The sequence below is a fragment of the Actinocorallia aurantiaca genome, from assembly GCF_039533685.1.
GTDB lineage: Bacteria > Actinomycetota > Actinomycetes > Streptosporangiales > Streptosporangiaceae > Actinocorallia > Actinocorallia aurantiaca.
The window spans coordinates 39,743-95,458 of the sequence record NZ_BAAATZ010000008.1 but is presented as its reverse complement, the minus strand read 5'-3'; the positions used below and the strand labels follow the sequence as shown (position 1 = coordinate 95,458).

Genomic DNA, 55,716 nt, shown 5'->3' with positions numbered 1-55,716 from the left:
CCATCAAGAGGTGCGCCGACGACGGTTGCGGCGGGAACGGTCCATGGTGCCGGGTCGGCCGGGGCGTCGCCGTCGGCTGAGCGGCTCCGGGGTCAGCAGGTCTCCAGGAAATCGCCGAGGGCGGCGTGGTCGGCCTTGATCACCGGCAGGTCGTACTTCTTGGCGACCGTGATGAACATGCCGGCGTAGGTGCACTGGTAGTCGGCGGGGGGCTTCCACTCGCCCGGCCCGGAGTCGCCCTTCTGCTGGTTGGGCCGTCCCGAGACGGCCAGCAGGTTGACGGGGTCGTTGGCGAACTCCGCGCGCCGGTCGGAGGACCACGCGTCCGCGCCCAGCCGCCAGGCCAGGGCGAGCGGGTAGATGTGGTCGATCTGGACCGCCGAGGGCCTGGAGCGGGTGAAGGAGACCTTCTCATCGCTGTAGGGGTCGTCCTCCAGGGTGCCGCTGAGGACGATGCAGCCGTCGTCCTTCTTCGTCACCGAGACGAGGTCGCGCGCGAGGACGTCGTTGCGGGTGTCGCAGCGGTTGCCGTCGACGTCCTTCCAGGGGGTGCCGAACGCCTTGCGGTCGTAGCTCGACCCGTTCCGCTCCTCCTCGATCTTCAGCGTGCCGAGGTCCTCGAGCGCGCCCTTGGAGTCGGTGCCGGAGGTGCCGGGGGAGCGGGAGGCGGAGGGGTCGGGGGAGTCGGTGCCGAGTTCGACACTGCAACCGCCGAGCACCAGGACGGCGCTGGCCGCCAGGGCGAGGGGCCGAAACATCACCGCTCCTAATGCTTTCCTTAAGAATGACCAGATTGGGGGATTTTAGATTATCGGGGGAGAGGCCGCCGCGGCACCCTCCGATCCGCCACCATGGCGGAATGATCCATCTACGGTCGATCGTGCCGGACGGCCGGACCGGCGAGGTCGTCGCCGGCCTCACCGAGAACCCCGGCGTCACCAACCTCGTCGTACTGCCCGGCGCGGCCAGGGACCCCGTCGGCGACCTCGTGCTGTGCGACGTGGCACGGGAGGCCGCGGACGGCGTCATCGAGGACCTCAAGCGGTTCGGCCTGGACGCCCACGGCTCCATCTCCATGGACCACGTGGAGCTGACGATCTCCGAGAGGGCCGAGGAGGCCCAGCGGCGCGCGCCCGGACACGGCGACGACGCGGTGATCTGGGAACGCCTCGGCCGCGACCTGCTGGAGAGCACCCGGCTGACCTGGACGTTCCTGGCCTTCCTCATCCTGGCCACCCAGCTCGTCGGGATCGCCGCACTGCTGGACTCGGCGATCCTCATCGTCGGCGCGATGGTGCTCGGGCCGGAGTTCGCGCCGATCGCCGCGATCTCCTACGGCCTGCTCTTCCGCCGCTGGGCCATGATCGGCCGGGCGGCGCGCACCCTGCTGATCGGCTTCACCGTCGCCATCGCGGTGACCTTCGTCTGCACCTGGGCCGGTGAGCTGGTGGGCATCGTGGACGTCACGGAACTGCCGGACGAGCGGCCGCAGACCGGCTTCGTCTACACGCCCGACCGCTGGTCGTTCATCGTGGCGGTGCTGGCGGGCGCGGCGGGGGTGCTGTCGCTGGCGTCGGACAAGTCCTCGGCGCTGGTGGGCGTGTTCATCTCGGTGACCACCGTCCCCGCCGCGGGCAACCTGGCGGTGGCTCTGGCGCTGGGCCACTTCTCGGAGGTGCGGGGTTCGATCCTGCAGCTGCTGATCAACGTCCTGGGCATGATCGTCGCCGGGGTGGCGACCCTGCTCGTCCAATGGTGCGGCACCCGACTCCTCCTGAAGAGGACCAGAAGAGGGCCGGACGTGGCTCTCACGGGGGATGACTCCGGCTTGAGGGACTTCTAACCTGTCCGTCATGCCGATCCTCGCCATCCGGGACCTCACCATGAGGTTCCCCGGGGTGACCGCGCTGGAGGCGTTGAGCTTCACCGTCGAACCCGGGGTCACCGGGCTCGTCGGCGCCAACGGCGCGGGCAAATCCACCCTCATCAAGATCCTGCTCGGGCTGCTGCCGCCGACGTCGGGCCGGGCCGAGGTGCTCGGGCACGACATCGCCACCGAAGGCGCGCAGATCCGGGAACGCGTCGGGTTCATGCCGGAGTACGACTGCCTTCCCCCCGACGTCTCCGCCACCGAGTTCGTCGTGCACCTGGCGAGGGTCTCGGGGCTGCCCGCCACGGCGGCCCGGGAGCGCGCCGCGGACGTGCTGCGCCACGTGGGCCTCCACGAGGAGCGGTACCGGCCGATGGGCGGCTACTCCACCGGCATGAAGCAGAAGGTCAAACTCGCGCAGGCGCTCGTCCACGACCCGCGGCTGGTCTTCCTGGACGAGCCCACCAACGGGCTCGACCCGCAGGGGCGCGACGAGATGCTCGCGCTGATCCGGCGGGTCGGCACGGAGTTCGGGATCAGCGTGCTGGTCACCTCCCACCTGCTGGGCGAACTGGAGCGGGTCTGCGACAACGTCGTGATCATCGACGGCGGGAAGCTGCTGAGCGCCAAGGCCGTCTCCGCCTACACCGAGGCCAGCGGAGGGCTGCTCGTAGAGGTCGAGGAGGGCCAGGAGGAGCTCGGACGGCGCCTGGCCGAGCAGGGCGTCTCCGTCCGGCCGGACGGGCGCTTCCTCGTCGTCGACCTGGCCGGCGAGGAGACCTACGACCGGATCCGCGACGGGGTCGCCGACCTCGGCCTCGCGCTCGTCCGCCTGGAACAGGCCCGCCACCACATCGAGGAGGTGTTCCGGTGAGCACCGCCATCCACGACATCGGCTACCGGCACTACGAGGGGACGAGACTGGGCCGCGCCCACGTGGCGCGCTCCCTGTACCAGTACAACCTCCGGTCCGTCTTCGGGCTCGGCCGGGGAGGCTGGGCCAAGGTCGTGCCCTTCGCGCTGCTGGCGATCATGATCCTGCCCGCGGCGGGGGACATCGCGGTCCTGTCGTTCGTCAGGACGCCCGAGACACTGATCGACTACTCGATGTACGCGACCTACCTGCAGCCGGTCATCGCGATCTTCCTCGCGGCGCAGGCGCCGGTGCTCGCCTCCCGGGACCAGCGCTTCCGCACCGTCCCCCTGTACTTCTCCCGGCCGGTCGGGGTGGTGGACTTCGTCCTGGCCAAGTTCGCGGCGTTCGTCACCGCGCTGCTGCTGCTCATGGCCGTCCCGGTGACGCTGCTGCACCTGGGCTTCCTGGCGATGCGCCAGGCGATGATCGACCACGGCGCCTCGAACGTGCCGTCGGTGGCCGGCCAGACCGGCGACTACCTCACCGCGCTCGCGGGCTGCCTGCTGTACGCGCTGGTGCTCTCGTCGTTCGCCCTGCTCATCGCGGCCTTCATGCCCCGGCGGGGCTTCGGGATCGCGGCGGTGATGGCCGTCTACCTGATCTCCAACGTGGTGGTGCTGATCGCCCAGGGGGCGGCCATCTCGACCGGCGGTTACGACCTGGCCGGGTGGTTCAACCTGTTCACCCCGTTCAGACTCGTCGACGGGGTGCAGGCCCGGCTGTTCGGCGAGGAGATCGCTTTCCGCGACACGGTCCCCCCGGCCGGCTCGGGCCCGGTGTTCCTGCTGGCGTGCGTCCTCGTCGTCGCGTCCTCGCTGGCCCTGCTGGTCAAACGGTTCCGGAAGGCGGGTGCGTGATGAGCGTCATCCAGATCGAGGACGTCTCCCGCTGGTACGGCAACGTGGTCGCCGTCAACGGCATCACGATGACGGTCGGCCCGGGCGTCACGGGGCTGCTCGGCCCGAACGGCGCGGGCAAGTCCACGCTGATCCACATGATGGGCGGGTTCCTGGAGCCGTCGTCGGGCGGGCTGACACTGGACGGGAAGCCGATCTGGCGCAACCCGTCGGTGTACCGGCACGTCGGGCTGGTCCCGGAGCGGGAGAGCGCCTACGACTTCCTGACCGGCGAGCAGTTCATCGTCTCCATGGCCAAGCTGCACGGGCTGGCCGATCCCGGTGCGGCGGCCCGCAGGGCCATCGGCCGCGTCGAGATGGAATACGCGGCCGGGCGGCCGGTCGGCACCTACTCCAAGGGCATGAAGCAGCGGATCAAGATGGCCTCCGCGCTGGTCCACGACCCGGCCGTGCTGCTGCTGGACGAGCCGTTCAACGGCATGGACCCGCGCCAGCGGCTCCAGCTGATGGACCTGATCCGGCAGATGGCCGCGGAGGGGCGCACCATCCTGTTCAGCTCCCACATCCTGGAGGAGGTCGAGCGGCTGGCCACCCACATCGAGGTGATCGTCTCCGGCCGGCACGCCGCCTCGGGCGACTTCCGGGAGATCCGGCGGCTGATGACCGACCGGCCGCACCTCTTCGCCCTCCGCTCCTCCGACGACCGCGCGCTGGCCGCGGCGATCATCGCCGACGGGTCGGCCCGCGCGGTCCGCCTGACCGACCAGGGACTGGAGGTCGAGACCACCGATTTCGCGCGCTTCACCAGGCTGATCCCGCAGCTGGCGAAGAAGGCGGAGATCCGGCTGTGGGAGCTCTCCCCGTCCGACGAGTCCCTGGAAAGCGTCTTCAGCTACCTGGTGGGAAAGTGAACACGACGATCGCTTACATCACGTTCCGCGGCATGCTGGGACGCAGGCGCGCACTGCTGCTGTTCTTCCTGCCGGCCATCCTCCTGCTGCTCTCGCTGGCCCTGCGCCTCAGCGGGAACGACGGCCTGGACACGGGCACGTCCGTCCTGTGGACGTTCGGCCTGGCCGTCCTGCTGCCCCTGGTGGCCCTCATCGCCGGGACCGGGGTCATCGGCCCCGAGATCGACGACGGCCAGATCATGTACATCCTGACCAAGCCGATCTCCCGCACCTCGGTGATCCTCACCAAGTACCTCTGCGCGGTGGTCCTGGTCGCGGCCTTCGCGGCCCTGCCCGTCTGGCTGGGCGGCGTGATCATGCTGGGCCCGGACTCCGACCTGCCCGTCGCGTTCGCCGTCGGCGTCCTCCTGGGCGGCGTGGCCTACAGCGCGGTCTTCACGGCCCTGGCGGTCGCCAGCCGCCAGGCCGTCACCATCGGCCTGATCTACGCCATGGTGTGGGAGAGCCTCATCGGCAACTTCGCCCCCGGCACCCAGGTCCTGTCCGTCCAGCAGTGGTCCCTGACCGTCCTCGACCGCCTGACCTCCAGCAGCACCGTCAACGCCACGGTGAGCCTCCCGGTCTCGGTCGCCCTGCTGGTCCTGGTCACCGCCGGATCCCTGCTCCTGGCCACCACCCGGCTCCGTAGCCTCACCCTCGCCTCGGCCGACTGACCGGCCCGCGGGCCTCCGCCGCGTCCGGCCGGCCCGCCGGCCGGTCAGATGCGGCGGAGGCGGATGCGCTGGATGGAGTGGTCCGGAGCCTTGTGGAGGACGAGGGTGGCCCGGGCGCGGGTGGGGAGGATGTTCTCGCGGAGGTTGCGCTCGTTGACCTCGTACCAGATGCCGCGGGCGAAGGCGGTGGCCTCCTCGTCCGTCTGGGAGCGGGCCTGTTCGTGGAAGTAGGAGCGGGGGTCGGAGAACCGGGTCTGGCGCAGGGCCATGAAGCGCTCCAGGTACCAGTGGCGGATGTGCTCGACCTTGGCGTCGACGTAGATGGAGAAGTCGAAGTAGTCGGACACCGACAACGACCCCGTGGGAGGGACCTGGAGGACGTTGATCCCCTCCAGGATGAGGATGTCGGGGGTGTGGACGGTCTGCCGCTCGCCCTTCAGGATGTCGTATTCCAGGTGGGAGTAGACGGGGATCGTCTGCTCCTTGGCGCCGGCCTTGATCCGGGAGATGAAGCGCAGCAGGGCGCGCCGGTCGTAGGACTCGGGGAAGCCCTTGCGGTTCATCAGGCCGCGGCGGACGAGTTCGGCGTTGGGGTAGAGGAAGTTGTCGGTGGTGACCAGCTCCACCCGGGGGTGCTCGGGCCAGCGGGCCAGGACGGCCTGCAGCAGGCGGGCCACCGTCGACTTGCCGACGGCGACGCTGCCCGCCACCCCGATGATGAACGGGGTGGGGCGCACCGACTCGTTCAGGAAGGTGCTGAGGGTGTCGCGCAGGCCGCTGTCACCGGCGAAGAACAGGTTCAGCAGCCTGGTGAGCGGCAGGTAGACGTCCTCCACCTCGTCGATGCTGAGCGGGTCGCCCAGCCCGCGGAGGTCGTCGAGATCCTTCTCGGTGAGGGTCAGGGGGGTGTGCTCCCTCAGCTGCTTCCAGCTGTTCCGGGTGAATTCGACATATGGGCTGGGAGTGGACTCCCAGGGCGTGCTCATGGAAGACGAGGGTAACCAGAGGGTGAGGAGTCCTAGCTCGGCGGCACCCCTCTACCAGATAGTCTGGCCGCCATGTGCGGAATCGTGGGTTACGTCGGCGGCAAGCAAGCGCAGCAGGTCGTGGTGGACGGCCTGGCCCGGCTGGAGTACCGGGGGTACGACTCGGCCGGTCTGGCCCTGGTGGTGGACGGGAAACTCGCCACCGCCAAGAAGGCCGGAAAGCTGATCAATCTGCGCAAGGTGCTGGAGGAGGAACCGCCTCCGGCCTCCACGATCGGGCTGGGGCACACCCGGTGGGCGACCCATGGCGCGCCCAACGACTCCAACGCGCACCCGCACGTGGACTGCGGCGGCCGGGTCGCGGTGATCCACAACGGGATCATCGAGAACTTCGCCGAGCTGAAGGCCGACCTGGTGGAGCGCGGGCACGGCTTCGGCTCCGAGACCGACACCGAGGTCGTCGCGCACCTGCTGGAAGAAGAGGTCGGCGCCGGGCGGGACCTTCCCGAGGCGATGCGCCGGGTCTGCCGCCGGCTGGAGGGCGCCTACACCCTGGTGGCGATCGACGCCCAGGACCCGGACGTCGTCGTCGGCGCCCGCCGCAACTCGCCCCTGGTCGTCGGGAAGGGCGACGGGGAGAACTTCCTCGCCTCGGACGTCGCCGCGTTCATCGAGCACACCCGCGACGCCATCGAGCTGGGCCAGGACCAGGTGGTGGAGCTGCGCCGCGACGGCGTGAAGGTCACCGACTACGAGGGCCGCCCCGCCGAGGTGCACGAGTACCACGTCGACTGGGACGTCTCGGCCGCCGAGAAGGGCGGCTACGACTACTTCATGCTCAAGGAGATCGCCGAGCAGCCGAAGGCCGTCGCCGACACGCTGCTGGGCCGCATCGGCGCCGACGGGCGGCTGCACTTGGACGAGATGCGCATCACCGACCAGCAGCTCCGCGAGATCGACAAGATCATCATCATCGCCTGCGGCACGTCCTACCACGCGGGCCTGATCGCCAAGTACGCCATCGAGCACTGGGCCGGGCTGCCCTGCGAGGTGGAGGTGGCCAGCGAGTTCCGCTACCGCGACCCCATCCTCACCCGCTCCACCCTGGTGATCGCGATCTCCCAGTCCGGCGAGTCCATGGACACGCTGATGGCCGTCCGGCACGCCCGCGAGCAGAAGGCGCGCGTGCTGTGCATCTGCAACGTCAACGGCTCGACGATGCCGCGCGAGTGCGACGGCGTCCTGTACACGCACGCCGGCCCCGAGGTGGGCGTGGCGGCGACCAAGACGTTCCTCACCCAGCTGGTGGCCGTCTACCTGATCGCCCTCTACATCGCCCAGGTGCGCGGCACCAAGTGGGGCGACGAGGTCTTCGCCATGGTCCAGCTGCTGGCGACCATGCCGGAGAAGGTGGAGAAGGTCCTGGAGACCATGGGCCCGGTGCGCGAGCTGGCCCGCTCCCTGGCGAACGAGCGCTCCGTGCTGTTCCTGGGCCGCCACGTGGGCTTCCCGGTCGCCCTGGAGGGCGCGCTGAAGCTCAAGGAGCTGGCCTACATGCACGCCGAGGGCTTCGCGGCGGGCGAGCTGAAGCACGGCCCGATCGCGCTGATCGAGGACGGCCTGCCGGTCATCGTCGTGGTGCCGCCCCGGGCCCGCGAGGTCCTGCACGACAAGATCGTCTCCAACATCCAGGAGATCCGGGCCCGCGGGGCGCGGACCATCGTCATCGCCGAGGAGGGCGACGACACCGTGGTGCCGTACTCCGACACGCTGATCGAGGTCCCGGCCGTGCCGACGCTGCTGCAGCCACTGGTGGCGACGGTGCCGCTGCAGGTGTTCTCCTGCGAGCTGGCCACCGCCAAGGGCCACGACGTGGACCAGCCCCGCAACCTGGCCAAGTCCGTCACGGTCGAATAAATCCCTCCGAACCACCTCTGTGCTCCCGCCGTCTCCTCTTGGAGGAGCGGGCACGGAGGTGGAGCGGTGGAAGAAGATGAAGCGGGCATACACGCGCGTGGCGTGACACGCTCGTTCGGGCCCGTGCAGGCGCTGCGCGGGCTCGACCTGACCGTCCCCTACGGGCAGGTCACCGCACTGGTGGGCGCGAACGGGGCGGGCAAGACGACGCTTCTTCTGATCCTCGCGACCCTCCTGGCGCCCGACGCGGGGGAGATCCGGGTCGCCGGGTACGACCTGCGGACGCACCCCCGGGAGGCCCGCGCGGAGCTCGGGTGGATGCCCGACACGTTCGGGGTGTACGACCAGCTGACCGTCGCCGAGTACCTGCAGTTCTTCGCGGACGCCTATGGGCTGAACCCCCGGGAAGGGGGCGACCGGGTCCTGGAACTGCTGACCCGGGTGCACCTCGTGGAGATGTGGCACCAGCCCGTCCACGTGCTCTCCCGAGGGCAGAAGCAGCGACTGGGGCTCGCGCGGGCACTGGTGCACCGGCCGAAGGTGCTGCTGCTGGACGAGCCCGCCTCCGGGCTGGATCCGCGTTCCCGGGTGGAACTGCGCGATCTTGTGCGCTCCCTGGCGGCCGAAGGGGCGGCGGTGCTGATCTCCAGCCACATCCTGAGCGAGCTGGAGGAGATCGCCGACCGGTTCGTCCTGGTGGATCAGGGTGCCACGGCGGGCGAATACGAGACCTCGGTGCTCAGGGCCGAGGCGCGGGGACTGTGGCGGGCGCACGCGCTGGAGGAGGAACCCCTCGTAGAAGCCCTGAACAGCCGGGAAGCGCCCTACCGGCGGCAGCGGACGGGCGGGCTGGACATCGGGCCGCTCACCGAACCGGAAGCGGCCGCGCTGCTGGGCGAACTGGTGGCGGAGGGAGTGCGGATCTTCTCCTACGCGCCGGTCGGCGGCGCGCTCGAATCGGTGTACCTCGCGATGACGGAGGACCGGACATGACGGTTCGGGGCATGCTTCTGGTGGCGCGCCTGGAGTTCCGCACACGGCTCCGCACCGGGCGCTGGAGGACCCTTTTCGGGGTCTGGTTCCTCGTCGTGGCGTTGTTCAGCCTCCTGCTGCGCGGGTTCGTGGACACGGAGGACTCGGACGATGACGGCGTCATGATGTTCGGGACGCTGCTGTTCTTCGTGCTGCTGCTCATGCTGCTGATCACCCCGGCGCTGACGGCCCAGTCCATCAACGGGGACCGGGAGCGGGGGACCCTGGCGCCGCTCCAGCTGACCCGGCTGACCCCGCTGGAGATCGCCTCGGGCAAGCTCCTCGCGGCCTGGAGCACAGGGCTGGCGGTGCTGGCCCTGGCGCTGCCGTTCATCGCCTGGCCCATCCTGGAAGGCGACGTGAGCCCGGTGCGGGGAATCGTGTGCGTCGCGGTGACGGCGCTGCTGATCGGCGTCGTGTGCGCCGTCTCCCAGGCGCTGTCGGCTCTCGTGGTGCGCGGCGTGACGTCGGGGCTGCTTTCGTACCTGACGGTCTTCGGGCTGATGTTCGGGACGGTCATCGCGTTCTTCCTGGTGTTCTCCTTCTTCACCACCACGGAGCACTACAAGGGCGCAGACGGCTATTACAGGTCGGAAGAGCCGGACACCAGCTACACCTGGTGGATCCTCGCTCCCAACCCCTTCGTGGTCCTGGCGGACGCGGCCCCCAGCGTCCCGCGCGAACCCGTCTGCCCGTTCTACTCGGACGCCCCCGAGCCGGAGTGCTACTACGACTCGGACGACGGCCCCGACGTCCTCGGATGGGTCGGCCAGAGCGTCCGTGAGACCCGGGTGGGAGTCCGCAGGCCCGGCGAATCCTACGAGCACTACGAGCGGCGCAAGGAGACGGCGCCCGCCGTCTGGCCCTACGGGCTGGGCTTCAACCTGCTCCTGGCCGCGGGTTCCCTGACGATCACGACGAGACGGCTGCGGGTCCCGGTGGAGCGCCTGCCCAAGGGCGTGCGGGTGGCCTGAGCCCGGGGAGCGCGCGGTCGTCCACAGGTCCCGGAGGGCGACCGGGCGCGTTCCCGTACGATCGGAGAGTGATCGTTGGGGTGGGCATCGACGTGGTGGACGTGGCCCGGTTCAAGGCTTCGCTGGAGCGGACGCCGAAGCTGCGGGAGCGCCTGTTCACCGAGGAGGAGCGGAAGCTCCCCGTGCTGTCGCTGGCCGCCCGATTCGCCGCCAAGGAGGCGCTGGCCAAGGCGCTGGGCGCGCCGCGCGGGCTGCGCTGGACCGACGCGGAGATCCGCAGGGAGTCCTCCGGACGGCCCGCGCTGCACGTCAAGGGCACGATCGCCGAGTTCGCGGCACCGCTGGGGATCACCTCCTGGCACGTGTCGCTCAGCCACGACGGGGGCATCGCCACCGCCGTCGTCATCGCGGAGGCGTCATGAGACACGCGCATTCTGTGGAGAAGGTCCGCGCCGCAGAGGCGGAGCTGATGGCCCGGCTTCCCGAGGGCGCGCTGATGCAGCGGGCCGCGGCGGGCCTGGCCTCGGTCTGCGCCCGGCTGCTGGGCCGCCTCTACGGGACGAGGGTGCTGCTGCTGGTCGGCGGCGGAAACAACGGCGGCGACGCGCTCTACGCGGGCGCCCGGCTGGCCCGCAGGGGAGCACGGGTCACCGCCGCCCTGGCCTCGCCCCGCATCCACGAGGAAGGGCTGGCCGACCTGCGCGCGGCGGGCGGCCGGGTGCTCTCCTTCGCCCTGCTGGAGGAGCTGCTGTCCACGGACGGCGGAGCCGTCGGGACGTTCGCCGGCACCGACCTGGTGATCGACGGACTGACCGGGATCGGCGGGCGGGGCGCGCTGCGCGGGCTCTACGCCCCTCTCGTCCGCGACCTGCCCGAGGACGCGGCGGTGGTGGCCTGCGACGTGCCGAGCGGCGTGGACGCCGACACCGGCGAAGTCGAAGGCGAGGCCGTCCGGGCGGACGTGACGGTCACCTTCGGGACCTTCAAGCCCGGCCTGCTCATCGACCCGGGGGCCTCGTACGCGGGGGTCGTCGAACTCGTCGACATCGGCCTCGACCTTCCCGAACCCGACGTGATCGCCCACACCACCGCCGACGTGCGGCTGCCCCGCCCCCTGCCGGAGAGCGACAAGTACCGCCGCGGGGTCGTCGGCGTCCTGGCCGGGAGCAGCGAGTTCACCGGAGCCGCCGTGCTGGCGGTCGGCGGCGCCCTGCACGGCGGCGCGGGCATGGTGCGCTTCGCCTCGTCCGAGCCGGTCGTCGAGCTGGTGCGCGGGCGCTGGCCGGAGGCGGTCACGACGTCCCTGCCGTCCGACGCGCAGAGCCTGGAGCCGGTAGGCCGCGTGCAGGCCTGGGTGGTCGGTCCCGGCCTGAGCGTGGACTCCCGCGCCCACCGCCTGGTGCACGCCGCCCTGGAGTCGGACGTGCCCGTGCTGGTCGACGCCGACGGGCTGAACGTGCTGGCCGGGATGTCCGAGCCCCTCCGCAGAGGCCTGCTCGACCGCGCGGCCCCCACCGTCCTGACCCCGCACGCGGGCGAACTGGCCCGCCTCCTGGGCGCCGACCGCTCCGATATCGAGGCCCGCCGCCTCGCCCACGTCCGCCGCGCCGCCGACGAGCTGGGCGCCACCGTCCTACTCAAGGGCTCCACCACCCTGGTCGCCGCCCCCGGCGCCCACCCCGTCCTGGCCAACCTCACCGGCACCCCCTGGTTGGCCACCGCCGGCACCGGCGACGTCCTCTCCGGCCTGATCGGCGCCCTCCTGGCCGCCGGTCTCCCCGCTCCCGAGGCCGCCGCCCACGGCGCCCACCTCCACGGCCTGGCGGCCCGCCTCGCCGCCGCCCCCGACCCCGCCCTCTCCCCGGCCCCCGTCACCGCCTTCGACGTCCTCACCTCCCTCCCGGCGGCCCTCCGCCGCCTTCCCGCTCCGGCCTCCCCCTGAGCCGGGGCACCCGTCTCCCGGTCCGTGGTCGTCGGCGTGTGAACGTGCCGAGCCCGTGGTCCTGTCCGGCTCTCCCGGTTCTGCGGTCTCCTGGCACAGATGCCGCGAGCCCGGGGTCCGGTCGCCTTCCTCGACGCGGTGGCGCGCCGCGCGGGGCGGGAGCCTCGGGGAGCGGTTCTCGCGGCGAGAAGTGTGATTTCGAAGGAGAAAGGGGTGTGAGCTGGGCGGAGAAGCCGGGCAGGGGCGGCGGTGAGGCAGACTGGGGGACCATGAGGTATCCGACGCGGGCGCTGGTGGAACTGTCGGCGATCCGCGAGAACGTGCGGCTGATCCGCGAGACCGCCGGCGGGGCCGAGGTGATGGCCATGGTGAAGGCCGACGGCTACGGGCACGGGGCGGTCGCCGTGGCGGGGGCCGCGCTCGCGGGCGGGGCCGGACGGCTCGGGGTCGCCTACGTCGAGGAGGCCCTGGCGCTGCGGGAGGCGGGGATCGACGTTCCCGTCATGGCGATGGTGTGCACCCCGGGGGACGAGTACGAGCGGGCGGTCGCGCGGGGGGTGGACCTCGGGGTCGGCGGGACCAGGCTGCTGGAGGAGGTCGCCGCCGCGGCGGGCCTCGCCGGACGGGCGGCACGGGTCCACCTGGCGGTCGACACCGGCATGACCAGGGGCGGGGCCACCGCGGACGCCTGGCCGCAACTGGTGGACCAGGCGCTCAAGGCCCAGGCCTCCGGACAGGTGGAGATCATCGGCATCTGGTCGCACATGGCGTGCGCCGACGAGCCGGACCATCCCTCGGTCGCACGCCAGACCAGGGCGTTCCGCGAGGCGGTGGAGCTGGCCGAGCGGTCCGGGGTGCGGCCCGAGGTGCGGCACCTGGCGAACTCGGCGGCGGCGCTGTACCTCCCGGACACCCGCTGGGACATGGTGCGGCCCGGGATCGCGATCTACGGGCTGTCCCCGGCGCCCGGCCTCCCCGACCCCGGACTGCGGCCCGCCATGACGGTGACCTCTCGGATCGCCTTCGCCAAGCGGGTGGCGGCGGGAAGCGGAGTGTCCTACGGGCACCTGTACACCACGTCGAAGGACACGAACGTGGCCCTGGTCCCCGCCGGCTACGCCGACGGGGTGCCGCGCAACGGCAGCAACGTGCTGGAACTCCTCGCGGGCGGGGCCCGGCGCCGTGTCGCGGGCCGGGTGTGCATGGACCAGTTCGTCGTCGACCTCGGCGACGACGTGGTCGGCGAAGGAGACGAGGTGGTCCTCTTCGGCCCCGGCGACCGGGGCGAGCCCACCGCCCAGGAGTGGGCCGAGGCGACCGGGACCATCTCCTACGAGATCGTGACGAGGATCGGCGGCAGGGTGCCGCGCACCCATCTGGACTGAACCCCCCGGAGGCTGGATTTGGACGTCAGGAGCAGACGCAGGCTGGGAATCGCGGGAGCCGCCGCGGCGTTGGGCGCCGCGGGGATCGGGGCCGCGGTCGCGGCCCGCCGGGTCGCGGTCGGCAGGGTCAGGCTGCAGCCCGACCCGTACGCGGGAGAGCCGTTCGGGGTCCGGTGCGGCGAGCCGATGACCGTCCTGGCCGACGACGGCCTGCCGCTGTACGTGGAGGTCGACGAGCCGGAGGCGCGGGTCTCCGGGCGGCCGACGCTCGTCTTCTGCCACGGCTACTGCCTGACCCAGGACACCTGGCACTTCCAGCGCCGCGACCTGAAGGGGTTCCGCAAGGTCTTCTGGGACCAGCGCAGCCACGGGGCCTCGGGCCGCAGCAAGCCCGGCAACGCCACCATCGACCAGACGGGCGCGGACCTGGCCGCGGTGCTGCGCGCCACGGTCCGCCCGGACGAGCCGGTGGTCCTGATCGGCCATTCCATGGGCGGCATGTCGATCATGGCGCTGGCCGACCGGGAGCCGGGTCTGTTCGGCGACCAGGTCATCGGCGTCGGCCTGGTCAACACCTCGACCGGCGAGATCCACCAGATGACGCTCGGCTTCCCGCTGCTGCTGGCCAAGGCGGTGCGCCCGTTCGCGCCCCGCGTGGTCAGCGGGCTGGGCCGCCGCAAGCAGATCGTGGACCCGGCTCGGGAGGTCGGCGCGGACCTGGCGTTCTTCGTGATCCGCCGGATGGGCTTCGCGGACCGCGGGATCAGCCCCGGCATCGTGGACTTCGTGGAGCGGATGATCCGCGCCACGCCCATCGACGTGATCGCCGAGTTCTACCCGTCGCTCATGCGGCACGACAAGCGCGCGGCGCTGGAGGTCCTGACGAGGATCCCGGTCCTGGTCATGTCGGGGGGAGCGGACATGCTCACGCCCAGGCCCCACGGCGAACTGATCGCCGACCTGCTGGACGACGCGGAGTTCGTCGGGATCGAGGCGGCAGGCCACCTGCTCCCGCTGGAGCACCCGGACGAGGTGACCGCGGCGCTGCTCAGGTTGGTGGAGCGTTCTTCGGACGCCGCCGCGGCGGCGTCCGCGCGGGAAGGGAAGGAGAAGTAGTGCGCATCGAGACGGCCGAGGAGATGCACCGTTTCGGCAGGGAGCTGGCCGGGCGGCTGCGGTCCGGCGACCTGGTCGTCCTGTCGGGCGGCCTGGGGGCGGGCAAGACCACGCTGACGCAGGGCATCGGCGCGGGCCTGGACGTGCGGGGGCCGGTCACCTCGCCGACCTTCGTGATCGCGCGGGTGCACCCGCCGCTGTCCGGGGGGCCGCCGCTGGTGCACGTGGACGCCTACCGCCTGGGCGGTCTGGCCGAGGTCGACGATCTGGACCTGGACACCTCGCTGGAGGACGCGGTCACCATCGTCGAGTGGGGCGAGGGACTGGTCGAGGAGCTCGCCGAGGACCGGCTGGAGGTCCGGCTGGAACGGGTGGGAGAGGGCGAGGAGCGTGAGGTGACGGTCACCGGAGTGGGGGAAAGGTGGGCTGGGAGCGTTCCATGGTGAAAAAAGATGGTTCTTCTGGCTCGTAAGCTACCGCCAGGTACTCCCTAAGTTGCATTTAGATGTCGTAGCCTCTTCAGCGCAGTAAAGAGTTACTTCCTCTGATATCTCGGCAACGGGCATGGGAGTCCTCGATGGGCGGCCAAAGACGCAGATCCAGCGGTTCTGAGCGGAGCATGGCGATCCTCCTGGGTGGGGCGCTGACCGCCGTACTCGCGATCTGCGCTGTCGCGGGGCTCTTCATCCTGCGCAGCGCGGGTGATCCACCGGAGGAGCGGATCGAGCCGGCGCGCAGCCAGCAGAGCGCGGCGTCCCAGCCCCGGACGACCTTCACCCCGTTCGACGTGGTCCCCTCCTCCTGCGACCTCGTGAAGGGGGAGACCGCCTCGCGGCTGGTCCCCCAGAGCACCGCCCGGCTGCACGAGGGCACCGAGACCGACGAGTACTCCAAGTGCAGCTGGGGCGACCTGGAGGCCTCCGACCCCAGGGAGCTGGCCCTCGAGGTGCGCGGAATCTCCGGTGACGCGCCGATCAAGCAGGCGACGACCATGTTCCAGGAGGAGGCCGAGGCCGACAAGGGCGGCGAGGGCCTGCTCTCCGGCCAGAAGCTGAAGCGAGTCCAGGAGGTCAAGGGCGTCGGCGACCGGGCCTACGAGCTGTTCATCGTCGACAGGTTCCAGGGCCAGGGCATCGTCAACGTCCAGGTCGGCAACGTGCTCATCACCGTGAGCTACGGGGGGAGCGTCAAGGACGACACCCCGCTCGGTGAGGGAACCTGCCTGGAGGGCGCCCGCGAGGTGGCCAAGGTGGCCGCGGAGGCGGTGCGCGCGGCGGCCGCCTGACGGTTATAGGCTTGACGGTTGTGCTGGTTCTGGCTTTCGACACCGCGACCACGGCGGTCACCGTCGCCCTCTACGAGTGGCTGCCCGGCGACACCGTGTACGCCCGCAGCAGCGTGCACGGCGCCGGCAGGCAGCGTCACGCCGAGGTCCTGACGCCTTCGATCTCCCAGGTCCTGGCCGAGGCGGGGGTCTCCCCCGGCGAGGTGAGGGCGATCGCGGTGGGCGTCGGCCCCGGCCCCTACACCGGGCTGCGGGTGGGCCTGGCCACCGCGTACGCCCTGGGCGACGCGTTGAAGATCCCGGTGCACGGGGTCTGCACGCTGGACGCCATCGCCTGGGCCACCGGGAAGGACGAGCCTTTCGTCGTGGCCACGGACGCCCGGCGCAAGGAGGTCTACTGGGCCCGGTACGACTCCTACACCCGCCGGGTCACCGAGCCGGCCGTGGGGCCACCCTCCGACGCCGCCGGGCACGGGCTGCCCGTCCACGGGGAGGGCGCCGCGCTGTACCCGGCGGTCCTGGGCGAGGCCGGCGAGCCGTTGATGCCGTCCGCCGCGGCGATCGCGGAGATCGCGATCATCCGCCTGTCGGGCCGCGCGGGGCTGCCCCTGCTGCCGCCCGAGCCGCTCTACCTGCGACGCCCCGACGCCCAGGAGATCGGGCCGAGGAAGAAGGCGAGCCAGTGACCGGCCCGGTGATCCGGCCGATGGCCGAGGCCGACCTGCCCGCCGCGATGGAGATCGAGCACGAGCTCTTCGCCGACGAGGCCTGGACCGAGGGCATGCTCCTGGGCGAGCTGGCCGAGCAGCCCCGCACCCGCCACTACGTGGTGCTGGAGCGGGAGGGCGAGGTCGTCGGCTACGGCGGGCTGGCCGCCGCGGCCGACGAGGGCGACATCCAGACGATCGGCGTCCGCCTCGCCCACCAGGGCGGGGGCCTGGGCGCGGCGCTGCTGACCGAGCTGCTGGAGGAGGCGGGGCGGCGCGGCTGCCGCGCGGTGTTCCTGGAGGTCCGCGCCGACAACGAACCGGCGCAGCGGCTCTACGAGAAGTTCGGGTTCGTCCGGATCGGGATCCGCAAGCGCTACTACCAGCCGTCCGGCGTGGACGCGATCGTCATGAGGAGGGACAAGCAGTGAGCGAACCGCTGGTTCTGGGCATAGAGACCTCCTGCGACGAGACCGGGGTCGGCATCGTCCAGGGGCACACCCTGCTCGCCGACACCGTCGCCTCCAGCGTCGACCTGCACGCCAGGTTCGGCGGGGTGGTGCCGGAAGTGGCCTCCCGCGCGCACCTGGAGGCGATGACCCCGACGATCGACCGGGCGCTGAAGACCGCGGGCGTGACCCTGGACGACCTGGACGCGATCGCCGTCACCGCGGGCCCCGGCCTGGCCGGCACGCTGATGGTGGGGGTCGCGGCGGCGAAGGCCTACGCGCTGGCCCTCGGCAAGCCCCTGTACGGGGTGAACCACCTGGCCGCGCACGTGGCCGTCGACCAGCTGGAGCACGGTCCGCTGCCCAAGCCGTGCGTGTCGCTGCTGGTCTCCGGCGGCCACTCGTCTCTGCTGCTGGTGCCCGACGTCGCCACCGACGTGCGCTCCCTCGGCTCGACCGTGGACGACGCCGCGGGCGAGGCGTTCGACAAGGTGGCCCGGGTGCTGGACCTCGGCTTCCCCGGCGGCCCGATCATCGACCGGACCGCCAGGACGGGCGACCCCGCGTCGATCTTCTTCCCCCGGGGCAAGCTGGACGACGGCACCTACGACTTCTCCTTCTCGGGCCTGAAGTCGGCGGTCGCCCGCTGGGTGGAGGCCAGGGAGCGGGCGGGCGAGCCCGTCCCGATCGCGGACGTGGCCGCCTCGTTCCAGGAGGCCGTCGTGGACGTCCTCACCCGCAAGGCCGTCGCGGTCTGCAAGGCCCACGACGTCGACCACCTCCAGATCGGCGGCGGCGTCGCCGCGAACTCCCGGCTGCGGGAGATGGCCAAGCAGCGCTGCGACAAGGCGGGGATCCGGCTGCGGGTGCCCCGCCCCGGCCTGTGCACCGACAACGGCGCGATGGTCGCCGCCCTCGGCGCCGAGCTGGTCGCCTCCGGCGTGGAGGAGTCCCGCCTGGACATCCCGGCCGACTCGTCCCTCCCGGTGACGGTCGTGCGGGTCTAGGCATCGTCCGGGTCGACGTTCAGGCGGAACCAGACGACCTTGCCGGTGGCGGTGCGGGTCGCGCCCCACTGGCAGGCCAGCCGGGAGACCAGCTGCATGCCGCGGCCGCCCTCGTCGTCGGCGTCGGCGTGGCGCAGCACCGGCAGCCCGTGCTCGTCGTCGCTGACCTCCACCAGCAGCCCGTCGGTGTGCAGCAGGCGCAGCTCGATGGGGCGGGTGGCGTAGCGGACGGCGTTGGTGACCAGCTCGGTGGCGAGCAGCTCGGCCGTCTCGCTGCACGCCGCCAGCCCCCAGGAGGCGAGGGTGGCGCGGATCAGCCGCCGCACCCGGGCCGGGGTGACGGGCCGCGGCCGCAGCATCCAGCGGGCGATGCGGGCGGCCGGGATGCCGTTCAGGTCGGCCATGAGCAGCGCGACGTCGTCGTCCTGGCGTCCGCGCACCGGCAGGACGCGCAGCACCTCCTCGCACTGGGCGTCCAGCGGCAGCCGCCGGGCGTCGAGCACACCGCACAGCTCCGCCAGGCCGTCCATGAGGTCGTGGCCGCGCACCTCCACCAGCCCGTCGGTGCACAGCACCAGCCGGTCGCCGTCCCGCACCGGGAACTCGATCGGCTCGAAGGCCACCCCGCCCACCCCGATCGGCACGCCCGGGGGCACCGGCAGCAGCTCGGCCGACCCGTCGCGGCGGACCAGGACGGGCGGCAGGTGCCCGGCGTTGGCGAAGGTGACCCGCCGGGCCACCGGGTCGTACACCGCGTACAGGCAGGTCGCCAGGTGGTTCTCGCCCAGGTCCTGGGCGAGCCCGTCGAGCTGGCGCAGCACCTGGTCGGGCGGCAGGTCCAGCGCGGCCAGCGTGTGCACGGACGTGCGGAGCTGGCCCATGATCGCCGCCGAGCGCATGCCGTGGCCCATGACGTCGCCGACGACCAGCGCGACCCGGCTGCCGGGCAGCGCGATCGCGTCGAACCAGTCGCCGCCGACCTGGGCGTGGTCGCTGGCCGGCAGGTAGCGGTGGGTCAGCTCGATGCCGGTGAACCGGGGCAGCAGGGAGGGCAGCATGCTGCGCTGGAGGGTGTCGGCGGTGGCGGCCTCGACCCGGTAGCGGTGGGCGTTGTCGGCGGCGAGCGCGGCCTGCCCGGCGAGCTGCTCGGCCATCATGACGTCGATGTCGTCGTGCGGCCGGTACTCGCGTTCCAGCAGGACGGCGCCGAGGGTCCGGCCGCGCACCTTCATCGGGACGGCCAGCAGCGTGCCGTCCTGCAGCGGGGCGTCGAGCCGCATGACCTCCCGGGCGAGCTCCTCGGGCTGCTTGGGCCCCGTCACCAGGCGCAGCTCGTCCGAGCCGTCGAGACGCCCGCCGGTGAACAGGGCCTCCAGCAGGTAGACGGTGACGGTGTCGGCCAGCCGCGGCACCAGGGCGGAGGCCAGGGCGCGGGCGCTGGCCCCGGGATCGAGCCTGGTGCCGATCCGGGTGGCGGCCTCCCCCAGGTAGGACAGCCGGTCGCGCAGGGACTCGGCGGCGTTCATGGGCGGCGGCAGGCGAGGAAGAGCTGGACTTCGGGGACGGCCTGGGTGGAGGCGGGCGCGTAGCTGAGCACCCGCTCCTCCTCGACGGTGAACCCGGAGGCCTCCACCTGGGCGCGCAGGTCCTCCCGCAGCAGGGCGGAGACGCGCACCTCCTGGCCGAGGAAGGCGAGCGGGTGGTCGTCCAGGTCGGCCTCGACCATCGACAGGCAGAACAGGCCGCCGGGGCGCACCAGCCGGTGCATGCGGGCGAGGGCGCCGGGGATCTCGTCCAGCGGGAGCATCAGCAGGACGAAGAACGCTAGCACGGCGTCGTACTCGCCTTCGACGTCGTACAGGTCGCACTGCCGGAAGACGCCTCGCGGCACGTTCTCCCGGGCGAGGCGGACCATCTCGGCGGAGTAGTCGACACCGGTGACGCGGTGACCGGCTCCGGCCAGCTGGGCCGCGGTCGGCAGGCCGGTGCCGCAGCCGAGGTCGAGCACGGCGGACCCGGAAGGGAGGCGGTCGAGCAGCCACTCGCCGGTCAGGAGCTGCCCGTCCTTGTGGGGGAACGCCTCGTCGTACTGGGCGCCGATATGGTCGAAGGCCGCCGCCTGACGGCTCTCCCGCGCCGCTCGGCGGCTTTCCCGCGCTGCCTGCATGCTCACGTTCCTCCGGTGGTTCCCGTGCCGCAGTGCCGCAAATTTACAATCCCGGTCGTTCTGTCGTGGAATTCTTGCAAAGATCCTTTCAGGTCGTCCGAACGGATCTTTCAGGAGGTGCCACTGTGCGGGAACCCGGTCGCCGCTCCGTCCTCACCGGCCTCATGGCGGGCGCGCTCGTCCTCGGCCTCGATCCCGTGACCCGGTCCTGGGTCACCGCCGCGCACGCGGGCGGCCCCTTCGACCGGCTGCCGCCGCTGGACGGGCGGCTCCGGCTCGACGACGCCGCGCTCGACGAGGCCGCCGACGACTTCGGGCACATCGTCAGCAGAAGGCCTCGGGCGGTCCTGGAGCCCGGTTCGGTCAACGACGTGGCCGCCATGGTGAAGTACTGCCGCCGCCACGGCGTCCAGGTGGCCGGACGCGGCCAGGGCCACAGCGTCCACGGGCAGAGCCAGGTGGAGGGCGGCCTGGTCATCGACCTCCGCCCGCTCGACACCATCGAGATCCGGGGCGACCGCGCCGTCGTCGGCGCGGGGACCACCTGGCTGGACCTGGTGCGGGCCGCGCTGGCCGAGGGCAGGACCCCGCCCGTCCTCACCGACTACCTGGGCCTGTCGGTCGGCGGCACCCTGTCGCTCGGCGGGCTCGGCGGCGCGGCCGGCCACCACGGCGCGCAGGTCGACAACGTGCTGGAGCTGAAGGTCGTCACCGGGAAGGGCGAGCTGACGACCTGTTCGCCGACCCGGCGGCGCGACCTCTTCGACGCGGTGCGCGGCGGCCTAGGCCAGGTCGGGATCATCGTCGGGGCCGTCGTCCGGCTGCTCCCCGCGCCCGCGGCCGTCCGGCGCTACAACCTCACCTATCCGACGCTGGAGGCGCTCACCGCCGCGCAGCGGCGCATGGTCGACGAAGGCCGGTTCGGGTACCTGGAGGGTTCGCTCAGCCGCGTGGAGGACGGCTCCTGGACGTTCGTGATGGAGGCGGTGGCCTTCGACGCCGTGCCGGCCGACGACGACCGGCTCACCGGCGACCTCGGCCACGTCTCGGCGGTGATCGACGACCTGTCCTACTTCGACTTCCTCAACCGGATAGCCCCGGTCGTGGAGATCCTCATCGAACTCGGCGAGTGGGCGCGCCCCCATCCGTGGATCGACGCCTTCCTGCCCGGTTCGAAGACCGACGAGCTGGTCGCCGAAACGCTGCCGGAGCTGACCCCGGACCTGATCGGGCTGAGCGCGGTCATCCTGCTCTACCCGATCCCCGCCGCCAAGGTCCGGACGCCGCTGCTGCGGCTGGCGAAGGAGAAGCACACCTTCCTGTTCGGGGTGCTGCGCACCTCCTCGCCCGGATCGGCCAGCCCCGCCGCGATGATCGCCGCCAACCGCGCGCTCTACGAGCGGGTCCGGGCCGCCGGGGGAGGCCGGTACCCGACCGGGGCGGTCTCGTTCAGCCGGGACGACTGGCGCCGCCACTTCGGCCCCGCCTGGCCGGCCTTCCAGGCCGCCAAGCGCGCCTACGACCCGTCGAACATCCTCACGCCGGGGCAGGGGATTTTCTGAGCGGCGGCCTGGTGCGGAGGTTGGCGGACACGAACGCCGCGGCGATGCAAAGGATCCCGGCTCCGTACCAGGCCACGTCGTAGTTCCCGAGCTCGTCGCGCAGCAGCCCCGCGACGGCCGAGGCGAAGGCGGCGCCGACCATGTGGGAGGCGAAGACCCAGCCGAACACGATCGCGCCGTCCTTGCCGAACATCCGCTGGCACAGGGCGACCGTGGGCGGGACCGTCGCGACCCAGTCCAGCCCGTAGAAGACGATGAACAGCAGCATGGCGGGCTCGGTCGTGGCGGCGAACAGCTGCGGCAGGACCAGCAGGGACATGCCGCGCAGGCCGTAGTAGGCCACCAGCAGCTTGCCCGGGTCCACCCGGTCGCTGAGCCAGCCGCTCAGGACGGTGCCGGCGACGTCGAAGATCCCGATCACCGCGAGCAGGCCCGCCGCCGCCGGCTCGCTCATGCCGTGGTCGTGGGCGGCCGGGATGAAGTGGGTGCCGACCAGGCCGTTGGTGCTGGCCCCGCAGACGAAGAAGCCCAGCATCAGGTACCAGAAGCCCCGGCTGCCCGACGCCTCGCGCAGCGTCCGCAGGGCGCGCCGGGCCGCGTCGGGCTGCCGGACGTGCTCCTGCGGGCCGTCCGCGCCCAGGGCGGTCAGCCCGAGCTCCTCGGGGGTGTCGCGGAGCAGGAACCACACCAGCGGGACGACGAGCAGCGCGCAGACCGCGACCGCCACCGAGGCGGTGCGCCAGCCCTGGTGCTGGGCCAGGTAGGCCAGGAGCGGCAGGAAGACCAGCTGCCCGGTCGCGCCGCCCGCGGTCAGCACGCCCATGACGAGGCTCCGGTGCCGGACGAACCAGCGGCCGGTGAGGGTCGCGGCGAAGACCAGCGCCATCGAGCCGGTGCCCAGGCCCACCAGGACGCCCCACAGCGCGACGAGCTGCCAGCTCTCGGTCATCCAGACGGTGAGGCCGCTGCCCGCCGCGATCAGCGCCAGGGCCGCGGCGACGACCCGGCGCATGCCGAAGCGGTCCATCAGCGCGGCGGCGAACGGCGCGGTCAGCCCGTACAGCAGGAGGTTGACGGAGACGGCCAGCGAGATCGTGCCGGTGGACCACCCGAACTCCTCGCGGAGCGGGTTGATCATGACGCCCGGCGTGGCCCGGAACCCCGCCGCCCCCATGATCGCCACCAGTGCGACGCCCGCCACGATCCATGCCCTGTGCAGCTTCATGCCCTGAATTCTCGAGAGGTCGGAGGGTTGCGGCGAGTGGCTGAAAAGCCAACTAGCGAAAGATTCCGGCCACTACGGTATCGGGCATGACGCACCGGATCGCCGTCCTGGTCCTGGACGACTTCGCCACGCTCGACCTCGGGATTCCCGGCCACGTCTTCCGGGTGGCCGAGCCGCCCGCCGACTACGAGGTGCTCACCTGCAGCCCCGGGGGCGAGCCGGTGCGCTGCCGGGTCGGCTACAGCGTGACGCCCGACCGCGACCTCTCCCTCCTGGAGACCGCCGACACCGTCGTCGTGCCCGGCATCCACGGCGGCTCGCCCCTGTACGACGGAACCCTGCGGGAGGACGTCAGAGAGGCCCTGCGCGCCACCCAGGCCCGGCTGATGTCGATCTGCACGGGAGCCTTCGTGCTGGCCGCGGCGGGCCTCCTGGACGGACGCCCCGCCACGACGCACTGGCGCAACGCGGAGAAGTTCTCGCGCTTCTTCCCGTCGGTCAGGCTGAACCCCGACGTCCTGTTCGTCGACGACGGTGACGTCCTCACCTCGGCGGGCGTCGTCGCGGGCATCGACCTCTGCCTCCACGTGATCCGCAGGGACCACGGAAGCGAGGTCGCCAACCGCACGGCACGCCGCTGCGTGGCCGCGCCGTACCGGGCGGGAGGGCAGGCCCAGTTCATCGAACGGCCCGTGCCCGCCTCCGGCGAGGAGGGCACCGCCCCGGCCCGCGCCTGGGCGCTGGCCCACCTCGCAGAGCCGATCGCCGTGGCCGACCTCGCCGCCCGCGCCGGGATGAGTTCCCGCACGTTCACCCGCCGCTTCCGCGAGGAGACCGGCTCCAGCCCCGCGAAATGGCTGAACCGGCAGCGGGTGGAATACGCCCGCCATCTGCTGGAGGCCACCGATCTGCCGGTGGACGAGGTCGCCCGCCGCAGCGGCCTGGGCAGCGCGGTCTCCCTGCGCCAGCACCTGCACGCCGCGCTGGGCGTGGCCCCGACGGCCTACCGGAGCACCTTCCGGGCCGGGGCACCCGTCCCGGCCCGGTGAGGGCTCCGGACCGGACCGCCTTCCGGGCGCCTTCTCCCGGCGGTCGGAGACGAGGGTGTAGGCCATCCAGGGGAGGAAGGACAGGGACATCCCGAGTACCCATGCCGCGAGGGTGCGAAGGGTCTCCTGGATCATTTGCGGGCCTCCGAGACGACCGCGGCGTAGGCCGGGCGGGTCAGAATCTCGCCCATACGACCTTCCCCTCCCGGACGGCGCGCCAGCCCATGGCGCGGGCGGCGTCCTCGATCAGGATCAGGCCGCGCCCGCGCAGGTCGTCGATGCCCGGCCTGCGCCGTTCGGGCATCCCGGGGGAGCGGTCGGCGACCTCCACCAGCAGACCGTGGTCGTCCAGGAGGAGGCTGAGGAGGACGGGCGGCTCGCCGTGGCAGTAGGCATTGGTCACCATCTCGTGGATGGCGGTGATCCTGTCGTCGATGAAGCCGGGGTCGATGCCCCAGTCGCGCAGGACGGCGGCGACGCGGTGGCGGGTGTCGTTGACGTCCTCAAGGGTCCAGGGGACGGCGAAGTTCTGGAAATAGAACTTCGTGCGGTCTGGACGTCGCGGAATATATGGGGCGCCGGTGCCGGAAACCACATCTCACCTCCGAAGAGTTCGGTGAATCGATGGCACCAGGCTCGGGCTCCGGGTTAGCGTTTTCCAGTTCTCGTGAGAATGATGAGAACGTCGGATAATCCGGAGGGTTCATGCCCAAGCTCGTCCCGGCCCCCGAGCCGACCACCGACCTGTGGGCGCTCATCGCCCACCACCTGCGGTTTCTTCGCCTTCAGAAGGGCAAGTCGCAGGCCAATGTGGGCGCCATCATCAGTGCCTCCATCGCCTCGGTTTCTCGTATCGAGCGAGGGGAGGAGATGCTCGATGAGAAGCAGGACGCGCTTCTTGATAAAGAGTGGGATACGGGCGGTTTGTTCTGTTTTCTCATTTATCACGCAACTCGCAACCATAACTCCGCATGGCGCGAGCAGTGCCTGCATCTTGAGGCGTCCGCCCATTTCCTGCGCGTCTATGAGGCGCTGATCGTCCCCGGAATCTTTCAGACTCCTGAGTACGCGCGGGCGCTCATCCTGTCCGGGCGTTACGCTTCCCGGGCTGACGAGCTGGTGGCCGGTCGCATGGAACGCGCTGATATCTTCCGGCGCGAACCGCCCCCGGAAGTGTGGGTGATTCTGTCGGAGAACGCCTTGAGCTGGCCTATCGGAGGGCTGGATGTCATGCGCGGCCAACTGGAGCGCCTGCTCGACCTCGCCCGGCTGGACACCGTCGGAATCAGGGTCGTGCCCCGCTCCTCTGGCGCGTCCCCGGCCATGGACGGAAGTTTCATGATCATGACCTTGGAGGTGGGGGACACGGCGTTCTCCGACTCCCCCGGCGGCGGACGTCTCATCAGCGAACCGGCCGAAGTGCGCGAGTACCTTGGGCGTTACGAGCGGATTGGCTCCCGGGCGCTTTCCGGGTCCGACAGCCTCGCGCTGATCCACCGATATCTGGAGAACATCGAATGACCACCACTCATGTTTGGCGCAAGTCCAGCTACAGCGGTGCTGAGAACCTGTGCGTCGAGTTGGCTGCGCTTCCAGCCGAGCTGAGGATCCGGGACAGCAAGAACCCCGAGCGGGGCCACCTGTCTCTGTCCGGCGGCCGTGCCGCCGCGTTCCTGGCCCGGGTGAAGTCCGGCCGTTAACGCGGCCTCGGGCCGAGCGGAAAGCGGCCCCCCTGGCGGAAGGCCGCCCTCTCACACGTCGTCGGCGTCGACGATCCGGTAGGCGTAGCCCTGCTCGGCGAGGAAGCGCTGCCGGTGGGCGGCGAAGTCCTGGTCGAGGGTGTCGCGGGCGACGACGCTGTAGAAGCGGGCGGTGCCGCCGTCGGCCTTGGGGCGCAGGACGCGGCCGAGGCGCTGGGCCTCCTCCTGGCGGGAGCCGAAGGAACCGGAGACCTGGATGGCCACGGAGGCCTCGGGGAGGTCGATGGAGAAGTTCGCGACCTTGGAGACGACCAGGCACTTGATCTCGCCGCTGCGGAAGCCGTCGAACAGGCGCTCCCGCTCCTTGATCTTGGTCTCACCCTTGATCACGGGGGCGTCGAGCCGCTCGCCCAGCTCGTCGAGCTGGTCGATGTACTGGCCGATGACCAGGGTCGGCTCGCCCCGGTGCCGCTCGACCAGCCGCTCCACGACACGGGTCTTGGTCTCGGTGGTGGCGCAGAACCGGTAGCGCTCCTCGGGCTCGGCCGTGGCGTAGGACAGCCGCTCGGAGTCGGTCAGGGTGACCCGCACCTCGACGCAGTCTGCGGGGGCGATCCAGCCCTGGTTCTCCATCTCCTTCCAGGGCGTGTCGTAGCGCTTGGGCCCGATGAGGGAGAAGACGTCGCCCTCGCGCCCGTCCTCGCGGACCAGGGTGGCGGTCAGGCCCAGCCGGCGGCGGGCCTGCAGGTCGGCGGTCATCCGGAAGATCGGCGCGGGCAGCAGGTGCACCTCGTCGTAGATCACCAGGCCCCAGTCGCGGGCGTCGAACAGCTCCAGGTGCCCGTAGGCGCCCTTACGCCGGGACGTCATGATCTGGTAGGTGGCGATGGTGACCGGGCGGATCTCCTTCTTGGCGCCCGAGTACTCGCCGATCTCGTCCTCGGTGAGGCTGGTGCGGCGGATCAGCTCCTGCTTCCACTGGTGGACGCTGACGGTGTTGGTGACCAGGATCAGCGTGGTCGCCCGCGCGTGCGCCATGGCCGCGGCCCCCACGGTCGTCTTGCCCGCCCCGCAGGGCAGCACCACGACCCCGGACCCGCCCTGCCAGAACGCCTCCGCGGCGTCCTTCTGGTAGGGCCGCAGCGACCAGCCGGTCTCCGCCAGGTCGATCGGGTGCGCCTCGCCGTCCACGTACCCGGCGAGGTCCTCGGCGGGCCAGCCGAGCTTGAGCAGCGCCTGCTTGAGGGTGCCCCGCTCGGACGGGTGCACGGCCACGGTGTCCTCCGACACCCGGTCGCCGAGCAGCGGCTTGATCTTCTTGGACCGCAGCACCTCCTCCAGCACGGCCCGGTCGGTCGAGATGAGGACGAGCCCGTCCACGGGGTGCTTCTCCAGCCGCAGCCGCCCGTACCGCCCCATCGTGTCGGCGACGTCCACCAGCAGCGCGTGCGGCACCGGGTAGCGCGAGAACTCGATCAGCGCGTTCACGACCTGCTCGGCGTCGTGCCCGGCGGCCCGCGCGTTCCACAACGCCAGCGGCGTCACCCGGTAGGTGTGCACGTGCTCGGGCGCCCGCTCCAGCTCGCAGAAGGGCGCGATGGCCCGACGGCAATCACCCGCCCGCTCATGGTCGACTTCCAGCAGCAGCGTCTTGTCCGACTGCACGATCAACGGACCATCATTCATAACCATCGAGTCTGCAACACCGGAGGGGGTGCCGGTGTTCCTGCGCGCCGGGTGAGCGGGATCTCCCGGCCGAGATGGCCGGAAGGCGTCAGATGGTGTAGCCGTCGTCGACGGTCGTGGTGGATTCGTCGAAGGACTCGGAGAGGCCCAGGGCGAAGAAGAGGACGAGCAGCACGATTCCCACGAGGATGGCGGCACCGAAGATCACCCAGCTCCACATGGTGAGGTTCTTGGCCGAGACCGGGTCGGTGTGGACCCGGCTCATCGCGATCGCGGCGGTGACGATGCCGGGGACGGCCAGCAGCCCGCAGCAGGTGATGGTGAGCAGGATGTTGGCGATCAGCGCGGCCACCGCGGCGCCGTTGTTCGCCGGGGGAGGCGGCGGGACGAACGGACCGTACTGGTTGCCGTACTGGTTGGGGTGGCCGGGGATGCCGTTGCCGTAAATGTAAGGATCTTGGGGGGGATAGCTCACGGGGAGACCTTCTCGTCCATACCTGTGGGACTGCGCAGATTATCGATGGGTTCAGACCTTCCGCACACCGGTGATGCGGTGCAGCGCGAAACGCTGGACGGAGGCCCTGGTCTGGTCGTACGCCGTCAGGTAGCCGCCGTCCACCCGAACCGGCTCGATGATCCGGCTGGAGGCCTGGCCCTGCTGGTCCAGGTAGCCGATCCACAACCGGGCGCCGATGGCGGCCCGCAGCTCGTCGACCATGGCCGCCGACGGGGTGCGCGGCGGCTCCCCGGCGGGCGCGCCGACCGAGGCGGCCTCCTCGCCCGCGCGCAGCGCCCGGATCGCCGCGGCGGCGATCCGCCCGTCCGCGAGGGGCTCGTGCTCGATCGGCGGGCGGGCCGCCGGCTCGGCGCGGCGGGCGTCCGTCCGGGTGACCACCAGCCCGCCCTCGGCCGACTCGGGAACGGGGGAGAAGCCGACGGAGCGCAGCGCCTCCAGCAGCTCCTGGCGGGACAGCCGGGAGGCCAGCACCGTCGGCGCCAGCCGGTGCAGGCGCAGGGTCGAGGCGCGGCGGTCGGCGAGGATCTCGTCCAGGGTCGCCGGGTCGTCGCAGCGGACGTAGGAGAGGGCGGTGCCGACCCGGAGCCTGCCGTGCCGGCGGCCGACGTCCTCGACCAGGTACGCCAGGGGCTGCGGGACGGGGGTGCTGCTGTGCCGCGCCAGCAGGTCCAGCAGGTCCGAGACGGAGCGCCCGGCGTCCAGGGCCCGCCGCACCGACTCGGCGGTGAACCGGTAGACCGTCGCCCCGCCCTTCGACTCCACGTCGGCGGTCAGCGCCAGCTCGCGCGCCAGGTCGGGTACGAGAGGGCCGGGCGCGACCGCCGTCAGGTCCGCCTGGAGCATCACTTGGTCGACAGGCTCGGGCAGCAGCGCGCCGAGCGCCTCGGCGACCTCCTCCCCGGCCAGGAGCGCCCCGGTGTAGGACGCCGCGGCGCCGAACCCGGTGATCCCGAGGAAGGCCGTCTCGTGCAGGGTCCACGAGACGATCCGGTCGTGCAGGCCGCCCGTGCGCCGGGGGTGGCGCCAGGCCAGAGTCCGCAGCACCGCCTCCTCCGTGGGCGCGACAGGCGCGATCCCCTCCTCGGCCCCCGCGGACGCCGCCAGCGTCTCCAGCGTCTCGCGCCTGATCCACGGGGCGGCGGGCCGGACGAGCTCGTCGGACAGGGCGTTGATCGTCTTGTCCCTGGCGTCGCGTTCGCCGACCAGACCCGGCACCCGGTCGGTCGCCAGCCAGGCGTAGGCCAGGTCGGTCCAGCGGGCGGCGGCGTCGCGCAGCAGCCACAGGTCGTAGGTGCGGGTGGGCAGCCACTCCCCCTCGCGGGCGAGCAGGCCCGCCGCGTAGGCGATCTCGGCGACCAGCGCGGCGTCGCGTTCGGGGAGGTCGAGCAGGCCCGCCGCGGCCTTGAGCTCCCGGACGCCCAGGCCGCCGGTGCGCAGCACGGGCGGGGGGTTCACCCCCCAGTGCTCCAGCAGCTCCTCGGTCAGCCGCAGCAGGGTGAATGCCTGCCCGGAGGCGATCTGGTCGGTCAGCCTCCGGGAGCGGGAGGTCCCCGCGGGCGCCGGCGGGGTGATGACGTCGCCCTGGAAGAGGGCGCCTCCGCGCAGGTGCAGCCCCACCTCGCGGGGCAGCGTCACCGTCCGGTCGTCCAGCGGGACCAGCAGGCATCTGGCCAGCAGGCGTTCCACGGGGCTGTGCGCCTCGGCGAGGCCCACCGGACGCCGCGCGTTCTCGATCCGGCCCGTGGGAGGACCCCAGGCCAGGTGCTCCAGCGCCGTCCTCGCCTCGGGCCCGGCGGCCTCGATGAGGGGGCCGGGATCGGCCAGCAGCCCGGCGAGGGCCTCGGCGAGTCCGGCGCCGCTGGCGAAGGCGGTGGGGACGTCCAGGTCCTCGGCGAGCGCCAGGAGCCTGTCCAGGGGCAGCGCGGCCAGCGCCTCGCGGGCGGGCGGCCCGAGTCCGGCGGGGTGGGGGAGCGCGGCCCGCACGCCGGGCGCGACCCGCAGGGTGCGGGAGGGGCCCGGCCAGAGGAGGCCGAGGTCCCGCAGCCGCTCCACGACCTCGTTGCACCGCGCTCCCAGCGCCTTCTTCAGCGAGGTGAGGGTGGGGGAGGGCAGGACGATGACCGCTTCGAGGACGGCCAGCGCCGCGCGGTCCAGCCGGTCCAGGGCCCGGTTGACCGCCGACGGGGCGACCGCGCGGGCGGCCAGGGCCGCCAGGTCGGCGGGGACGGGGGTGATCAGTTCGGGCCGCGCGGAGACCAGGACGCGCAACTGCTCGTCGGTGCGCCCGCGGAGCCAGTCCCCGTAACTGTCCAATCGGGCCCGCTAGTTCTGGTTCAGCAGACCCAGGGCCAGCCGGGCCCAGGCGGCTGCGAAACGTTTCTCGTCGGTCTTGACCGGGGTCTCGTACAGCGACTCGCCGGCCAGCCAGTAGTTGACCACCGATCCGCCGAGGATCGCCGCGATCGCCTGCCAGTCCTCGTCCCTGTCCTGGAACTCGGGCTGGGTGGCCAGCCAGGTCGCGATGCTCTCGTACAGCGGGTTGACCACGCCGTCCCGCATGTCGGCGACCAGCTGGGGGAACTGGTCGAGGTCGCGGAAGAGCACCCGGATGAGGTCCTGCTCCTCGCGCATCTTGGCGATGCCCGCGTGGCAGGTCATGCGCAGCCGCAGGTCGAGCGGCTTGCTCTTGAGGTTCTCGGATTCGGAGAGGACCGTGCTGACCTGGTCGCGGGTGCGCTCTATGCGTTCGCGCACGGCGGCCGCCAGCACTTCCTGCTTGGACGGGAAGTGCCGGTAGAGACCGCCTGCGCCCGGGGACAGGCCGGCGGCGGCCTCGATCTCGGCCACCGACGTCGCGGCGTAACCGCGGTCGGCGAACAGCCGCAGCGCCTCGGCCACGATCCGCTCGCGCGTCGTTCTGCTCATTGATGTGATCCTCCCCCAGAAGACTAGGGCAGGTCAGCCATCGATGTCGTCGGCGACCGCGCGCAGGACCGTCGCGATCTTGCGGGCTTCGGATCCGGAGGGGTGCTTTCCGCGGCGGTAGGTCTCTGAGACGTGGTCGAGGAGCTTGATCAGATCCTCGGTGATGACGACCATGTCGTCGGGGCGTTTGCGCTTGGCCTTGGCGATGGTCTTCTCGACCGAGGGAGGGGTGTCGACGACCCTCACGGACAGGGCCTGCTGGCCGCGACGGCCTTCGACGACCCCGAACTCGACCCGTTGGCCCTGTTTCAAGGCGCTTGTTCCGCTGGGGAGGGCGGAGGAATGCACGAAGACCTCACCCCCGTCATCGCGGGTGAGAAAACCGAAACCCTTGTCGGTGTCGTACCACTTGACCTTGCCACTGGGCACGGCGGACCTCTGTCTGGCTGCAGCGTTCTTGTGATCCGTACAAGGCTAATGCCTTACGGCAAAACGGCATACTCCTTATCGTCCCTCGATCGGCGGCACCTCCTCCCGTTCTTCCCCCGGGCGGGTTTGACATACCCGGTCAAACCCGTCAAGCCACTGCGGAAACGCGCCGAGATCGTCCAGGACGTGGTCGGCGCCGTAGCCGAGCAGGTCCGCCGCGCTGAACCCGCCGGTGGCCACGGCGAGGCTGAAGGCGCCGGCCGCCCGCGCCGCGTCGACGTCGCCGGTGTGGTCGCCGACGTAGGTGTGCGCGCCGTGCTCCCGCAGCGCCGCGCCCTTGGCGGACGACCACAGGCCGCCGGCCAGGAGGTCGACCTCCAGTCCGAGGAAGGCCAGGGTGGCCCGCGCGTGCGGTTCGTTCTTGGCCGTGACGACCATGACGCGCTCGCCCGCCGCGCGGACGGCGGCGACCGCCTCGGCGGCCCCGCTCATGAGGACGGTGGCCGGAATGGCCAGTTCCGGATAGAGCCGCCGGAAGCGCCGGACCATCTCGGGGACGCGGTCCTCGGGGAACCAGTTCGCCAGTTCCATCTCCAGCGGGGGGCCCAGGCGCCCGACGACCAGGGGGACGTCGATGAAGACGCCCGTCTCCGCGGCGAGCGCCGAGTAGACGGAGCCGATGCCCCCGCGGGTGTCCGCGAGGGTCAGGTCCAGGTCGAATCCCACCATCATGGCCGTCATTTTAAGGAACGTCCGCTGAGGTGGACACCCTTTTAAGTTTGATCCGGAACACCCGTTTGACGGCGTCCGAAACAGCTCTGCAAGGGTGGCCGGAGACGGTCCCGGGCCCGTGGCGGACGGGGACGGGTGCACGGTCATGTCCTCGGATGGGTGACAATCTGTCTGTGACGTCACTCCGTTCCGCCCCAGTCCGCCGCGGCCGCTCCGTCGCGGACCCGGCCTGCGTCGAAGCCGTCGACCTGGCGCTGGAGGCCGCGAAGGAGACGGCAAGGCCTTCCGAAGTGGGAGAGCACCAGGGGTACGCCGTCGAAGGCGACCGGGTGGTGACCCACTTCTTCGCCTGCACGGACTTCGGTTACCGGGGCTGGCGCTGGGCCGTCACGGTGACCCGCGCGGCTCGCGCCAAGGTCGTCACCGTCTCCGAGACGGCGCTGCTCCCCGGTGAGGAAGCCGTCCTGCCGCCCGAATGGGTGCCGTGGCTCGACCGGCTGCGCCCCGGCGACCTCGGCCCCGGCGACCTGCTGCCCACCGCACCCGACGACGCCCGGCTGGCGCCCGGCTTCGCCCAGCCCGAAGAGGACCTCGACGAGCAGGCCCAGTGGGAACTCGGCCTGGGCCGGGCCAGGGTCCTGTCGGCCGAGGGCCGCGACCAGGCCGCCGAACGCTGGTACGAGGGCGCCGCGGGCCCGCAGGCCCCGATCGCGGTGGCGGCCCCCGCCCAGTGCAGCACCTGCGGGTTCTACCTCCTGCTCTCCGGCGGGATGCGCCGGCTCTTCGGGGTCTGCGCCAACGAGCACGCGCCCGACGACGGCCGCGCCGTCTCGGCCGACCACGGCTGCGGCGCCCACTCCGAGGCCGTCGTGGCGCCCTCGGCGGCCGAGGTCCCGCCGCTGATCCTGGACGAGATGGCCCTCGACGAACTGGCCGTCGCCCCCGAGGAGACCGCCGCGGTCGAGGGGCCGGAACCGCCCGAGGGGCCGGAACCGCCCGAGGACGAGGTGTCCGACGAGGAAGCCCTCGGCCACAGCTGACCATGGAAGATCCCTTCGGCACCTCCGGGCTGCGGGCCCGGGTCCTGGACGCCTGGACGTCCGCGCCCGCCCGCTTCCGCGAGGACGCCAACGCCGAGGAGGACTACGCGCTCGGCGGCTACCGCGACCGGGTCCTGGTCGAGCTGGCGCAGAACGCCGCCGACGCCGCGCGGCGGGCCGGGGTGCCCGGGCACCTGCGGCTGGTCCTGTGGGAGGGGGCGCTGGAGGCCGCCAACACCGGGGCGCCGCTCACCGCCGAGGGCGTGGAGTCCCTGTCGTCGCTGCGCGCCTCCACCAAGCGCGGCGACGACTCGGCGGGCCGCTTCGGGGTGGGGTTCACCGCGGTCGTCTCGGTGAGCGACGAGCCGTCCGCGGCGTCCCTCACCGGGGCCGTCGCCTGGTCCGCGGAGCGCACCCGCGCCCTGGTGGCGGGGATCCCCGAGCTGGCGGAGGCGCTCGCGTCCCGGCACGGCCACGTCCCGGTCCTGCGGCTGCCCTTCCCCGCCGAGGCCGTCCCGCCGGAGGGCTTCACCACCCTGATCACCCTTCCGTTCCGCGACGAGGCGGCCGAGCGGTCGCTGCGCGCCCAGCTCGCCGAGCTGGGGGCGCCGCTCCTGCTCGCGCTGCCCGCGCTGGCCACCCTCACCGTCGTCGTGGACGGGGAGACCCGCCTGCTGCGGGCCGCCCGTCCCACCCCCGAGACCGTCACCGTCACCGAGACCCGCGGGGCCGCCGCCCCGGGGGAGGGCGAAGAGACGGTCTCCCGCTGGCGGACGGCCGAGGCCCACGGCGGGATCCCCGGGGAACTGCTGGCCGATCGGCCCACCGAGGAGCGGGGCCGCCCGTTCTGGTCGGTGCGCTGGGCGGTGCGGGCCGAGTCCCGCGGGCCGCTGGACGCCCCTCCGCCCGGCGGCGAGGTGCTGTACGCGCCGACCCCGACCGAGGAGCCGCTGGACTTCCCCGCCCTGCTGATCGCGAGCCTGCCGCTCGCCTCCGACCGCCGGAGGGCGGAGCCGGGCGGGCTGACGGACTTCCTGGTGGAGCGGGCCGCCGAGACCTATCTGGAGCTGCTCGCGGGAGCGGGCGGCGCGGAGGACGCCGGGATCAGAGCCCTGCTCGACCTGGTGCCGGGCCCCGTCCCGGTCGGGGTCCTGGACGGCGCGCTGCGCCGGGCGGTGCTCCGGCTCCTGCCCGACGCCCCGCTGCTGCCGCTCGCCGAGGACGCCGGGGCGCGGGTCAGGGGCAGGGACGCGGTGGCGGTGGACGGTCCCGCCCCGCTGGTGGAGGCGCTGAGCGGCGTGGTGCCCGGCCTGCTGCCCGCCGCCTGGCCGGCCGGGCACCGGGCGATGCGGGCGCTGGGCGTACGGCGCATGTCCGCCGCGGACGTGGTGGACGCGCTCGCCGGCCTGGACCGCGAACCCGCCTGGTGGCGGGGGATCTACGACGCGCTGAGCGGGGTGGACGCCGGGGAGCTGGGCGCCCTGCCGGTGCCGCTGGCCGACGGGAGGCTCGTCCGGGGGCCGCGCGGGGTGCTGCTGGCCCGGGATCTGCCGGAGCCGGGACGGCTGGCCGTGCTGGGCCTGCGGATCGCCGATCCGGACGCCGACCATCCGCTGCTGGTCCGGCTCGGGGCGGTGGAGGCCGGTCCCCGCCAGGTGCTCGCCGATCCGGCGGTGCGGGCCGCGGTCGAGGGCTCCCTGGATCTGGAGGACCCGGAGGAGTGCGACGCGGTCGCCGACGCGGTGCTGACGCTGACCGGCGCGCTGTCGGGCCCCGCCGAGCCCTGGCTGTCCGAGCTGGCGCTGACCGGCGCGGACGGCGAGCTCTACCCGGCGGGCGAGCTGTTGTTCGAGGACTCCCCGCTGCGCCGGGTGATGGGCGAGGACTCGCCTTTCGGGATCGTGGATCCGGAACTGGTCGAGCGGTACGGGTCCGCGGCGCTGGAGAACGCCGGAGTGCTGCGGGGCTTCGCGCTCCTGCGCGTCCGGGACGTGGACCTGAACGATCTCGAGACCCTCGACGAGCTGGGCCTGGACGGGGTCGAGGACTGGGACGTCCCCTCCGGCCATCTGCCCGAACTGGTCGCCGTCCGGGACCTGGAGCTGGTCCGGGACTGGGAGGCGGCCCTCGCGCTGCTGACCCGCCCGCCCTACAGGGAGGCGGTCGTGGAGCCGCTGTCCCTGATGGACGGCACCCGGGTGCCGTCCTACACGTCCTGGTGGCTGGAGCGCCATGAGGTCCTCGGCGGCGTGCGCCGCGCCCACGAAGCGGATCCGCTGCTGGAGGACCTCTACGACCCCGCGCCGGAGTTCCTCGATCCGGAGTTCGCCAGGGCGCTGGGCGTCAGGCGGACCCTCGACGACGTCCCGCCGGACGAGCTGCTGGGCCTGCTGGCCGATCCGGCGAGGCCGGTGCGGCGCGACCGGCTCAGGGAGCTGTGGACATGGTTGTCGCAGGCGCCGGATCTCCTGCCGCCGGACGAGGTGCGCGCGGTGACCGGGGGCGTGGTCGAGGTCGTTCCGGCGGAGGACGCCATCGTGGTGGACGTCCCGTACGCGCTGCCGCTGCTGGCCGACCAGCCGCTGGTGCTGCTGCCGCACGCCAGGGCCGAGGCCCTGGCGGAGCTGCTGGAGCTTCCGCTGGCCTCGGACGAGGTGCAGGGCGGCCCGGACTCTCCGGGCGTCGAGCGCGAGGTGCCGGGGATCGTCCGCGAGCTGTTCCCCGAGGCCCCCGAGAGCTATCTGCACCACGAGAAGCTGGTCGTGCACGGCCGTGAGGTGTCCTGGTGGTACGACGGGAGCCCGCACGCCTCGGGTCCCGGCGGCCTGGCCCGCGCCATCGCCTGGGAGCTGGGCCGGTGGTCCGACCGGCAGTCCCTGGCGGCGCTGCTGACCGCGCCGGATTCGGCGGCCCTGCTGCTGGCCGAGGACGATCTCAGCTGAGCGGAGGCCTGCGGGTCGTTCCCTCTCCGCGCTCCTCGGCGGCCCGCATCTCCCGGGTGGCGGAAGTCTCCTCCCGGAGCCGGGCCTCCTCGAGCTCCCCGGCAGGGGTTCCTCCGGCGGCCGACGAGGCGTCCTCGGCGCGGGTCCGCTGCATGCGCGGGATGAACCAGCAGGCGAAGAGGCCGATGACCGCGCCGGTCACGCACACCCACAGCCACCAGGTCTCGTCTTCGGGAAGCCCGACGACGAGCAGTACCAGCAGCGCGACCGCCCAGACGACGGTGCCCGCGGCCGCGACGCGCACGTCATTGGTCTTCAGCGGCTCCGGCTGGGGCCGCCTGGGATGTGTCGGCATGTCAGCCACACTATCGGCGCTCCCAGGTGCGGTCGCCGTCACGGGGGTGGATACCCCGGGCCGGTATAGGGTGCCGGACGTCGGGGGGCGGAATAGGAGAACCCGGGAGGTCGTTAGCAAGAGTAATGACTCTTGCTAATGAATGTGATGATGAACGAGACCACGAGGACGGCACGCTCCGGACTGGCCGAGGAACTGCGGATCTCGGTGGCCCGGCTTTCGCGCAGACTGCGGGCCCAGGTGGGGAGCGACCTGTCGGTCACCCAGTTCTCAGCCCTGGCGGTACTGGAACGGCACGGCGAGATGACGCCGAGCGAGCTCGCCGAGCACGAGCACGTCAAACCGCCCTCCATGACCAGGACGGTCGCGGCGCTCGAAGCGGCGCGGCTGGTCGCACGGCGGCCCCATGCGACCGACCGGCGGCAGGTGGTCCTCGCCGTGACCGAGCCGGGGCGCGCTCTCCTGGGCGAGCACCGAAGGCGCAAAGAGGCCTGGCTGGCGATGCGGCTGGCGGAGCTGACGGAGGAGGAGCGGGCCGCCCTGGAACGGGCGGTGCCGATCCTGGAGCGCCTGAGCAGAAGCTGAAGGGCGGCATGTTCCGCAGCCTGCGGAACCGCAACTACCGCCTCTTCATGTCCGGCCAGGTGATCTCCAACGTCGGCACCTGGATGCAGCGCATCGCCCAGGACTGGCTGGTGCTGCAGCTCACGCACAACAGCGGGACGGCCCTGGGCATCACCACGGGCCTGCAGTTCCTGCCGATGCTGCTGTTCGGCCTGTGGGGAGGGGTGATCGTCGACCGCTTCCCCCGGCGGAGGCTGCTCATGTTCAGCCAGCTCGGCCTCGGCCTGCCCGCGCTGATCCTGGGCGTGCTGGCCGTCACCGGGAACGCCCAGGTCTGGCACGTGTACGTGCTGGCGTTCGTCCTGGGCATGGCGACGGTGTTCGACAACCCGGCACGGCAGACCTTCGTCGTCGAGATGGTCGGCAAGGACGACCTGCCGAACGCCATCGCGTTGAACAGCGCCACCTTCAACGGCGCCCGGATGGTCGGGCCCGCCGTCGCGGGCGTGCTGATCGCCCTGGTCGGCACCGGACCCGTCTTCCTGATCAACGCGGCGTCGTTCGGCGCGGTGATCCTCGGTCTTTGGATGATGCGCGAGGACGAGCTGCACGTCCTGCCGCCCGTCCCGCGCAAGAAGGGACAGCTGCGGGAGGGGCTGCGCTACGTCCGGGACCGTCCGGATCTGGTCAGTGTGCTGGTCACCGTCGCGCTGGTGGCCGGCTTCTCGATGAACTTCCAGATCACGACCTCGCTGGTGGCCACCGAGGTCTTCGGCCGGGGGGCCTCGGAGTTCGGCCTGGCCAGCACCCTGCTGGCGCTGGGCTCGATGAGCGGGGCGCTGCTGGCGGCCCGCCGCGTCGCGCCCAGCAGGCGGCTGCTGTACGGGTCGGTGCTGGTGTTCGGCGTGCTCGAGGTCCTGGTGGGGCTGATGCCGAGCTGGCCGGCCTTCCTGCTCATGCTGGTCCCGGCGGGGCTGGCGCTGATGACCTTCACCACGGCCGCCAACGCCACCCTGCAGCTGGGCGTCTCCGGCGAGATGCGGGGCCGGGTGATGGCCCTGTACATGCTGGTGTTCATGGGCACCAACCCGATCGCCTCGCCGTTCATCGGCTGGGTCGCCGAGACGTTCGGGGCCCGGTCCTCGATCGTCCTGGGCGGGCTGGTGGCGGTCATGACCGCCACCGCCGTGATCGCTTATCCCCGGATACGCCGCGAAACCGTCGTGTCTTCGGCATAGGCTCATGTCAGGTGACAACCCGAGGCCCTGCTGCAAAGCTGGACCCCGGATCAACCGAACGTGGAGGGGCGACGTCGTGACTGTTTCGTTGCAGAAGGGGCAGCGGATCTCGCTGCAGAAGCCGGGCGGCGGCGGGCTCGCCGTGGTCCGGATGGGCCTGGGCTGGGACGCGGTGAAGAAGAAGGGCTTCTTCGGCTCCCGCGAGCAGGACATCGACCTGGACGCCTCGGTGGTGCTCTTCGCCGACCACCAGGTCGCCGACGTCGTCTACTTCGGCCAGCTGACCAGCCGCGACGGCTCGGTCCGGCACACGGGGGACAACCTCACCGGCGCCGGCGACGGCGACGACGAGTCGATCATCGTGGACCTGAGCCGGGTGCCGGTCCACGTCACCTCGCTGGTCTTCACGGTCAGCTCCTTCCAGGGCCAGACCTTCAACGAGGTGCAGAACGCCTTCTGCCGGGTCGTGGACGAGAGCACCAACCAGGAACTGGCCCGCTACACCCTCACCGGCGGGGGCGCGCACACCGGCATGGTGATGGCCCGGCTCTACCGGCACGGCCAGGAGTGGAAGCTCAACGCCATCGGCGAGCCCAGCCAGGGGCGAACCTTCCAGGACATGCTCCCGGCGATCGCGGCCCACGCCTGATCCGTGGCAGAGCTCATCCGGGGGGCCAATGCCCCGCTGAGCGCCGCCGGGCTCGCCGTCACCTGCTCCTGCGCGGCCCCGGTCGACCTGAGCGCGCTGCTCGTCGGCCGGGACCTGAAGGTGCGCTCCGACGCCGACCTGGTCTTCTACAACGCCCCCGAGGGGCCCGGCGTGCGCTGGTCGCAGGACGCGCTGGAGCTCGACCTCTCGGCGGTCCCCGCGGACGTCCACGCCGTCCTGGTGGCGTTCAGCCTCGCCGACCACGCGCCCCTCTCGACGGTCCCGCCGCCCACCGTGCGGGCCGGGGGCCACAGCTTCACCATCGACCGGCTGGCCGACGAGACGGCGCTGATCGCCCTGGAGTTCTACCGGCGCCAGGGCTCCTGGCGGGTCCGGGCCGTCGGCCAGGGGTACGCGGAGGGGCTCGCGGCCCTGGTCACCGCGCACGGCGTCCAGGTGGACGACCCCGGGCCCCCGCCTCCCGCGCCGCCCCAGGTCCGGCCGGAGACGTCCACGCCGTCGTCCCTCTACGGCGCGCAGCCGTCCCCGGGCGGCTCCACCGTGCCCCCGCAGGCGCCCCCGCCGCCCGTCGAGACGGACGCGCCGGGCGCGGGGCGGGTGCCGTTCACCGACCGGGCCTGGCTCGTCTGGGAGGACGCCAGCCGGTCGCTCGCCTCCTACCGGGCCTCGATGGACCACGCCCTGGCGATCAGGGACGACGAGGTCAGCGGCCGCGCCGCCCCGGGACGCTCCCAGCAGCTCATGCAGGCCGCGACCGAGCGGCTGACCACCGACATGACCCAGCTGGCGGGGGAGCTCGCCGCGCACGAGAGCGCGGTCGGCGCCGAGCTGTCGTCCTTCGACAGCCCCGCCTGGCTGACCTGGGAGCCCGGCGAGGAACTCGGCGAGGGCCTGCTGCTGGGCCACCTCAACGCCGACGAGATCAGCACCCTGCGGATCCCGCTCGTCCTGCGCATGCCCTGGCGGCGCATGGTCTGGATCAACCGGGGCACGACCCCGCAGGACTCGGTGGCGTTCGCCTGGTCGCTGGTCACCCGGTTCTTCGCCGCGGTGCCCCCGGGCGTCTGCGGGCTCGACGTCGTCGACCCCACCGGCCTGTCGGGCGCGGGCTGGCTGCACGGGCTGCCGCCCGCCACGGTCAACCTGCTGTGCGGCGGCGGGGTCGCCGCCGGCCGGGAGACGGCCCACCGGCTCGGCAGGCTCATCGACCTCATCGACCTGCGGGCGGTCGGCGGCGACGACTCCGCGCTGGTGGCGGACATGCCCCCCGTCCGGCTGCTGGTGGTCTTCGACGTGGGCGCGGCCCTGGAGGAGCACGGCGACCTGCTGATGCGGCTGGTCGAGGACGGGCCGCGGCTGGGCGTCCCGGTGATCTGCGTGGAGACCGACACCCCCACGGACGACTCGGTGCGGGCGCTGCGGATCAAGCAGTCGGGCCACACCCTGCCGTCCGGCGAGGGGGTGCTGTCGGACGCCTGGGTCGGCGGCGACTGGGCCCTCACCCCCGAGGTGCTCTTCGACGGCGCGGGCACCCGCCCGCCCGCGCTGCTGTCCCACGTCCTCAACGCCCACGGCCGGATCATCGAACGGGCCTGACATGCGACTCTTCACGGCTCTCATCCCGCCAGAGGAGGTCCTGGACGAGCTGGCCGAGGTCCTGGCCCCGGTCAGGGCCTCCCGGCCCGGCCTGCGCTGGCTGAGCCGCGAACTGTGGCATGTGACGCTCGCCTTCTACGGCGAGCTCGACGAGTCCGGGCACCGGCGGCTCCTGGAGGGGCTGGAGCGCGTCGCCGACCGCCCGGCGCCGGAACTGGCCCTCTCCGGCGCAGGCGCCTTCCCCCGGGGCGGATCCCGTGCCCGCGTGCTGTGGACGGGGCTCGAAGGGGACCTCCGGGCACTGTCGGACCTGGCCGAAGCGGTCGTCGGGGCGGGCGAGCGGGCGGGCGCGGAACAGGACCCGCACCGCGACTACCACGCCCATCTGACCGTCGCCCGCTCCCGCGTCCCGCGCGACCTGAGGCCGCTCACCGAAGAGCTCTCCGGTTTCGCGGGCACGGCCTGGACGGCGGGGGAGGTCCACCTCGTCCTCAGCCACCCCGGCGGCGGGCACGGCGGCCCGCGCTACGAATCCCTGGCGAACTGGCCGCTGCGGGAGTCCTGAGCCGCCCGGGTCACATCTCCGGCGGCGGCGCGGCCGAGCCGCTGCGGTCCGGCGGGCCCCAGGGCAGCCCGTACTTCTCGCAGGCCCTGCGCAGCTCGGACAGGTCGGGCGCGAACGTCACGCGGCGCAGCACCCGGCCGCCGGGGCTCCACACCACCAGCCGGGGGACGCCCTCGGTCGAGTGGTCGATGCCGATCCCGCCGACGGTCTCGCGGCGCAGGCTCCAGTCGGTCCGGCCCAGGCGGGTCACCGAGGCGATGCCGTGCATCGACACCCGCAGCTGGGAGCGGTTGCGGTCGTACAGCCAGGCCCCGGCCAGCCCGGCCAGCAGCCCGCCCGGCACCGACCAGGCCAGCGCCGCGCCGAACCCGGTGAACACCCAGGCCGCGGTCATCGCCACCAGCAGGCAGATCGCCGAGGTGATCCCGTACCCCCACATCCGGGAGCGGGGGGTGGCGTCCAGCAGGGCCCCGGGCCCCGCCTCGGGGACGGGCGGCGGCACCGGGTCCTCGGCGGCGAGGGTGGAGACCGCGCCGTGGAACGCGGCGCTCAGGTAGGCCTCGTACTCGGCGTCCGTCACCGGAAGGCCCGCGCTGCGGGCCTTCTCCCGCAGGTCCGTGCGGGCGATGCGCAGCGCCTTGAGCGGGGCGGTCAGGAACTCCTCGCCCTCGTTGTCGTACACCCGCAGCCAGGCGTGCCCGTCGACGGTCAGCAGCTCGATGACGCCGATCCGGTCCGCGGGCATCTTGAGCATGACGTCGCCGGCCATGTCGGCCCAGCCCAGGCCGTCCTCGCCGACGACCAGCCGGCCCCCGGGAACCTGGGCGAAGATCTCCGGCAGCCCCTCCAGCCCGTACTCCGACGGCCGGGGCGAGGCGGGCGCGGTCGAGATCACCTTGTAGCCGTGCTCGTCGAGGGTGTGCGCCAGCTGGAACTCGTCGACGCCCCGGGCGTGCAGGTGGCCCATCACCCGCAGCCGGTGGTCGAAGACCACGGCGGTCAGCGGCGCGTAGTCCGGTTCCCCGGTCATCGCGTCGAGTTCGGGGCCGGGCCCCAGCAGGATCGCCCCGATCGAGGAGGCGGGCAGCCCCTGCACCTCCTCGGCGGAGACCGTCCAGTGCACCGGGGCGTTGCGGCGCAGCCTGCGCCGCAGGGCCAGCAGCACGACCGACCCGGCCAGCGCCCACAGCCCGGCACCGAACCGCGAGGCCGGGGTGGGGGTGCCCTGCACCGCGGCCAGCACCACCATCGTCCAGGCCAGCGCGATGGCGGCGCCGCCCAGCAGCACCAGCCTCAGCCGCGCCGAGCGCTGGAGCCGCGAGGCGAGGACGACCGGCTCGCCCCGGGTCTCGGCGGGCTCCACCACCGCGGCCATGAGGGACGCCTCGACGTCCAGGTAGTCCTGCTCCTCGTCGGGGTCGGGCGCGAAGTCGCCGTCGACGACCCGGATGACCAGGCCGAGCCGGCGCGCGGTCACGAAGAACGCGTGCGGCTCGAATCCCATCTCCGGCAGCGTCCCCAGCTGGGTGGTGCCGAACTTGTGGTGGACGGTCAGCACCAGTTCGTCGGCGCTGATCGACAGCTCCTGGATGCGGCCGGGGGAGTAGCCCTGGACGACCCTGCCGTCCCGGTCGGCCAGCTCCAGGCCGGCCGGGGACAGCCGCCAGGAGGGGCCCGGCCGGGCGCCGGGGGTGACCAGGGGCAGCACGGAGAAGCCGAGGACGAGGGACGCCCACAGCCATGGAGGGTTCAGGGGGATGAGCGCAAAGGCGAGGGCCAGCAGGGAGAAGGGAGCGCCGCCCGGCGGGCGTCGGCCCTCAGCCCTCAGGCCGACGAGCTCGTGGTCCACAGGAGGAATAGTGACACGCTCCACTCACTTTCGTCTGCGGCTGTAGGCGATGGCCGCCATCACCGCACCCACGACGACGAACAATCCGAGGCCCCGGTTAGTTCCTTTGCTTTCCGATTCGTTATCAGGCGGCTCGCCGGAGGACCTCTCGGACGCGGCCGAGGGCGCGGGCGAGGGCAGGGCCTCCTCGGGGAGCGGCACCCGCCAGACCTTCCGGTCCTCCCCCTCGGAACTGATCAGGAGGGCGCGCCCGTCCGGGGTGTAGGTGACCGACTCGCCCTGCTCCTGCGAGGGCAGGGACATCATGGTGATCTGCTCGTCAGGGGCGCGGTAGAGCGTGGCCGAGAAGTAGCCGCGGATCACGAAGGAGCTGCCGTCGGGCGCGTAGGCGCCGTCGGTGGCGAAGGAGTGCGCGGAGCCGACCGGCTTCAGGACGTTCGTACGGGTGGAGCTGAGCTTGCGGGGAGCCCGGTAGAGCCGTCCGGCCCCGAATGTCTTGGAGGCGACGTAGAGCCGGTTGTCCCTGGGGTCGATGAGGATCGCCTCGGCGTCGCGGGCTCCGTCGGAGTAGGTGAAGCGGAAGGCGGTGGCCTGGAGCGTGCGGGACTTCATCCGGGACGGCTCGCGGACCCGGTAGACGGTCACGTACGGCCAGGCGCCCTTGAGGTTGTCGCCGATGTCCGCGATGTAGAGGGCGGGCCGTCCCGCCTCGTCGCGGCCCATGGCGATGCCCTCCCAGTCCCGGGCGGTGGCTCCGGCGACGCTGAAGACGGCCTTCGTCCGCCCCGAGGAGTCGACCGCGAAGATCTGCGGGGCTCCGTCGGAGTCGTTGTGGGTGTAGACGATGCCGGGGTGCCGCGAGGAGGCGGCCAGCCCGGACGACTCGGTGATCGAGGGGTCCTGGAGGGTGAAGGCCACCTGCGCGTCGCCGCCGCCCCCCAGGGGGAGGGCGGCGGCGAGCACCAGCGAGGTCATCTGGCTCACTGCAGCAGGGTTCCCACGATCACGGCCACCACGAGCAGGATCAGGATCAACGGCAGCAGCCAGCGGGTGGGACGGTACACGCTCATGAGCCTATTGGCGGGTCCGGAATGCCCGCGCCGGGGTCGGCAGTGGCGCCTCTCACCCGTTCAGGCGCTCGACCACGTGGTCGACGCAGGCGGTGAGCGCCTCGACGTCGGCGGGGTCGATCGCCGGGAACATGCCGACGCGCAGCTGGTTGCGGCCGAGCTTGCGGTAGGGCTCGGTGTCCACGATGCCGTTGGCGCGCAGCACCTTGGCGATCGCGGCGGCGTCGACGCCCTCGGCGAAGTCGATCGTGCCGACGACCTGGGAGCGCTGCGCCGGGTCGGCCACGAACGGGGTGGCGACCTCGGACTTCTCGGCCCAGGAGTACAGCCGGGAGGCCGAGTCGGCGGTCCGGGAGGTGGTCCAGGCCAGGCCGCCGTTGGAGTTCATCCACTCGATCTGCTCGGCGAAGAGCAGCGCGGTGGACACGGCGGGGGTGTTGTAGGTCTGGTCCTTGGCGGAGTTGTCCACCACGGTCGTGAGGTTGAAGAACTCCGGGATGTAGCGGCCGGAGGAGGCGATCTCGTCGATCCGGGCCAGCGCCTTGGGCGAGACCAGGGCCACCCACAGGCCGCCGTCGGCGGCGAAGCACTTCTGCGGGGCGAAGTAGTACACGTCGGTCTCGGAGACGTCGACGGGGAGGCCGCCGGCTCCGGAGGTGGCGTCGACCATGACCAGCGAGTCGTCCTCGACGACGCGCCGGATCGGCATCGCGACGCCGGTGGAGGTCTCGTTGTGGGTGAGCGCGTAGACGTCCACGCCCTCCTCGGCGACCGGCACCGGGTGCGAGCCCGGGTCGGCGGAGACCTTGGTCGGCTCGTCCAGCCAAGGGGCGCCGGAGACGACCTTGGCGAACTTGGAGGAGAACTCGCCGAAGGTGGCGTGCTGGGACTTCTGGCGGACCAGGCCGAAGGCGGCGGCGTCCCAGAAGGCGGTGGTGCCACCGTTGCTGATCAGGACCTCGTATCCGGACGGCAGCTGGAACAGCTCGCCCAGCCCGGAGCGGACCCGGCCGAACAGCGACTTGACCGGCTTCTGCCGGTGCGAAGTGCCCAGGTAGGTGCTGCCGGAGTCGTACAGCGCCTGCAGCTGCTCGGGACGGACCTTGGACGGGCCGCAGCCGAAACGGCCGTCTGCGGGCTTGATCTCTTCGGGGATGACGATGTCGCTCACATCGGGAAAGCCTACGTGACCTGCTTGGAAGATCGCTCCTCCGGCCCGTGGTCCGGGGCGTCCGGACGGTAGCGCAGCAGGGCGGGGGAGGCGAGGCCCACCAGGACGACGAGCACCGCGCAGGCCAGGCCGCCGAACACCCAGGAGACGCCCGCGCCGAAGGCCACGGCCATGATCCCGGCGCGCATGTCGCCGAGCCGGGGGCCGCCGGCGACGACCACGGTGAAGATGCCCTGGACCCGCCCGCGCAGCTCGTCGGGCGCGTAGGTCTGCAGGATCGTCGTGCGGAAGACGGCCGAGACGAGGTCTGCCGCGCCGGCCAGGGCCAGCAGCGCCACCGCCGCCCACAGGGAGTGCTGCAGCCCGGCCAGGGCCACCGCCAGGCCCCACAGGACGATCGAGACGACCAGGGCCAGGCCCTGCCGCCGGATCCGGCCGATCCAGCCGGAGAACAGGCCGCCCAGGACCGCGCCGATGCCGATCGCGGCGAACAGCCAGCCGACCGCGGACTCGCCGCCGAACCGGGTGTCGGCCAGTTCGGGGAACAGGGCGCGGGGCATCGCGACGCCCATCGCGATGATGTCGACGACGAAGGACATCAGCAGGACCGGCTGGGTCCACAGGAAGCGCAGCCCGTCCAGGATGGAGCGCAGTCCGGGCGTGCCCTGGACCTTCTCGGTGCCGTCGAGCGGCGGGATGTCGGGCAGCCGGAAGGCGGCCCAGAGCATCACCGTGAACAGGACCGCGTCCAGGGCGTAGGCCCAGGAGTAGTCCCAGCGGGTGAGGATCAGGCCGGCCAGCAGCGGTCCGCCGAGGGTGGCGGCCTGGCTGAAGGTGTAGCTGAGGGTGTTGGCGGCGGGGATCTCCTCGACGCTGAACAGCCGGGGCACGATCGCGCCGCGGGTCGGCGAGGAGATCGCGAAGCCGGTGGACTGCAGCGCCACCACGGCCATGAGCAGCCAGAGCAGTTCCAGGCGCAGGACGGCCTGGGCGAGGAGGCCGAGGGTGGCGACCCAGGTCAGCAGCGAGGACAGGAACAGCAGCCTGCGCCGGTCCATGTGGTCGGCGACGGCGCCGCCCCACAGGCCGAAGACGATCAGCGGCACCAGGTTGACCACGCCCAGGACGCCGACCCAGAAGGACGAGCCGGTCATCTGGTAGACCTGCACGGGCACGGCCACCGAGGTGATCTGGAAGCCGGTGAAGGAGACTCCGTGCCCGATCCACAGCCTTCGGTAGGCGGGGTTGCGCAGAGGCGTGGTGTCGAGCAGCAGTCTCTTGCTCATGGGGCGAGGCGCTCCCGTAGCCAGGGGTCGGGGGATCCGGTCTCCCGGGTGTAGCGCAGCCGGTCGTGCAGCCGGTCGGGCCGGCCCTGCCAGAACTCCACCGAATCGGGGATCACCAGATAGCCGCCCCAGAAGTCGGGCACGGGGACGCTGTCCGGTTCCGGCCATTTTATGGCCAATTCAGAGAACCGATTCTCCAGTTCCTCCCTGCCCGGGATCACCGAGGACTGCCGGGAGGCCCAGGCGCCGATCTGCGAGCCGTGGGGGCGGGAGCGGAAGTAGGCGGCGCTCTCCTCCGGCGGCAGCGTCTCGGCCCGGCCCATGACGATCACCTGCCGCTGCAGCGGATGCCAGGGGAAGAGGAGGCTCGCCCAGGGGTTCTCCGCCAGGTCCCGGCCTTTGCGCGAGGTGTGGTTGGTGAAGAACCGGAAGCCGTCCTCCTTGAACCCCTTGAGGAGGACGGTGCGGGCCCTCGGCCTGCCCTCCGCCGAGGCGGTCGCCAGGACCATGGCGTTGGGGTCGGGCAGCCCCGCGTCCACCGCGTCCGCGAACCAGTCGGCGAACAGGGCGAAGGGCTCGGCGGGCGCGGTTTCTTCGGTGAGGGCCCCTCTTTCGTATGAGATTCTCAAGCCTGCGGGGTCAGCGGGAAGACGATCCACGGTGGTCAAGCTTTCCACCAGCCCCTGGAACCCGAGACGCCCCCCTGGGATACTGGCGGGTAACCGAGCAGGGTTCGATGCACGGCGACCGACCGCAGGGGAACCGAAAGGCAGGCCGTATGTCTGAGTTCAAGCCGGGGCTCGAAGGAGTCGTCGCCTTCGAGACCGAGATCGCCGAGCCCGACAAGGAGGGCGGCGCCCTGCGCTACCGGGGCGTGGACATCGAGGACCTCGTGGGCGTCGTCTCCTTCGACCGGGTCTGGGGCCTGCTCGTGGACGACTCGTTCGACCCCGGCCTGGCCCCCGCCGAGCCGCACCTCCTGCCGGTGCGCTCCGGTGACGTCCGGGTGGACGTGCAGGCCTCGCTGCCGACCCTGGCCACCGTCTACGGCATGCGCCCCCTGCTGGACGTCTCCGACGCCGAGGCCCGTGCCGACCTCGCCCGCGTCTCGGCGCAGACGCTGTCCTTCGCCGCGCAGAGCGCCCGCGGCCTGAGCCTGCCGGCCGTTCCGCAGTCGCGGGTCGACGAGGGCCGGACCGTCACCGAGCAGTTCATGATCCGCTGGCGCGGCGAGCCCGATCCCCGGCACGTGCGGGCCATCGACGCCTACTGGGTCTCGGCGGCCGAGCACGGCCTGAACGCCTCCACCTTCACCGCACGGGTGATCGCCTCCACCGGGGCCGACGTGGCCGCGGCCGTCTCCGGCGCGATCGGCGCGATGTCCGGCCCGCTGCACGGCGGCGCCCCCGCCCGCGTCCTGCCGATGATCGAGCGGGTCGAGCAGCTCGGCGACGCACGCAAGGTCGTCGCCGACATCCTCGACGGCGGAGAGCGGCTCATGGGCTTCGGCCACCGCGTCTACCGGGCGGAGGACCCGCGCGCCCGGGTGCTGCGCCGCACCGCCCGGGAACTGGGCGCCACCCGGTACGAGGCGGCCAAGGCGCTGGAGGACGCCGCGCTGGAGGAGCTGCGCGCGCGCCGTCCCGACCGCCCGATCGAGACGAACGTCGAGTTCTGGGCCGCGGTGATCCTGGACTTCGCCGAGGTCCCGACCGCGATGATGCCCGCGATGTTCACCTGCGGACGCACCGCGGGCTGGGCCGCCCACATCCTGGAGCAGAAGCGCACCGGCCGCCTGGTGCGCCCGAGCGCCCGCTACACCGGCCCCGGAACCCGCCCCGTTTCCGAGGTCTCGGGCGATCAAAGCCTGTAACGAATGTCACAAGGGCCGCCCCCGCGGGCGGCCCTTTGTAGTTGAGTGGAATACGACGCACCCGCAAAACGCTTAACTGAGCTCCGGTATCCGGGCATCTGGAGGGCGGCCGAAGACGTAAACTCTGAGGCAGAGACTGGAGGAACCTTGACCTCACACGGCCTGATCGACACCACGGAGATGTATCTCCGCACGGTGTTCGAGCTTGAAGAGGAGGGGATCGTCCCGCTGCGCGCGCGCATCGCCGAACGACTCTCCCAGAGCGGGCCAACCGTCAGCCAGACGGTCGCCCGTATGGAACGCGACGGCCTGCTGCGGGTAGAGGGCGACCGCCACCTGGCGTTGACCAGATCCGGCCGGGACCTGGCGGTACGGGTGATGCGCAAGCACCGTCTCGCCGAATGCCTGCTCGTGAACGTCATCGGCCTGCCCTGGGAGGAAGTGCACTCCGAGGCCTGCCGGTGGGAGCACGTCATGTCCGAGTCGGTGGAGCGGCGGCTGCTGGTGCTGCTGGACAACCCCACGACCTGCCCGCACGGCAACCCGATCCCCGGTCTGGAGGAGCTCGGCGGCCACAGCGGCGAAGAGGAGCAGGCCGGTGAGGACGAGGGCCTGACGGCGATGACGTCGGTCGCCACCCGGGACGGACAAGCCGCGGTCATCCGGCGGATCAGTGAACAGATCCAGAGTGATCATGACCTTATGCTTAAACTCAAGCAGGTCGGGATTCAGCCCGGACGCGAGGTGACGCTCGCGGTTGGCGACGATGGTGTGCGAGTGACCAGTGAGGACTCCGGAGACGGGCCTGAGACAGAGCTTCCGCGACGCATCGCCGAACACGTCTTCGTCGCGAAGCTCTGAGATCTTGGTCGAGGATCTCCACCCCCTCCCGCCCACGGGCGCCGTATTCGTCATGGAAAGGGCGCCGGAGGTGCGGGGATGAAGCAGTGGGGCGAACCCCCCTTCGAGCCCGAGCTGGCGCCCGAGGCGGTGCTGGGCCAGATGGAGATGGCGGTCATCGTCTGCGACCGCTTCAGCAACATCATCCACATCAACGCCTTCGCCAAGAAGCTGTTCGGCTTCGCCGGAAGCGAGTACATCGGCCAGAGCGTGCTGTCCCTCGGCATCGCCGAGGAGGACCACGAGCAGGCCACCGAGCTGGCCCGGCACGTCCTGAAGGGCGGCGTCTGGGAGGGCACCTTCTGCAACCTGCGGGAGGACGGGAGCACGATCTACACCCGGGCGCAGGCCGTCCCGCTGCGCCACCCGTCGGGCGCCATCGACGGGGTGGCGATCCTGGCCCGTGAGGCGCTGCGCAGCAACCAGCGAGAGCAGGACAGGTACGGGCTGCTCGACCGCATCGGCACCCGGCTGGCCGGCTCCCTGGAGCTGGAGGTCACGCTGCGGGCGGTGGCCGACACCCTGGTCCCGCAGTTCGCCGACCACGTCTTCATCGACCTGGCCTCCTCCGACAAGCTGATGCGGCGGATCTCGCGGCACACCGGCGACTGGACGCCGCCGCCCGGCACCTGGCCCGAGGTCGACGAGCAGGTGGCCTACCCGCCCGACCACCACGCGGCCAAGGCGATGAGCCGCCGCGACGCGGTGCTGGTCGACCTGACCACCGGGCTCGACGACGAGCTGGGCCTCACCTCGATGATCTCCGCCCCGCTGGTGGCGCGCGGCCAGGTGCTGGGCGTGATGAGCCTCGGCCTGTCCCACCTGGGCCGCCGCACCGACCCGCACTACGACGGCTTCGACCGCGACCTCGTCGGCGCGATCGCCGGCCGGGTGGCGCTGTCCATCGACAACGCCCTCCTCTTCGAGGAGGAGCGCCAGACCGCCCTGGCCTTCCAGCGCCACCTGCTGCCGGGCGAACGCCCGCCCAGGCTGGACGGGCTGCAGATCGCCTGGCGCTACGAGCCCGCCAAGCCGCTGGAGTCCCATGGGCACGGCATCCAGACCCAGGTCGGCGGCGACTGGTACGACGTGATCCCGCTGTCGGCGGGCCGGGTCGGCATCGTCATCGGCGACGTGGAGGGCCGCGGCGCGCGGGCCGCCGCGGTGATGGGCCAGCTGCGCGCCGCGCTGCGCGCCTTCGCCCAGGACGACAAGTCCCCCGCCGACATCATGCGCAAGCTGGACGAGTGGGTGCGCACCATGAGCCCCGCGGACGCGCCCCGCCCGTCCCTGGTCTCCTGCACCTACTTCGTCTACGACGCCTGGTCGCGGGAGCTGACCTTCTCCAACGCCGGGCACAGCCCCCCGATGCTCGTCCTCGACGGCCGGGTGGGCGAGCTGGACTTCCACTCCGCCGCCGGGGCGATGCTGGGCGTGCGCTCCCCGGGCCTGGGCGGCGACATCATCTACAACGAGGCGACGGTCACCCTGCCCCCGGGCAGCACCCTCGTGCTGTACACCGACGGGCTGGTGGAGCGCCGTCCCAAGGACGACGGGACGTACTACAGCAGCGAGCAGTCCCGCCTCCTGATCGAGGAGGCGGTCGGCCGGGTCTCGCGCAGCGACGTGGAGACGGTGGCCAACACGGTGTTCGCCGCGGTGCCCGGCGACATCGACGACGACGTGGCCCTGGTCGTCATCCGCACCGCCTCGGAGGAGCTCCCCGTGGAGGAGCGCACCTTCCCCTCCGAGCCGATCATGGTGTCGGAGGCGCGCAGGCTGGCGGCCGAGACCTTCGCGGCCTGGGGCCTGCACGAGGACGAGGCCGAGATGGCCTGCCTGCTGGTCTCCGAGATCGTCACCAACGTGGTGCTGCACGCCACCAACGTCCCCGCTCAGAAACGCGCGCTGGTGGGCGCGCCGGAGCTCTCCTTCGACGAGGACGACTGGGACCTGGGCAGTGCCAGTCTGGGATTGGGCCGTCCCGATCCGGTGAAGCAGGAGTTCCGGCTGCGGCTGCGCAAGGGCGTGGGCTCGCTGTGGGTGGAGGTCTTCGACCCGGACCTGCGGCTGCCCCGCATCCGCAACGCGGGGGAGACCGACGAGGGCGGCCGCGGCCTGTACCTGGTCGACCAGATCGCGGCCCGCTGGGGCTCGCGCCCCACGCCCGACGGCAAGGCCGTCTGGTTCGAGCTGCCCCTCGCCTGAGGCGGGCGGGCTACCGGCGGCCCGTCAGCTCCCGTACGCCTCGTACGCCTCGTACGGGGACGGCGGCCAGGTGCGCCCACGTCTGGGTGAACCACAGTTCGCCCCCGATGATGCGGGGCTTGGCGCCGGTCTTCGGACCGCCGTCGACCTCGGCGAGCAGCACCTCGCGCAGCCGTTCGGCGATCCGCGGGTCGCAGGCGGCGGCCAGCCACGGTTCGGCGGGGCGCTCCACGGTGAGCAGGTCGAGCCGGGTGATGCGGGCGCCGGCGGACTCGACCATCCCGATGAGGTCGCCGATCGGCGGGGTGGACCGGAAGCTGGGGTCGCGTACGCGTTCCAGGGCGTCCCGGTGGTCGCTGGAGCAGTTGGTGCGGGCCAGTTCGGCCAGGACGATCCGCCCCGAGGAGTGGCAGACCCGCAGCATCTCCCGGAGCGCGGCCGCCGGATCCGTCATGCGCAGCAGGGTGAACCGCGCCGTGACCAGCGAGAACGCCGCGTCGGCGTAGGGAAGTTCCACCGGCCCGGGCTCGGGCACGGCGCCCAGCTCCACGGAGGTGAGCCGCCCGACCCTCGGGGTGAGGGCCGAGGCCAGCGGGCTGGACCCGTAGCACAGGTCCAGCGCCTCGTCGTGCGGCCGGGGCTCGGCGAAGTCGGCGAGTCTGGTGAGGAAGGTGGAGAGGGTGCCCACGGCGGTGCTCGGCACGGGACTCCTTCCCTCGCAGTGGTCAATCAGATGAGACGGACGGGAGCCCCTCCTGGTTCACCGTCGGGGAGGTCAATTCAGTGACTGCCCCCACAGGGCCAGCACCACGAGCACGAAGACGATGACGACCGCGCTGGTCGTGGGCGCGGGGAACCGGAGCCGTACGGCCGTCCAGCGGATGCAGAAGGCGGCGAGGAGCGCGAGCAGCACGAGCGTGACGATCCCGTTCATGGGACTCACCATAAACAGTTCTTGGCGCGGAGTTCAGATTCCGCCGCCCACGGGCTCGGGTACTCGACCCTGGAGGGCCGGGGAGGGCGCGGATGGCACGGGAGGCCGGTGCGCGGGGCCGGGGGATCGGCCTGATCCTGACGGCGCTGCTGCTGGGAATGCTGCTGGGCGCCCTGGACCAGACGATCGTCTCGACGGCGCTGCCCACCATCGTGAGCGATTTCGGCGGCCTGAACCACCTGTCGTGGGTGGTCACCGCCTACATGCTGGCGAGCACCGCCTCGACGCCGCTGTGGGGCAAGCTCGGCGACCAGTACGGGCGCAAACCGCTGTACATCGCCGCGATCGTGATCTTCCTGATCGGCTCGGCGCTGTGCGGGCTCTCGTGGAACATGTTCTCGCTGATCTGCTTCCGCGCGCTGCAGGGGCTGGGCGGCGGCGGGCTGATGGCGCTGGGCATGGGGATCATCGCCGACGTGGTCTCGCCCCGCGAGCGGGGGCGCTACCAGGGCTACTTCGGCGGGGTCTTCGGGGTGGCGAGCGTGGCGGGCCCGCTGCTGGGCGGATTCTTCGTCGACACGCTGAGCTGGCGCTGGGTCTTCTACGTCAACCTGCCGATCGGGGCGGTGGCGCTGGCGGTGATCGTGACGGTGCTCCGGGGCAAGGAGGAGCAGACCCGGCACCGGATCGACTACGCGGGCACCTTCGCCCTGGCCGGCGCCGCGGTGTGCCTGGTGCTGGGCACCACCTGGGGCGGTACCGAGTACCCCTGGGGCTCGCCGGTGGTGATCGGCCTGTTCGCCGGGGCCGTGCTGCTGCTGGGCGCCTGGTGGCTGGCGGAGCGGCGGGCGGCCGAGCCGGTGCTGCCCCTGCACCTGTTCGGCAGTTCCGTCTTCTCGATCTGCGGCCTGATCGCGTTCGTCATCGGGTTCGCCATGTTCGGCGCGCTCACCTACCTGGCCGTCTACTTCCAGGTGGTGGAGGGGGTGTCCCCGACGCTGTCGGGGCTGAGCCTGCTGCCGATGATGGCCGGGACGCTGACCATGTCGACGCTCTCGGGCCATCTGATCACACGGACCGGCAAGTACAAGATCTGGCCGATTCTGGGCACCGGGGCCACCACGCTGGCGCTGGCCCTGTGCACCCGGCTCGGCGTGGGCACCGGCGTCCTGGAGCGGAGCCTGTACCTGCTGCTGCTGGGCGCCGGCCTGGGCTGCGTCATGCAGGTCCTGATCGTCGCGGTGCAGAACACCAGCCCGTACCGGGACCTGGGCGCGGCGACCTCGGGCAACACCTTCTTCCGGTCCATCGGCGGCTCGTTCGGGGTCGCGGCCTTCGGCGCGGTCTTCAGCAACCGGCTGGCCTCCGGCATGGCGGACCTCGTGCGGGAGGGGCGGCTGCCGGCGGGGACGAACACGGCGGCGCTGCAGGAGAACTCGTCGCTCATCAGGAGGCTGCCGCCGGAGACCGCGCAGGCGGTCCTCGAGGCCTACGCCCAGGCGATCCAGACCATCTTCGTCTACGCGACGCCGGTGGCGGCCGTCGCGTTCGTCGCCAGCTGGTTCCTGCGCGAGGTGCCGCTGCGGACCGCGACCAGGGACGCGGGGATGGGCGAGTCGATGGGGGCGCCGACGGCGCGCACGTCCAAGGCCGAACTGGAGCTGGCGCTGGCACGGCTGCTGTACCGCGACCGGGACGCCCGCGCGCTCTACAGCCGCCTGGCCGCCCACGCGGGAGCGGACCTGCCGGCGGGGAGCGTCTGGGCGCTGTGCCGGATCGCGTCGGAGGGCCCGGACGGCTCGATCGGCGCCGCCGAGCTGGCCGCGCGCGCCCACACCACGCGGGAACGGGGCCGGCCCTGCATCGACGCGCTGGTCGACCGGGGCCTGGTCGAGCGCGAGGGCGCCGACGGCGCGAGGCTGGTGGTCACCGGCGCGGGGCGCGACCTGGCCGAACGCATCTTCCGGATCCGTCGTCTGGCGTTGGACCACCTGGTGGCAGACTGGCAGCCTGAGCTACACCCGGAACTGGCGACCCTGCTGGAGCGCCTCTCCCGCGAGTCGCTGGGAGCGGACTCCGATTCCAGGGTCTTCTCGGAATGAGTGTTCAGGGTCACTCTTGGGTTGCCACGTACCGGCGGGTAAGCTCATACTGACCGAACCCCATTCGGTTTAATGGGACGGAACCCACCCCTAGATCTTTGGAGGCGTTGTGGCCGAGGCGTACATCGTCGGCGCGGTCCGTACCCCCGTCGGAAGCAGGAAGGGCGGCCTGGCCGGAGTTCACTCCGCCGACCTCGGCGCGCATGTTCTCAAGGCCCTCGTCGAGCGCACCGGGATCGACCCGGCCGCCGTCGAAGACGTGATCATGGGCTGTGTCTCGCAGGCCGGCATGCAGGCCCTGGACGTGGCCCGCACCTCCTGGCTGTCCGCGGGCCTGCCCGAGAGCGTGCCCGGCGTCACCATCGACCGCCAGTGCGGCTCCTCCCAGCAGGCGGTGCACTTCGCCGCCCAGGGCGTGCTGTCCGGCACCCAGGACCTCGTCATCGCGTCCGGCGTCGAGAACATGGCCGCCGTGCCGATGGGCTCGAACGTGCCGTTCGGCCCCGAGGGCGTCAAGGCCGGCATGCCCTACGGCGACGGCTGGGCCGAGCGTTACGGCATGCAGGAGATCTCCCAGTTCCGTGGCGCCGAGCTCATGGCCGAGAAGTGGAACCTGAGCCGCGAGGACCTCGAGGCGTTCGCCCTGGAGTCCAACATCCGTGCGGGCAAGGCCATCGAGGCCGGCTACTTCGACCGCGAGATCGCGCCGCTGAACGGCGTCGAGCGCGACGAGTGCGCCCGCCCCGACACCACCCTCGAGAAGATGGCGGGCCTCAAGCCGCTGCGCGAGGGCGGCCGCATCACCGCCGCGGTCTCCTCCCAGATCGCGGTCGGCGCGTCCGCGCTGCTCATCGCCTCCGAAGAAGCCGTGCGCACGCACAACCTGACCCCGCGCGCCCGGATCCACACCCTGTCGCTGGCCGGCTCCGACCCGGTCTACATGCTGACCGGCCCGATCCCGGCGACCGAGAAGGCCCTGAAGAAGTCCGGCCTGAAGATGGACGACATCGACGTCGTCGAGATCAACGAGGCCTTCGCCCCGGTCGTCCTCGGCTGGCAGAAGGACCTCGGCGCCGACCCGGCCAAGGTCAACCCCAACGGCGGCGCCATCGCCCTGGGCCACCCGCTGGGCGCCACCGGCGGCATCCTGATGGCCAAGCTGCTGCACGAGCTGGAGCGCACCGGCGGCCGCTACGGCCTCCAGACGATGTGCGAGGGCGGCGGCCAGGCCAACGCCACCATCATCGAGCGCCTCTGAGCGAGGCCCCGTCTCCTCCGTGAGGGGGGACAGCGC

Annotated in this window: 54 protein-coding genes (1 of these 54 running past the window's edge); 34 read left to right on the top strand and 20 right to left on the bottom strand. The window is 72.0% G+C overall.

The annotated features are described in order from the left end of the window. On the top strand, window positions 1–80 hold the 3' portion of the coding sequence (locus ABD327_RS12570; protein WP_344450502.1) for a luciferase domain-containing protein. It extends 307 nt beyond the left edge of the window; 80 of the gene's 387 nt are visible here — the last part of the coding sequence; its start codon lies off the left edge, out of view; the stop codon is at window positions 78–80. A gap of 12 nt (window positions 81–92) precedes the next feature. On the opposite strand, the gene ABD327_RS12565 is transcribed toward ABD327_RS12570, so the two are convergent. Beyond that, complete coding sequence (locus tag ABD327_RS12565) at window positions 93–758, bottom strand: HNH endonuclease family protein (RefSeq protein ID WP_344450501.1); 666 nt, start codon at window positions 756–758, stop codon at window positions 93–95. A gap of 101 nt (window positions 759–859) precedes the next feature. Here ABD327_RS12565 and ABD327_RS12560 point away from each other — a divergent pair, with 101 nt between their 5' ends. From ABD327_RS12560 to ABD327_RS12540, 5 genes are read left to right on the top strand one after another with little or no spacing between them, the layout of a single operon-like run. After that, entirely contained in the window at window positions 860–1,843 is a 984-nt protein-coding gene (locus ABD327_RS12560; protein WP_344450500.1) for a DUF389 domain-containing protein, read from the top strand. 10 nt (window positions 1,844–1,853) lie between these two features. Then, window positions 1,854–2,744, top strand: a complete 891-nt coding sequence (locus tag ABD327_RS12555) for an ABC transporter ATP-binding protein (RefSeq protein WP_344450499.1) — start codon at window positions 1,854–1,856, stop codon at window positions 2,742–2,744. Next, window positions 2,741–3,643 (top strand): ABC transporter permease, encoded by a 903-nt coding sequence (locus ABD327_RS12550; RefSeq protein ID WP_344450498.1) that lies wholly within the window; start codon window positions 2,741–2,743, stop codon window positions 3,641–3,643. Before ABD327_RS12555 ends, ABD327_RS12550 begins: the two co-directional genes overlap by 4 nt. Continuing rightward, on the top strand, window positions 3,643–4,554 hold the full coding sequence (locus tag ABD327_RS12545; protein ID WP_344450497.1) for an ABC transporter ATP-binding protein: 912 nt from the start codon (window positions 3,643–3,645) through the stop codon (window positions 4,552–4,554). The genes ABD327_RS12550 and ABD327_RS12545 overlap by 1 nt, the downstream gene beginning before the upstream one ends. Continuing rightward, complete coding sequence (locus ABD327_RS12540; protein WP_344450496.1) at window positions 4,551–5,267, top strand: ABC transporter permease; 717 nt, start codon at window positions 4,551–4,553, stop codon at window positions 5,265–5,267. The genes ABD327_RS12545 and ABD327_RS12540 overlap by 4 nt, the downstream gene beginning before the upstream one ends. 44 nt (window positions 5,268–5,311) lie before the next feature. On the opposite strand, the gene coaA is transcribed toward ABD327_RS12540, so the two are convergent. Continuing rightward, the gene (gene coaA, locus ABD327_RS12535; RefSeq protein WP_344450495.1) at window positions 5,312–6,253 is read right to left on the bottom strand and encodes a type I pantothenate kinase; all 942 of its coding nucleotides are present in this window, start codon (window positions 6,251–6,253) and stop codon (window positions 5,312–5,314) included. Window positions 6,254–6,325: 72 nt separating this feature from the next. Here coaA and glmS point away from each other — a divergent pair, with 72 nt between their 5' ends. The 12 genes from glmS to tsaD all read left to right on the top strand — a co-directional run bounded on the left by glmS (window position 6,326) and on the right by tsaD (window position 18,067). Next, entirely contained in the window at window positions 6,326–8,170 is a 1,845-nt protein-coding gene (glmS, locus tag ABD327_RS12530; RefSeq protein ID WP_344450494.1) for a glutamine--fructose-6-phosphate transaminase (isomerizing), read from the top strand. 102 nt (window positions 8,171–8,272) lie between these two features. Further along, window positions 8,273–9,163, top strand: coding sequence for an ABC transporter ATP-binding protein (locus tag ABD327_RS12525; RefSeq protein ID WP_344450493.1), 891 nt, complete (start codon window positions 8,273–8,275; stop codon window positions 9,161–9,163). Continuing rightward, window positions 9,160–10,176 (top strand): ABC transporter permease, encoded by a 1,017-nt coding sequence (locus tag ABD327_RS12520; protein ID WP_344450492.1) that lies wholly within the window; start codon window positions 9,160–9,162, stop codon window positions 10,174–10,176. The genes ABD327_RS12525 and ABD327_RS12520 overlap by 4 nt, the downstream gene beginning before the upstream one ends. A gap of 68 nt (window positions 10,177–10,244) precedes the next feature. Continuing rightward, a complete protein-coding gene (locus tag ABD327_RS12515; protein WP_344450491.1) occupies window positions 10,245–10,598 on the top strand; it encodes a holo-ACP synthase in 354 nt (117 codons plus the stop codon). Next, window positions 10,595–12,118, top strand: a complete 1,524-nt coding sequence (locus ABD327_RS12510) for an NAD(P)H-hydrate dehydratase (RefSeq protein ID WP_344450490.1) — start codon at window positions 10,595–10,597, stop codon at window positions 12,116–12,118. The genes ABD327_RS12515 and ABD327_RS12510 overlap by 4 nt, the downstream gene beginning before the upstream one ends. Window positions 12,119–12,387: 269 nt before the next feature. Then, a complete protein-coding gene (alr, locus tag ABD327_RS12505) occupies window positions 12,388–13,503 on the top strand; it encodes an alanine racemase (protein ID WP_344450489.1) in 1,116 nt (371 codons plus the stop codon). A gap of 18 nt (window positions 13,504–13,521) precedes the next feature. Further along, the gene (locus ABD327_RS12500) at window positions 13,522–14,619 is read left to right on the top strand and encodes an alpha/beta fold hydrolase (RefSeq protein ID WP_344450488.1); all 1,098 of its coding nucleotides are present in this window, start codon (window positions 13,522–13,524) and stop codon (window positions 14,617–14,619) included. Beyond that, window positions 14,619–15,065, top strand: a complete 447-nt coding sequence (tsaE, locus tag ABD327_RS12495; protein ID WP_344450487.1) for a tRNA (adenosine(37)-N6)-threonylcarbamoyltransferase complex ATPase subunit type 1 TsaE — start codon at window positions 14,619–14,621, stop codon at window positions 15,063–15,065. The genes ABD327_RS12500 and tsaE overlap by 1 nt, the downstream gene beginning before the upstream one ends. 173 nt (window positions 15,066–15,238) lie before the next feature. Beyond that, a complete protein-coding gene (locus tag ABD327_RS12490; RefSeq protein WP_344450486.1) occupies window positions 15,239–15,904 on the top strand; it encodes a hypothetical protein in 666 nt (221 codons plus the stop codon). A gap of 20 nt (window positions 15,905–15,924) precedes the next feature. After that, window positions 15,925–16,590 carry a tRNA (adenosine(37)-N6)-threonylcarbamoyltransferase complex dimerization subunit type 1 TsaB gene (gene tsaB / locus ABD327_RS12485; protein ID WP_344450485.1) on the top strand — a complete coding sequence of 222 codons (666 nt, stop codon included), beginning with the start codon at window positions 15,925–15,927 and terminating at the stop codon, window positions 16,588–16,590. Beyond that, a complete protein-coding gene (gene rimI, locus ABD327_RS12480) occupies window positions 16,587–17,042 on the top strand; it encodes a ribosomal protein S18-alanine N-acetyltransferase (protein WP_425547102.1) in 456 nt (151 codons plus the stop codon). Before tsaB ends, rimI begins: the two co-directional genes overlap by 4 nt. Further along, window positions 17,039–18,067 carry a tRNA (adenosine(37)-N6)-threonylcarbamoyltransferase complex transferase subunit TsaD gene (gene tsaD / locus ABD327_RS12475; RefSeq protein WP_344450484.1) on the top strand — a complete coding sequence of 343 codons (1,029 nt, stop codon included), beginning with the start codon at window positions 17,039–17,041 and terminating at the stop codon, window positions 18,065–18,067. Before rimI ends, tsaD begins: the two co-directional genes overlap by 4 nt. On the opposite strand, the gene ABD327_RS12470 is transcribed toward tsaD, so the two are convergent. Together ABD327_RS12470 and ABD327_RS12465 are read right to left on the bottom strand one after the other, a co-directional pair. Then, window positions 18,064–19,593, bottom strand: a complete 1,530-nt coding sequence (locus ABD327_RS12470; RefSeq protein ID WP_344450483.1) for an ATP-binding SpoIIE family protein phosphatase — start codon at window positions 19,591–19,593, stop codon at window positions 18,064–18,066. The genes tsaD and ABD327_RS12470 overlap by 4 nt on opposite strands. Beyond that, a complete protein-coding gene (locus ABD327_RS12465) occupies window positions 19,590–20,234 on the bottom strand; it encodes a class I SAM-dependent methyltransferase (RefSeq protein WP_344450482.1) in 645 nt (214 codons plus the stop codon). Before ABD327_RS12465 ends, ABD327_RS12470 begins: the two co-directional genes overlap by 4 nt. Window positions 20,235–20,359: 125 nt before the next feature. Here ABD327_RS12465 and ABD327_RS12460 point away from each other — a divergent pair, with 125 nt between their 5' ends. Further along, window positions 20,360–21,796 carry an FAD-binding protein gene (locus tag ABD327_RS12460; RefSeq protein ID WP_344450481.1) on the top strand — a complete coding sequence of 479 codons (1,437 nt, stop codon included), beginning with the start codon at window positions 20,360–20,362 and terminating at the stop codon, window positions 21,794–21,796. On the opposite strand, the gene ABD327_RS12455 is transcribed toward ABD327_RS12460, so the two are convergent. Next, window positions 21,771–23,021, bottom strand: a complete 1,251-nt coding sequence (locus ABD327_RS12455) for an MFS transporter (RefSeq protein WP_344450480.1) — start codon at window positions 23,019–23,021, stop codon at window positions 21,771–21,773. The genes ABD327_RS12460 and ABD327_RS12455 overlap by 26 nt on opposite strands. Before the next feature lie 86 nt (window positions 23,022–23,107). Between ABD327_RS12455 and ABD327_RS12450 the strand changes: the two genes are divergently transcribed. After that, window positions 23,108–24,070, top strand: coding sequence for a GlxA family transcriptional regulator (locus ABD327_RS12450; RefSeq protein ID WP_344450479.1), 963 nt, complete (start codon window positions 23,108–23,110; stop codon window positions 24,068–24,070). A gap of 175 nt (window positions 24,071–24,245) precedes the next feature. Here the strand turns inward: ABD327_RS12450 and ABD327_RS12445 are convergent, their stop codons facing one another. After that, entirely contained in the window at window positions 24,246–24,665 is a 420-nt protein-coding gene (locus tag ABD327_RS12445; RefSeq protein ID WP_344450478.1) for an ATP-binding protein, read from the bottom strand. Between the two features lie 110 nt (window positions 24,666–24,775). Here ABD327_RS12445 and ABD327_RS12440 point away from each other — a divergent pair, with 110 nt between their 5' ends. Both ABD327_RS12440 and ABD327_RS12435 read left to right on the top strand, forming a co-directional pair. Continuing rightward, window positions 24,776–25,591 (top strand): Scr1 family TA system antitoxin-like transcriptional regulator, encoded by an 816-nt coding sequence (locus ABD327_RS12440; protein ID WP_344450477.1) that lies wholly within the window; start codon window positions 24,776–24,778, stop codon window positions 25,589–25,591. Beyond that, complete coding sequence (locus ABD327_RS12435; RefSeq protein ID WP_344450476.1) at window positions 25,588–25,770, top strand: DUF397 domain-containing protein; 183 nt, start codon at window positions 25,588–25,590, stop codon at window positions 25,768–25,770. Before ABD327_RS12440 ends, ABD327_RS12435 begins: the two co-directional genes overlap by 4 nt. Before the next feature lie 51 nt (window positions 25,771–25,821). Here the strand turns inward: ABD327_RS12435 and ABD327_RS12430 are convergent, their stop codons facing one another. The 6 genes from ABD327_RS12430 to ABD327_RS12405 form a co-directional block, all read right to left on the bottom strand. After that, on the bottom strand, window positions 25,822–27,456 hold the full coding sequence (locus ABD327_RS12430) for a DNA repair helicase XPB (RefSeq protein WP_344450475.1): 1,635 nt from the start codon (window positions 27,454–27,456) through the stop codon (window positions 25,822–25,824). 88 nt (window positions 27,457–27,544) lie between these two features. Next, a complete protein-coding gene (locus ABD327_RS12425; protein ID WP_344450474.1) occupies window positions 27,545–27,931 on the bottom strand; it encodes a hypothetical protein in 387 nt (128 codons plus the stop codon). Between the two features lie 51 nt (window positions 27,932–27,982). Continuing rightward, the gene (locus tag ABD327_RS12420; RefSeq protein WP_344450473.1) at window positions 27,983–30,286 is read right to left on the bottom strand and encodes a helicase-associated domain-containing protein; all 2,304 of its coding nucleotides are present in this window, start codon (window positions 30,284–30,286) and stop codon (window positions 27,983–27,985) included. Window positions 30,287–30,295: 9 nt separating this feature from the next. Continuing rightward, window positions 30,296–30,898, bottom strand: coding sequence for a TetR/AcrR family transcriptional regulator (locus ABD327_RS12415; RefSeq protein ID WP_344450472.1), 603 nt, complete (start codon window positions 30,896–30,898; stop codon window positions 30,296–30,298). 33 nt (window positions 30,899–30,931) lie between these two features. Beyond that, entirely contained in the window at window positions 30,932–31,327 is a 396-nt protein-coding gene (locus ABD327_RS12410; protein ID WP_344450471.1) for a cold-shock protein, read from the bottom strand. Between the two features lie 75 nt (window positions 31,328–31,402). Further along, a complete protein-coding gene (locus tag ABD327_RS12405; protein WP_344450470.1) occupies window positions 31,403–32,059 on the bottom strand; it encodes an HAD family hydrolase in 657 nt (218 codons plus the stop codon). Between the two features lie 173 nt (window positions 32,060–32,232). On the opposite strand from ABD327_RS12405, the gene ABD327_RS12400 reads away from it, so the two are divergent. Continuing rightward, on the top strand, window positions 32,233–33,099 hold the full coding sequence (locus ABD327_RS12400; RefSeq protein ID WP_344450469.1) for a DUF3027 domain-containing protein: 867 nt from the start codon (window positions 32,233–32,235) through the stop codon (window positions 33,097–33,099). 2 nt (window positions 33,100–33,101) lie between these two features. Next, window positions 33,102–36,041, top strand: a complete 2,940-nt coding sequence (locus tag ABD327_RS12395; protein WP_344450468.1) for a sacsin N-terminal ATP-binding-like domain-containing protein — start codon at window positions 33,102–33,104, stop codon at window positions 36,039–36,041. Here the strand turns inward: ABD327_RS12395 and ABD327_RS12390 are convergent. Next, on the bottom strand, window positions 36,034–36,396 hold the full coding sequence (locus ABD327_RS12390; protein ID WP_344450467.1) for a DUF2530 domain-containing protein: 363 nt from the start codon (window positions 36,394–36,396) through the stop codon (window positions 36,034–36,036). The genes ABD327_RS12395 and ABD327_RS12390 overlap by 8 nt on opposite strands. 150 nt (window positions 36,397–36,546) lie before the next feature. Between ABD327_RS12390 and ABD327_RS12385 the strand changes: the two genes are divergently transcribed. The 5 genes from ABD327_RS12385 (at window position 36,547) to thpR (ending at window position 41,029) form a co-directional block, all read left to right on the top strand. Next, complete coding sequence (locus ABD327_RS12385) at window positions 36,547–36,981, top strand: MarR family winged helix-turn-helix transcriptional regulator (protein WP_344450466.1); 435 nt, start codon at window positions 36,547–36,549, stop codon at window positions 36,979–36,981. Window positions 36,982–36,989: 8 nt separating this feature from the next. Continuing rightward, the gene (locus ABD327_RS12380) at window positions 36,990–38,198 is read left to right on the top strand and encodes an MFS transporter (protein WP_344450465.1); all 1,209 of its coding nucleotides are present in this window, start codon (window positions 36,990–36,992) and stop codon (window positions 38,196–38,198) included. Window positions 38,199–38,274: 76 nt separating this feature from the next. Then, on the top strand, window positions 38,275–38,847 hold the full coding sequence (locus tag ABD327_RS12375) for a TerD family protein (RefSeq protein ID WP_344450464.1): 573 nt from the start codon (window positions 38,275–38,277) through the stop codon (window positions 38,845–38,847). Window positions 38,848–38,850: 3 nt separating this feature from the next. Then, on the top strand, window positions 38,851–40,464 hold the full coding sequence (locus tag ABD327_RS12370; protein ID WP_344450463.1) for a TerD family protein: 1,614 nt from the start codon (window positions 38,851–38,853) through the stop codon (window positions 40,462–40,464). Between the two features lies 1 nt (window position 40,465). Then, window positions 40,466–41,029, top strand: coding sequence for an RNA 2',3'-cyclic phosphodiesterase (gene thpR / locus ABD327_RS12365; protein ID WP_344450462.1), 564 nt, complete (start codon window positions 40,466–40,468; stop codon window positions 41,027–41,029). A 10-nt stretch (window positions 41,030–41,039) separates the two neighbouring features. Here the strand turns inward: thpR and ABD327_RS12360 are convergent, their stop codons facing one another. The 5 genes from ABD327_RS12360 to pdxH all read right to left on the bottom strand — a co-directional run bounded on the left by ABD327_RS12360 (window position 41,040) and on the right by pdxH (window position 47,034). Continuing rightward, complete coding sequence (locus tag ABD327_RS12360; protein WP_344450461.1) at window positions 41,040–42,878, bottom strand: hypothetical protein; 1,839 nt, start codon at window positions 42,876–42,878, stop codon at window positions 41,040–41,042. 24 nt (window positions 42,879–42,902) lie between these two features. Next, a complete protein-coding gene (locus ABD327_RS12355; RefSeq protein ID WP_344450531.1) occupies window positions 42,903–43,853 on the bottom strand; it encodes a hypothetical protein in 951 nt (316 codons plus the stop codon). A 147-nt stretch (window positions 43,854–44,000) separates the two neighbouring features. Beyond that, on the bottom strand, window positions 44,001–45,119 hold the full coding sequence (serC, locus tag ABD327_RS12350) for a phosphoserine transaminase (RefSeq protein ID WP_344450460.1): 1,119 nt from the start codon (window positions 45,117–45,119) through the stop codon (window positions 44,001–44,003). An 11-nt stretch (window positions 45,120–45,130) separates the two neighbouring features. Further along, a complete protein-coding gene (locus tag ABD327_RS12345; RefSeq protein ID WP_344450459.1) occupies window positions 45,131–46,405 on the bottom strand; it encodes an MFS transporter in 1,275 nt (424 codons plus the stop codon). Beyond that, on the bottom strand, window positions 46,402–47,034 hold the full coding sequence (gene pdxH / locus ABD327_RS12340; protein WP_344450458.1) for a pyridoxamine 5'-phosphate oxidase: 633 nt from the start codon (window positions 47,032–47,034) through the stop codon (window positions 46,402–46,404). Before pdxH ends, ABD327_RS12345 begins: the two co-directional genes overlap by 4 nt. Before the next feature lie 149 nt (window positions 47,035–47,183). Between pdxH and ABD327_RS12335 the strand changes: the two genes are divergently transcribed. The 3 genes from ABD327_RS12335 (at window position 47,184) to ABD327_RS12325 (ending at window position 51,386) form a co-directional block, all read left to right on the top strand. Beyond that, window positions 47,184–48,278, top strand: a complete 1,095-nt coding sequence (locus ABD327_RS12335; RefSeq protein ID WP_344450457.1) for a citrate synthase 2 — start codon at window positions 47,184–47,186, stop codon at window positions 48,276–48,278. A gap of 147 nt (window positions 48,279–48,425) precedes the next feature. After that, window positions 48,426–49,139 carry an iron-dependent transcriptional repressor DtxR gene (locus ABD327_RS12330; RefSeq protein ID WP_344450456.1) on the top strand — a complete coding sequence of 238 codons (714 nt, stop codon included), beginning with the start codon at window positions 48,426–48,428 and terminating at the stop codon, window positions 49,137–49,139. Between the two features lie 78 nt (window positions 49,140–49,217). Beyond that, window positions 49,218–51,386, top strand: a complete 2,169-nt coding sequence (locus ABD327_RS12325) for a SpoIIE family protein phosphatase (protein WP_344450455.1) — start codon at window positions 49,218–49,220, stop codon at window positions 51,384–51,386. 10 nt (window positions 51,387–51,396) lie between these two features. Here ABD327_RS12325 and ABD327_RS12320 read toward each other — a convergent pair whose 3' ends face one another. Together ABD327_RS12320 and ABD327_RS12315 are read right to left on the bottom strand one after the other, a co-directional pair. After that, window positions 51,397–52,089 carry a class I SAM-dependent methyltransferase gene (locus ABD327_RS12320; protein ID WP_344450454.1) on the bottom strand — a complete coding sequence of 231 codons (693 nt, stop codon included), beginning with the start codon at window positions 52,087–52,089 and terminating at the stop codon, window positions 51,397–51,399. A 72-nt stretch (window positions 52,090–52,161) separates the two neighbouring features. After that, window positions 52,162–52,320, bottom strand: a complete 159-nt coding sequence (locus ABD327_RS12315) for a hypothetical protein (RefSeq protein ID WP_344450453.1) — start codon at window positions 52,318–52,320, stop codon at window positions 52,162–52,164. A gap of 92 nt (window positions 52,321–52,412) precedes the next feature. Here ABD327_RS12315 and ABD327_RS12310 point away from each other — a divergent pair, with 92 nt between their 5' ends. Beyond that, on the top strand, window positions 52,413–54,422 hold the full coding sequence (locus tag ABD327_RS12310; protein WP_344450452.1) for an MFS transporter: 2,010 nt from the start codon (window positions 52,413–52,415) through the stop codon (window positions 54,420–54,422). Between the two features lie 109 nt (window positions 54,423–54,531). Beyond that, on the top strand, window positions 54,532–55,680 hold the full coding sequence (locus tag ABD327_RS12305; protein WP_344450451.1) for an acetyl-CoA C-acetyltransferase: 1,149 nt from the start codon (window positions 54,532–54,534) through the stop codon (window positions 55,678–55,680). Window positions 55,681–55,716: the final 36 nt, after the last annotated feature.

Bases quoted from the DNA above. Each gene is read 5' to 3' on its own strand.
- ABD327_RS12565 (WP_344450501.1), bottom strand. From the start codon at position 758: ATGTTTCGGCCCCTCGCCCTGGCGGCCAGCGCCGTCCTGGTGCTCGGC.
- ABD327_RS12560 (WP_344450500.1), top strand. From the start codon at position 860: ATGATCCATCTACGGTCGATCGTGCCGGACGGCCGGACCGGCGAGGTC.
- ABD327_RS12555 (WP_344450499.1), top strand. From the start codon at position 1,854: ATGCCGATCCTCGCCATCCGGGACCTCACCATGAGGTTCCCCGGGGTG.
- ABD327_RS12545 (WP_344450497.1), top strand. From the start codon at position 3,643: ATGAGCGTCATCCAGATCGAGGACGTCTCCCGCTGGTACGGCAACGTG.
- coaA (WP_344450495.1), bottom strand. From the start codon at position 6,253: ATGAGCACGCCCTGGGAGTCCACTCCCAGCCCATATGTCGAATTCACC.
- glmS (WP_344450494.1), top strand. From the start codon at position 6,326: ATGTGCGGAATCGTGGGTTACGTCGGCGGCAAGCAAGCGCAGCAGGTC.
- ABD327_RS12520 (WP_344450492.1), top strand. From the start codon at position 9,160: ATGACGGTTCGGGGCATGCTTCTGGTGGCGCGCCTGGAGTTCCGCACA.
- ABD327_RS12510 (WP_344450490.1), top strand. From the start codon at position 10,595: ATGAGACACGCGCATTCTGTGGAGAAGGTCCGCGCCGCAGAGGCGGAG.
- alr (WP_344450489.1), top strand. From the start codon at position 12,388: ATGAGGTATCCGACGCGGGCGCTGGTGGAACTGTCGGCGATCCGCGAG.
- ABD327_RS12490 (WP_344450486.1), top strand. From the start codon at position 15,239: ATGGCGATCCTCCTGGGTGGGGCGCTGACCGCCGTACTCGCGATCTGC.
- ABD327_RS12470 (WP_344450483.1), bottom strand. From the start codon at position 19,593: ATGAACGCCGCCGAGTCCCTGCGCGACCGGCTGTCCTACCTGGGGGAG.
- ABD327_RS12465 (WP_344450482.1), bottom strand. From the start codon at position 20,234: ATGCAGGCAGCGCGGGAAAGCCGCCGAGCGGCGCGGGAGAGCCGTCAG.
- ABD327_RS12455 (WP_344450480.1), bottom strand. From the start codon at position 23,021: ATGAAGCTGCACAGGGCATGGATCGTGGCGGGCGTCGCACTGGTGGCG.
- ABD327_RS12450 (WP_344450479.1), top strand. From the start codon at position 23,108: ATGACGCACCGGATCGCCGTCCTGGTCCTGGACGACTTCGCCACGCTC.
- ABD327_RS12440 (WP_344450477.1), top strand. From the start codon at position 24,776: ATGCCCAAGCTCGTCCCGGCCCCCGAGCCGACCACCGACCTGTGGGCG.
- ABD327_RS12435 (WP_344450476.1), top strand. From the start codon at position 25,588: ATGACCACCACTCATGTTTGGCGCAAGTCCAGCTACAGCGGTGCTGAG.
- ABD327_RS12430 (WP_344450475.1), bottom strand. From the start codon at position 27,456: ATGAATGATGGTCCGTTGATCGTGCAGTCGGACAAGACGCTGCTGCTG.
- ABD327_RS12415 (WP_344450472.1), bottom strand. From the start codon at position 30,898: ATGAGCAGAACGACGCGCGAGCGGATCGTGGCCGAGGCGCTGCGGCTG.
- ABD327_RS12405 (WP_344450470.1), bottom strand. From the start codon at position 32,059: ATGATGGTGGGATTCGACCTGGACCTGACCCTCGCGGACACCCGCGGG.
- ABD327_RS12395 (WP_344450468.1), top strand. From the start codon at position 33,102: ATGGAAGATCCCTTCGGCACCTCCGGGCTGCGGGCCCGGGTCCTGGAC.
- ABD327_RS12390 (WP_344450467.1), bottom strand. From the start codon at position 36,396: ATGCCGACACATCCCAGGCGGCCCCAGCCGGAGCCGCTGAAGACCAAT.
- ABD327_RS12385 (WP_344450466.1), top strand. From the start codon at position 36,547: ATGAACGAGACCACGAGGACGGCACGCTCCGGACTGGCCGAGGAACTG.
- ABD327_RS12380 (WP_344450465.1), top strand. From the start codon at position 36,990: ATGTTCCGCAGCCTGCGGAACCGCAACTACCGCCTCTTCATGTCCGGC.
- thpR (WP_344450462.1), top strand. From the start codon at position 40,466: ATGCGACTCTTCACGGCTCTCATCCCGCCAGAGGAGGTCCTGGACGAG.
- ABD327_RS12355 (WP_344450531.1), bottom strand. From the start codon at position 43,853: ATGACCTCGCTGGTGCTCGCCGCCGCCCTCCCCCTGGGGGGCGGCGGC.
- ABD327_RS12345 (WP_344450459.1), bottom strand. From the start codon at position 46,405: ATGAGCAAGAGACTGCTGCTCGACACCACGCCTCTGCGCAACCCCGCC.
- ABD327_RS12335 (WP_344450457.1), top strand. From the start codon at position 47,184: ATGTCTGAGTTCAAGCCGGGGCTCGAAGGAGTCGTCGCCTTCGAGACC.
- ABD327_RS12325 (WP_344450455.1), top strand. From the start codon at position 49,218: ATGAAGCAGTGGGGCGAACCCCCCTTCGAGCCCGAGCTGGCGCCCGAG.
- ABD327_RS12315 (WP_344450453.1), bottom strand. From the start codon at position 52,320: ATGAACGGGATCGTCACGCTCGTGCTGCTCGCGCTCCTCGCCGCCTTC.
- ABD327_RS12310 (WP_344450452.1), top strand. From the start codon at position 52,413: ATGGCACGGGAGGCCGGTGCGCGGGGCCGGGGGATCGGCCTGATCCTG.